Raw genomic sequence first — 57,671 nt, 5'->3', positions numbered from 1 at the left:
TCTCCGGCCGTCTCCGAGGGCGTCTCGGCGGTCGTGCCGGAGGCCGTGTCCGCGACCCTGCCGGAGGCCGTATCCGCGACCCTGCCGGAGGCCGTATCCGGGACCGTGCCGGAGGCCGTATCCGCGAACGTGGCGGAGGCCGTGTCCGAGGCCGCCTCAGAGGCCATGTCCGAGACCGTGTCCGAGACCGTGTCCGTGCGGTGCTCTCCGGTGGTGCGGTGAACGCCGGTCTCCGGCTCCCCCTCGGGCCCCGGCCGCGTCGATCCCGTGGTCGCCGCCGGGTCGGTGCGGTCCCCGGGGCATTCGGCTCCCGGTTCCGGCCCGTCGGCGCGACTTTTCCCCGTGGATTCCGTGCGTCCCGTATCCATCCCCCGCGCCCCTCCCGTACGCCCCCGTTGTCCCCCGTACCTTAGGCGCCCCCGCCGCGGCGCATCCCGGTCGCGTCGGCGCGCAAGCGGTCATACGCTCCCAAATGTGACGTCGCCCCAGAGCCGAAACCGGTCGCGCCGAGCCACGTCCCACATAGCCGTGCGGGTGGCGCATGCCGTGCTCGGGGGGCTGGTGGCGGTGGGGTGGTTGATGCTGCCCCTGGCAAGGGCGGGGGATTCGGACGCGGCCACCGTGGCGCGGAATGTGCGGGTCGCCGACGAGGCGGGGGACGGGGGTGAGGAGGCCGGGGACGAACCCGGTCAGGACGGGACGGCTACCGGGGATCTCGTACTGCCCCTCGTCGCGGTGGGCGCCGCGGCGGTACTGGCGACGTACGGGTACGCGCGGCGCAAACGGCGGGCGAGGACGCGTACCACACCGGGCGGCGGCGCGCCCGTCGTGCCGATCACCGAAATCGCCCGGCAGGCCCGGGAGTTGCTGGTCGAAACGGACGACTGCGTCCGCACCAGTACCGAGGAACTCCGGTGCGTCCGATCCCAGTTCGGGGACGAGCCGGTCAAGCCGTACGCGGAGGCACTGGCGTCCGCGAAGTCCGAGCTGGCGACGGCCTTCCGACTGCGGCAGCAACTGGACGACGGGGTACCGGAGGACGGGCGCCGCACGCTGGAGACGATCGCCCTTCACTGTACGGAGGCAGGACGGCGGCTCGACTCGGAAGCGGCCGGGTTCGACCTGCTGCGCGGTCTCGAGCATGACGCGGCCACCGCCCTGGGGCACGCGGAGACCCGTTTCCGGGAGCTGGCCGCGCGTACCCCGGCCACGGAGGTGACGTTCGGCGACCTCCACGAGCGGTACGCCCCCTCCGCGTCGCTCCCGGTCGCGGGCCACGTCGAACAGGCCAAGGACCGGCTCGTGTTCGCCACCGTCCACCTCAACCAGGCGCGGCAGTCCCTCGACCGGGATGACGGCGGGAAGGCGGCCGTGCATCTGCGCGTGGCGGAGGGGGCCGTCGACCAGGCGGCCGTCCTCGTGGACGGCGTCGACCGGCTCGCGGCCGAACTCGCCGCCGCGGCCAAGGAATTGCCCGCCGCGCTCACCGGGGTGGCGGCCGATCTCACCGAAGCCCGCGGGGCCCTGGTCACAACGGGCGTCGGTGAGCTGCCCGGCCGTGTCGCGCACGCCGAGTCGCTCCTGGCGGAAGTACGCCGGGAGACGGCGGGCGGGCCCTACGACCCCCTCGACGCGCTCCGACGGGTCGCCGAGGCGGGCATCGGCCTCGCCGAGGCGCGCGCCGGCGAGGCTTCCGAGGAGCGTGCCCGTGCGCTGCTCGACCATGCCCTCCTCCCGGCCAGGTCCGCCGTCGCCGCCACGGCGGACTTCGTCACGACGCATCGAGGGGCGGTGGGCTGCGAGGCGCGGACGCGGCTGGCCGAGGCGGAGCGGCACCTCGCCCGGTCCGAAGTCCGGCGGGCCGACGTCCTCGCCCGTCAGGCGCGGGAGCTCGCCGAGCGGGACGTGCGCGCGTACGGCCATCCGTACGGCGCCGCGGAAGGCGCCGGGGCGGGCGGAGCCGTGCTGGGCGGAATCCTCCTGAGCGGTGGCGGCCCCGCAAGCTTCGGCGGGCCCCGGACCCGGACACGACGAGCGACACCGGCCGACTGATCCGACAAGGGATTGCACCCCGTCAGGGGCGCGGGGAACTACGCGACCTGCCCCCCACCGCGCCGGAAGAACCGGGAGAGGGGACGGGCAGGGGGCAGTGGTGGCGAACAGCCCTCTCAGAAGAGGCTCAGCAGGGCCTCCGCCGGGTCCGTCAGGCTCGTCTGGCCGTCGGGCAGCGGGAGTTCGAACCAGACCGTCTTGCCGCGAGGCGTCCGTCGCGACCCCCAGGCCGCGGACAGCAGCCCCACGAGCTGCAGCCCCCGCCCGCCCTCGTCCGTGTCGCGTGCCCGGCGGCGACGCGGCTGAACCAGGCCCGCGTCCCAGACCTCGCACACGAGCGTCCGGTCGAGCAGCAGCCGCAGTCTGATCTCGCCCTCGCCGTATCGCAGCGCATTGGTGACCAGTTCGCTGACCAGGAGCTCCGCCGTGTCGACGAGCGGCTCCAGGTCCCAGGACGCCAGCCGCGTACGGGCGTACTCGCGGGCACGGCCCACGCTGCGCGGCTCGCGCGGCAGCGTCCAGTCGCCGACGGACTCGGCAGGCAGCCCCTGGACGCGCGCCATCAGCAGGGCGATGTCGTCCTCGCCGTGGTGGGTGTCGAGGGTGTTGAGGACGTGGTCGCAGACGTCCTCAAGGGGTCTGGAGGGGTCGGTCAGGGCGCCGACGAAGGCTTGCAGGCCCTCGTCGAGAGGATGGTCGCGGGATTCGACCAGTCCATCCGTGTAGAGCGCCAACAGAGCGCCTTCGGGTAGTTCGACCTCCACCTCCTCGAAGGGCTCGCCGCCCACCCCGAGCGGCATCCCCGGCGGCACGTCGAGCATCAGCGCGCTCTCGCCGGGTTCGACCAGCACCGGCGGGAGATGGCCCGCGTTGGCGAAGGTGCACCGGCGCGTCACGGAGTCGTAGACGGCGTACACGCACGTCGCGAGGTACACCTCGGAGAGATCGGCGTCGCGCGGCTGGCGGGCCGCGCGGGTGGCCTGCTGGACTCCGCCGGGCGTGCCGAGGCCGCGGGCGATCTCGTCCAGTGCGGAGAGAACTTCGGCCGGTTCCAGATCCAGTAGTGCCAATGTTCTGACGGCCGTGCGGAGTTCACCCATCGCCACCGCGGCGCGCAGGCCGCGTCCCATCACGTCTCCCACCACCAACGCCGTGCGGTGGCCGGGGAGTTCGATGACGTCGAACCAGTCGCCGCCGACCTCGGTCGCCGCGTTGCCCGGCAGATAACGACAGGCGATGTCCAGGCCGGAGGCCTCCGGGTCGCCCGGGGGGAGGAGGGACCGTTGCAGTATCAGCGCGCGCTCGTGCTCACGGCGGTACAGGCGCGCGTTGTCGATGCAGACGGCGGCGCGCGCGGCCAACTCCACCGCGAGCGACCGGTCGCGTTCGCCGAACGGCTCGCTGCCCTTCGTGCGGGAGAACTGGGCGAGCCCGACGACGGTGTCGTGGGCGACCATCGGGACCGCGAGCGTGGACTGGATGAGGCCGCCCTCTTCGGCGGGGATGTGCCGGGGGCGTGCGGTGCGCAGGGCGTCGGCGCAGGGCGAGTTGAAGGGGTAGTGGTGGACCGCGCCCACGGCCACGGGTGCCGGTCCGCCGACGAAGGGCGCGTCGGAGACCGCGCTGGCGAAGGCGACCCGGCGGAGTTCGGCGCTGCCGTCGGCCAGGCCCGGCGGGGTCTCGTCGCCGGCCAAAAGGCCCTGGTACAGGTCCACCGTCGCCAGATCGCAGAATCCGGGGACCACGACGTCGAGCAGTTCGCGTGCGGTGGTCTCCAGGTCGAGGGAGTTGCCGATGCGGGCGCCGGCCTCGTTCAGAAGGGCGAGATTGCGCCGGGCGGCGGCCGCTTCGCGGGCGGCGGCGCGACGGGCCGTGATGTCGGTTCCGAGCCAGGCGATGCCGATGGGGCGCCCGCTGCCACTGTGCACGCGGTAGAGGTTGACGGACCAGTGGCGGCGCTCGTCGGAGCCGGGCACATTGCCGGTGACGTGCATGTCCGTGATGGAGTCGCCGGTTTCCAGGACGCGCCGCAGGGTCGCGGCGACCCGCTCGGCCTCAGCCCGTGGCAGATAGTCGTGGACGCCTTTCCCGCGGTGGTCGTCCACGGTGCCGCCGAAGGTCGAGGCGAACCGCTGGTTGGCGCGCCGGACCCGCAGGTCGGTGTCGATCAGCAGGAAACCGAACGGAGATTGGCCGAAAATCGCCTGCGAGGCGGCGAGGTCCGTCTCGATCCGGCGCAGGGTGCGGACGTCCACGACGATGCACACGGCGGCCTGCTCGCCGTCCTCGGTAGTGGTGGGCATCACATAGACCTCGGCGAGCCCCTCGTCGCCCTCGCCGCCGTCGTCGGTGGCGGGCATCCGGAAGGGGACCACGCCGGTCCACTCCCGGCCGTCCAGGATCTCGGCCATCTTGCGCTGCCCGAACTCACGCCGGTCGGGGGTGACGAAGGCCTCGATGGGGTCCATGCCGACGGCCCGCTCGGAGGAGATGCCGAAGAGCTGCTCGGCCCGCAGGCTCCACTGGTCGACCAGCCCGTCGGCGCCTATGGAGAACGAGGCGACCTTGATGTAGTCGTAGATCGAACCGGGCGGACTGCTCTGCCACATCGCGTCGCCCGCACCCTCGCCGGGCGTCATACGCGCGGAATCGCCCGCGGCATCAGCCCTCGCGCCGTCCGACGGGTCCTCGGACTCCGTGGCCTTCGCTGGTATCTCGCTCACGCGAACCGTCCCCTCCAGCTCACCGCGTCCGGCACCGGTCGCCGGGGGCGGCTGCCCGCAGTATCCAGCACTACGGCGCCGCACAACACGGTGTTCACGATCACAGCACGGTCCCGATGGTTTTTGGACCGGCCGCGACATACTCCCAGTCTTCTAACCAGGTGGCGCCCCATCGAACCAAAGAGTCCACTCAGCACCAGTGGCCTGAACCAGTCGGTCGCACACCCCCCTGGCCGACGCGCCGTCAGCCGGGCACCGCCAGCTCGAACCAGACCGTCTTTCCGGTGCCCCCGGGGCGGGTCCCCCAGCGCCGGGACGAGCTGGCCACGAGCTGGAGTCCACGGCCGCTCTCGTCGTCGGCGGCGGCGGTCCGTTCGCGCGGCGGATCCGGCAGCGGGTCGGAGACCTCGACCAGCAGGGCGCCGGGCACCCCGTCGGGACGCACCAGCCGGACACCGATGGGGCCGGTGGCGTGCCGCAGGGAGTTCGTCACCAGCTCGCTGACCAGCAGTGCGGCGATGTCACCGAGGGAATCCAGCTCCCAGGAGCGCAACTGGCCCCGGACGACGGCGCGGGCGGTACGGACGGCACCTGGTTCCGCGGGAAAAGTCCACTCGGCGCGGTCGCCTTCGGTGTCGATCAAGCCGATCACTTCCCAGGCCGGGAACCCACACATGTCCGGTTTCGTGGGGTTAATGGGGACATACCCGATATCCACGGAGCCTTACCGCGCACGAAGGCGCACTGTGGCACGAACGGCGTACGAACCTGCCACCCTGCCCGCACATACGCCCCGAAGGGCCCCTCTACGCCCCCGCATCCAGCCTCAGCAGCGCACCCTTCACCGCCGGCACGTCCGCGTCCAGCCAGTCCACGTCCCAGATTTCGCCAGGGGCCAGCCAGCGCAGTTCGTCGTGATCCTCCAGGGGCCGCGGCTCGACGGAGCCGGGGAGCAGCCGTGCGGTCCACACCCGCAGGACGTACCCCGGCTTCAGGGGCCACTGGCCGGGGACCCGCTCCAGCGGCTCCGCCTCGACGCCGAGTTCCTCGCGCAGTTCCCGGACGAGGGCACGCTCGGGAGTCTCACCCGGTTCGACCTTGCCGCCCGGCAACTCCCAGCGCCCGGCCAGCTCGGGAGGCGCGCTGCGGCGGGCGGAGAGCAGGCGCCCCTCGCTCAGCAGGGCGGCTCCGACCACCACGATCCGTTCCGTCATGCGCCGGAGCCTACGGGAGCGGCGCGGGCCCCGGCGGCGCGGATCGCCACCCGTCGGCGGCACAGGCGATCACTCCGGAGGCGACGCCCTCACTTGGATCCGTTCTGCCCGATCCGCTCGACCCAGTAGAGCTGCTTGTGCCCGCGGTCGTCGAGGCTGTCCGCAATCTTCTGGGCCTCGGCCCGGGTCGCGTACCTGCCCACGCGGTAGCGATTGCCGTTGTCGTCCTGCCGTATGACGAGCCAGGGAAGAGTGATCGTGCCGTCGTTCATCGCGCCCCTCCACTTCCCGCCCCGAGCCCCCGCCGCGCCCCGCTCTCTAAGGAAACCGCAATCCGCATATGCCCGAGCCTACGCCTAACCTTCACGCAGCGAATACGGCTTTTCACAAAGAGGTACGCAAGAGGTACGCCGTGGGTGCGCAACCAGCCAGGACGACAGGGGGCACACGCCATCGAACGCGCTGTCGACCGCCCTCTGTGCGCCCCCGAGCAGCGCGAAGTCCCGCCGGGGCAGGCCTCTTGAGAAAGGCCAGATTCCAACCGGGCTTCCCACGCGGTCCACTTGGCAGACGACGCGGGTCAGTCCATGGATGGCGTCGGCCACTTCACCGACGATCGACACCCGGCTGCTTCACAGGCAGTGATACGCCGTTACTTCACGGGCAGGTGATAGGCGATCCGGTACCGGTCCGCCGGGACGACGACGTCGGCCGTCTCGACCGGACGGCCCGAGGCGTAGAAGGTCCGCTGGATGACGAGGACGACATGTCCGGGTACGCCGCCCAGCGCGAGGAGTTCCTCGGCGAGACCCGGGCGCGCTCCCACTTCCTCCGTGACGTTGTCCACGATCACGTCGATGGCCGCCATGCGTTCGACGACGCCCATGCCGCCGAGCGGGCCTTCCTCGGGAAGCATCACCGGCGTACGGCCGGTGACGGCGAGGGGCTCCCAGGACGTGGAGAGCATCATCGCCTCGCCGCCGTCCCGGTAGACGTAGTGCGTGCACATCACTCGGTCGCCGGGCTGGACGGACAGGCGCTCGGCGATCTTGCCGCTCGCCTCGACCTGCCGGCTGTGGGACTCCCAGGTGCCGCGCGCGGAGATGTCCGCCTGCTCCTGACGGAACGGGGTCGCTCCGCTGTCCGGCCGGTACCCGGAGCGGGCCACCCGGCGCGGCACAGGCCGCTCGCGCACATACGTGCCCGACCCGGAGCGCCCCTCGACCAGGCCCTCGGCCATCAGCACCTTGCGCGCCTCCAGAGCGACCGTGTCCGAGACGCCGTACTCCTCGCGGATCCTGGCCTGCGACGGGAGGCGGGTGTGCGGTGGCAGCGAACCGTCGACGATCTTCTTGCGGAGATCACCCGCGACGCGCAGGTACGCCGGCTGCTCACCGAAAGTCACTGGCCGCTCCCATCAGGTTGTACAGACAGCAACAGCGTGGCAACCGTGGGTTGTGCCATGCAAGCAAAGGCCAGAGAATCACTCGATGTGATGACTTGTGGCCCCCCAGGGCTTTACGCAGGCACTTTCTCCCCGCTATAGCCGCCGTCACACCTCAAAGCCGGTGCCACCTTCTCCACCGTCCTGGCCGCCGCCATTCCGGTCGGGCGCCGGCGGGGTGGTGGCGAGGCCCAGAGCCTTGCGTGTGGTGACCGTCTTCTCGGGGTCGATCAGCTTCATGCCCTTCTCGTAGTGCGCGTAGAAGGTGTCCGCGTCCTGCGCTTCCGCCGCCTTCGCCCACTCCTTCCGGGACAGCTCCATGTCCTTCACGAGGGCGTCGACCGGCTTGCGGACCGCGGGGGCGAACGTGTGGCCGCGCAGATTGCTCGCCTGCGTCGTGAGCGCGTCCGCGACCCTGGTCGCCCACTTCTTGTGGCCGGGCAGATCGTCCTCGACGTACTCCTCGGCGGGCGCGGAGTCCATCGCCGCGTTGATGCCCTGTGCGGCCCGCAGATAGGCGAGTTGGTCCGCGTCGAGCGTGGTCGCGTCCTTGCGCAGCGAGCCCGTCAGGCTGCCGTTCTCGTCGGTGTTCCCGAACATGCAGGTGATCTCGCGGTCGCCGAGGCGCCAGCTCTGCCGCGTCGGCGTGAAGTAGTACACGTCGACGTTGTCCGGGACGGCCCAGGCGTCCATCGCGTACTCGTCCCGCAGCGCGTAGCACTTCTCGTCCGCGGCGTCGGTGATCGCGGCGTCTCCCGGGTAGGCGCCCTTCCTGGCCAGGTGGTAGTCGGCGAAGACCTCGGCGTCGTGCCGGCCCGCGCACGGCACCTTGTCGACGTCGTACGCCATGCCCTCCAGCGCGCCGCCCGGCGCGTCGAAGCACTCGCCCTTCTTGAGCGAGAAGGCAGCGCCGCCCGAGCCGTTCGGCCCGTCCTTGAAGCCGTCCCAGATGTCGCGCGCACCGCCGGTGGCGACCGCGACGGCGAGCAGCACGACGCCGATCGACGACATGACCATGCCGCCCACTGCCATCCCCTTGCCGCGCTCGCCCCGCTTCTTGATCTGCGCGAGCGCGACGATCCCGAGCACCAGCCCGACGGCGGGCAGGAAGCAGAGGATGCCGAGCACGAGCGCGGAGATCGCGAGGCCGTTGACGGGCGCCGCGCGGTTGTACGGGGAGTAGCCCTGACCCCAGGGCTGGTACGGCCCCGGATAGGAAGTCTGCTGGTACGGGTACGCACCGGGCGGCGTCCCCGGAGTGCCCGGCGGCAACCCTGGAGGGGGGTACTGGCCCTCGGGCTGCTGTGGCCCGGGCTGCGGGGGTATTGCCACGAGTACCTTGCTCCTAGTCCAGGCGAGGCGGAACCTGCGTACGACTGCCGAATGGCTGCGCGCATCGTAAGCGCGACACGGGCGGGGGGCGATGGGAGTCCCCTGATCGAACGGAGTCGAGATCTTGGGGGCGCAGGTGACGAACGCGATGATTCGGACGCTCTACGCCCTGACGGCGCGTTGGGCGGGCGTGGTCTCGACGGACCGGGGGTCTCATCGACCGCATGCCAGAAGCGCGCGCTGCTGGGATTGCGTCGGCGCAGCGTCCTGCTGGACCGGATCGGCGTGGCGGACACGCCGGGCGGGTCGCTCACCGAGCTGAAGGTCCTCGGCTCGACCGGGATCGACGTGCGTCTCCTGCTCGGCGAGGAACGGATGGGCCCGGGGCAGGTGCTGGGCGCGGGCGTGGACCTCCTCGCCGGCGCACCCGGGGTCGTGCCCGGTCTCAACTCCCGTACGGCGACGCGGGGCCGGTGTGCGGGTGGAGAAGCAGCGCTGTGTACGGCCCCGACCGACGACCTTGCGGGGGATGACGGCGCCGTACGAGGTGAGGGCGGAGCACGATCTGACGGCGCTGAGCGGGCTGTTCGGCCTGACGGCGCTGAGCGGGCTGTTCGGCCTCACCACGGCGAACGATCCGCGTCAGGGGCACTTCCCCGGCATCTGCGCGCTCCGGCCGCTGTTCGTGGAGTCCGCCCGGCAGTCCGCGATGGCGAGGTTCGGCGCCCTCGGTTTCGAGGCCGCGGCGGTGACGTCCATGGGACTGGGCCTCGCGTCGGCACCCGAACCGCGCCACGTGACCACCACCATCCACGCCGGCTTCGACCGCCCGTTCGGCTTCCTCGCCGTACACCGGTCCTCACACCCGGTCCTCACACCCGGTCCTCACACCCGGTCCTCGCGGCCGGTCCTCGCGGCCGGTCCTCGCGGCCGGCTGGGTCACGGACCCGAAGCCGTACCGCGAGGACGCCTAGCCATCCGTGCGAGGGATCAGAACTGCAGCGCCCAGGAGTCGATCTTCCCGGTGTCGAGAGCCGCGTTGTCGCTCACGCGCAGCTTCCACGTGCCGTTGGCGACCTCGGACGAGGCGTTGACGGTGTACGTGGTGTTGATGTTGTCGGAGCTTCCGCCGGTGCCGTATGACTTCAGCGTGTACGCCGAACCGTCGGGGGCGATCAGTTGCACCCGCAGATCACCGATGTACGTGTGAACGATGTTCACAGGCACGCTCAGCGTTGACGGCGCATTGCCGGAGACGCCCGTCACCGTGATCGGCGATTCCACCGTGGAGTTGTCGTTGATCGCGTAGTCCGCGGTGTTCTCGAAGCGCGGTCCGGGCGGGGTCACCGTGCCGGCACCGACCTGGAGCAGACGGTTGGGCGAGCCGCTGCCGGGGCTGGTGACGACACCGGTCGAGGCGGCGGCGACCAGGCCCGAGGCGACCTGCGCGGGTGTGGAGCCCGGGTGGTCGGCCAGATAGACCGCCGCCGCGCCTGTCACATGCGGGGTCGCCATCGACGTACCGGAGATCGTGTTCGTCGCCGTGTCGCTGCTGTTCCACGAGGAGGTGATCGAGGAGCCCGGCGCGAAGATGTCCAGGATCGACCCGTAGTTGGAGTAGCTCGCACGCGCGTCACCGCTGGTGGTCGCGCCGACGGTGATGGCCTCACTCACGCGAGCCGGCGAGTAGTTGGAGGCGTTCGCGCTGTCGTTTCCGGCCGCGACGGCGAAGGTGACGCCGGAGGCGATGGCGTTGCGGACGGCCGTGTCGAGGGCGCTGTCCGCGCCGCCGCCGAGCGACATGTTGGCGACGGACGGGCCGCTGTGGTTCTGGGTCACCCAGTCGATGCCCGCGACGACCTGGGCGGTCGTCCCCGAGCCGGAGTTGTTGAGCACGCGGACGGCGACGATCCTGGCCTTCTTGGCGACGCCGTACGCGTTGCCGGCCACCGTGCCCGCCACGTGCGTACCGTGGCCGTTTCCGTCCTGCGCGGTGTTGTCGTTGTCGACGGCGTCGTAGCCGTACGAGGCCCGTCCGCCGAAGTCGCTGTGCGTGATGCGTACGCCGGTGTCGACTATGTACGCGGTCACCCCCTGCCCGGCCGAGTCCGGGTAGGTGTACTTGCTGTCCAGCGGCAGGTTCTTCTGGTCGATGCGGTCCAGGCCCCAGGAGGGCGGGTTGGTCTGGGTCGCGTCGATGTGGAAGGTGCGGTTCTGGACGACGGAGGTGACGGCGGGGTCGGCGGCGAACCGCTGCGCCTCGGCCGCGGTGGCCTCGACCGCGTAGCCGTTCAGTGCCTTCTTGTACGTACGCTCGATGGTCGCGCCGTACTCCTTGGCGAGGGCCTTGCCCCGGGCCGAGGCCGCCTTCGCGGCGTGCGCGTCGAGGGTCACGATGTAGCTGTTCGCGACCGCGCCGGGGGCGCCGGCGTACTGGATGTGGCCCACCGGCTCGGACGCGGCGCTCGCGGGGAGCGCGGTGACGATGCCGAGGACGAGAGCCGCTGTGCCTGCCCAGGCCAGTCTTCGCCGGGCGTGGCGGGCAGGACGGACATGACGCATCTCTGCCATCTGAGGGATCCTTCTCATTCGGTGGTGCGCTGGTGGGGGATGGTGCACGAACCGAGAGATCGACAAGACAGGGTCATGCCAAGCAATCGCGTGACAGCCACTCACCCGGCACTCAGCTGTGAGAACCCTGTGCGTCAGCCGAAAGATTGAGGCCTCCACAGGAATTGCACAAGGGCCCTGCGCGTCGTAACGCGAGTGCCGCATAGCCGTCATGACACAGCGTCACCAAACGGCACATCCAGCTCCCGCTCGACCTGCGCATAACCTGCGCACATGACACCACTGCCGGATTGTTTCTGTCCCACGGACGGCACCCGCGTCCCGGCCGGCTCGCTCGCCTGGTGCTGCCCGGTCTGCCGCGGCCCGCTCGATCTGGACTTCGCGCCGACGCCCGCGCCCCTCAAGTCCCTCGCCGGGCGGGTGAATTCGCTGTGGCGCTACGCCGAGTGCCTGCCCTTGGCCGCGCCCACGGTCAGCCTGGGCGAAGGCCGCACCCCTCTCGTTCCCCTCCGCGACGGCATCTCCGCGAAGCTCGACTTCCTCATGCCGACCCTGTCGTTCAAGGACCGCGGGGCGGTAGTGCTGGCCGAGCTGGCGCTGCGGCTGAAGCCCCGGCAGGTGCTCGCGGACAGCAGTGGCAACGCGGGGACGGCGATCGCCGCGTACTGCGCGCGGGCCGCGCTGCCGTGCACGGTGTACGTCCCCGAGGGCACCTCACCGAAGAAGCTGGAGCAGATCGAGGCGCACGGGGCACGGCTGCGCGTGGTCGAGGGCGACCGGGAGGCGACGGCACGGGCGACGCGCGAGGCGGCGGACGAGGAGGGCGTCTTCTACGCCTCGCACGTCTTCAACCCGTACTTCCTGCACGGTACGAAGACCTACGTCCACGAGCTCTGGGAAGACCTCGGTGGACGGCTCCCCGATGTCATCGTCGTGCCCGTCGGCAACGGCACGCTGCTGCTCGGCGCCGCCCTCGCCGTCGCCGAACTGCACGGCGCGGGCCTCATCGACCGCCGGCCCGCCCTGTACGCCGTCCAGTCCGCGGCGGTCGCCCCGCTGGCCCACGCCTGGGCCGCGGGCGCCGACGACCTCGTCGGCGTCACGCCCATGGCGCCCACCCTCGCCGAGGGCATCGCGATTCCCCGGCCGCCGCGGGCGCGGCAGATTCTGCGGGCCGTGCGGGAGTCGGGCGGCACCTTCCTGACGGTGACGGAGGATCAGATCCGCCACGCGCAGCTGGACTTGGCTTCGCGGGGGCTGTACGTGGAGTCGACGGGGGTGGCCTGCTGGGCGGCTGTTCGGGAGGGGGTGCTGGGTGAGCGTACGGCGGTGGTGCCGTTGTGCGGGGCAGGGGTGAAGACGGGGCCGGCGCGGGAGTAGGGGTTTTCCGCCCCCTCCGCCCCTGCCTGTCCCGTACCAGCCTTTCTGCGAAAAAAGTGGGACACCCCCGGCGCGCATACCATCCCCCGCCGGACCCCCACCCCACGATCGAGTGGTGCTCACACCGCGCCGCCTCGCCCCACTCCTCGTCGCGACCCTGCTCCTGCCCCTCCCCCGGGCGTTCGCCGCACCCACCGACGGCCCCCGGGGCTGCGCGCCCGGCGACCCCGCCTGGTCGCCCACCGCAACCCACCTCGACGCCGAGGACACGTACCACCCCTACGTCGGCAACGGCTACCTCGGCACCCGAGTTCCGCCCACCGGCACGGGCTACGCGGCCACCGGCGAGAAAACGGGCTGGCCGCTCTACACCCCCCGCTACGACGGCGCCTTCGTGGCGGGCCTCTACGCGCGCGGCCCGGAGAACACGGCCGGCCGCGACGCCCTCGCCGCGCTGCCGACCTGGACGGGCCTCGACATCCGCGTCGGCGACGCGAAGTACGGTGCGCGGAGCAGGATCTCCCACTACCGCCAGACCCTCTCCCTGCGCTGCGGCTACCTCCGTACCGCCCTCACCTGGACAACCCCCGACGGCCGCCACACCGACCTGACGTACGACGTCCTCACCTCCCGGGACACCCCGCACACCGGCGCCGTACACCTGCACATCACCCCGCACTGGGACGGCGAACTCACGGTCACCGACCGCATCGACGGCCGCGGCGCCCGCCGCGTCACGCAGACGGGCGCGGGGCGCGTCGGCGACCGCACGACGGCCGTGGCGTTCCGCACGGACGGCACGAAGGTGGACGGCGCGATCGCCTCCACGCTGGACGCGCCCGGACAGGTACAAGGGGCGGTGACCGACGGAAAGTTGAGCGTTCGCCAGGCGGCGGCCTTCCGCGTCCGGGCGGACCACGGCTACGACGTCACCAAGTACGTCGGCATCGACACCGGCCTCACCACGCACGACCCCCGCGACGCCGCCCGCACGGCGTCCCGGCGCGCGGCGGACCGCGGCTGGCAGGCGCTCAGGGCGGCGCACACCGCGGCCTGGCGCGCGCTGTGGAGCTCGGACATCGAGGTGCCGGGCCGGGCCGACATCCAGCTGTGGACGCGCTCGGCGCAGTACGGCCTGCTGTCCGCCCTCCGCCCCGGCGCCCGTGACAGCATCGCGCCCGCGGGCCTGACCAGCGACAACTACGCGGGCATGGTCTTCTGGGACGCCGAGACATGGATGTTCCCGTCCCTGCTGGCCACCCGGCCCGAACTCGCCAGGCCTGTCCTCGAATACCGCTACCGCACGCGCGCCGCGGCCGCCGAGAACGCGCGCGGGACCGCCGTCCAGGGTCTTTTCTACCCCTGGACGAGCGCGAGCCACGGCCGGCTGTGGACCGAGTGTCAGAGCTGGAACCCGCCGCACTGCGTCACGCAGAACCATCTCCAGGGCGACATCGCGCTGGCCGCCTGGCAGTACTACCTCGCCACCGGGGACAGAGGATGGCTGCGCACGCGCGGCTGGCCGCTCCTCAAGGGCCTTGCGGAGTACTGGAGTTCACGGGCCACGGCGAACCCCGACGGCTCGTACTCCATCAAGGGCGTCGCGGGCCCGGACGAGTACAGCAACGGCGTGAACGACGGGGTCTACACGAATGCCGTGGCGGCCACCGCCCTGCGCGCCGCGACCAGGGCCGCGGTCACGCTCGGCACACCCGCCGCCACAACCGACTGGACCGACATCGCGGGCAAGCTGCGCATGCCGTACGACCCCGAGCGCAAGGTCTTCCTCCAGTACGCGGGCTACGACGGCTCACAGATCAAACAGGCGGACGCGGTACTGCTGATCTACCCCCTGGAGTGGCCGATGCCGGCGGGCGCCGCGTCCGCCACCCTCGACTACTACACCGAGCGCACCGACCCGGACGGCCCGGCCATGACCGACTCCGTCCACGCGATCGACGCGGCCGCGATCGGTGCGCCGGGCTGCGCCACGTACACCTTTCTGCAGCGCGCCTACCGACCCTTCTCACGAGGCCCGTTCGCGCTCTTCTCCGAGGCCCGCGGCGACAAGGCGGGCGTGGGCGACGCCCTCGCCGGCTCCCCCGCCCAGGACTTCCTCACCGGCAAGGGCGGCTTCCTGCAGATCTTCACGCACGGTCTGACGGGTCTGCGCCTGCGCGAGAACGCCCTGCACCTGGATCCGGTGCTGCCGCCCCAACTGGCGGACGGCGGCGTACGGCTGTCGGGGCTCCGATGGCGCGGACGGACATACGACATCGGCATCCGCCGGACGACCACGACGGTCCGCCTGCGATCGGGCGCACCCTTCACCCTGGACACCCCCACGGGACCCGTGAGGCTCACCGGCACCGTCACCCTCAAGACCCGACGCCCCGACCTCGCCCCGACCGACGGCCTCGCCCGCTGCCGCCCGGTGACCGCCACCTCCTCGGAGCCGGGCCTCTACCCGGAGGCGGCCGTGGACGGCAACCCGGCGACCGTCTGGTCTCCGTCGGCCGAAGGCGCCTCCCTCACGGTCGACCTGGGCCGCGGTGTCCCGGTCGGCCCGGTCGAGCCGACGTGGACCGAGCGGCCGACGTCGTACACGGTCGAGGTCTCGGCGGACCGGCGGGGCTGGCACGCCCCGGACGGCGCGCCGACCCGGTTCGTGCGTGTCACCGTCAAGGGAGCGGCGAAGCTCGCGGAACTCGACGTGCGGCGCTGATCAGACCCGAGGCCGTTCCTTTTCGAGGAGCGCGACGCACCGGCCCAGCAGCCCCACCAGCGCCTCGCGCTCCTCGTCCGTGAACTCGGCGGCCAGGGCGCGCTCGACCCGTACCGCGCGGGCGTCCGCGTCGGCCATGACGGCGCGGCCCTCGTCGGTGAGCCGGGTCTCCAGCACGTTCTTGTGCCACTCGTGCGGGGTGCGCTCGATGAGGCCGCGGTCCTGGAGGTTGTTCAGGATCGTGTTCATGGTCGGGGGCGTGACCCCGCAGAGGCGGGCCAGGGCGGCGGCCGAGATGCCGGGGTTCGTACTGAGGTGGAGCAGCGCCGAGTACTGGGCGACGGTCACGCCCGCCGGTTTGAGGACCGCGGTCTTGGTCGCGTTGAGAGCCTGTTCGGCCCGCTTGAGGTGGGAGCCGAGGCGCTCGGACACGGGCATGGACGTCATCTCCGCATGGTAGCGGCGCATGGTATGGGCGATACGAGGATGAGCTCCCGCACATACGTAAATGCATTGACGATGATTAGAGCTCTAACTTAGATTCGCACCCGTTGCTCCAACTCAGGAAAATCGAGAAGCCGACCGAGAGGCACCGTCGTGTCCCGTTCGATCCAGCGCCGCACCTTCCTGACCGCCGCCGCCCTGACGGTGGCGGCGACCGCCGTGGGCACACCGCCCGCGACCGCCGCACCTCGCATCTCCACCGCCTACGAACTGCCCGGCGACCGCGCCTACCCCGAGGGCATCGCGGCGGACCCGCGTACGGGCGACCTGTACGTGGGCTCGTACACCACTGGCGCCGTCTACCGGGCGACGCCCGGCCGGCGTACGGCCGAGGTCTTCCTGCCCGCGGGCACGGACGGCCGGAACACCGCCAACGGCCTGAAGGCCGACCGGGCGGGCCGCCTCTGGGTGACCGACTCGACGTCCGGGGTCGACGTCTACGACCTGCGCTCCCGTGCCCTGCTGGCCCGCTTCGACATACCTGGCGACGCGCCGCGCTTCGTCAACGATCTGGCGATCACCGCGGACGGCAGCGCCTATCTGACGGACAGCGTGCGGGAGGTCGTCTACCGGGTGACACCGGCCGACCTGGCGCGGGCGATCTCACACGGCGGCCGCTCCGCGCTCACCACCGCCTACGACCTCAGCGGCGTCGTGGCCCCGCACCCTTCCGGCACCTTCACCCTGAACGGGATCGTCGCGGGGGACGGCCGGCTGTTCACCGTCGACATGACCGCGGGCGCCCTCTACCGGATCGACCTCGCCACCGGTGACGTACGCCAAGTCACCTTGTCCGGAGGCGATTTGGTGAACGGCGACGGTCTGGAGCTCGTCGGCGGCACGCTGTGGGCCGCCCTCAACAGGACCAACACGATCACCCGTTGGCGTCTGTCGGCCGACGGCACCGCGGCCCGTCTGGAGCGGAGTGTCACCGACACCGCGCTCCAGATCCCGACCACGCTCGTCCGCCGGCACGGGCGCACCCTCGTCGTCCGCTCGCAGTTCGACAAGGGCGGCCCGATGGGGCCGGGCACGCCGGAGACGCCGTTCACCGTGGCGTGGGTGCACGGGATCTGACCTGCGCTCAGCCCTGTGCGGCCAGCCGGCGCTGCTCCTCTTCGACGATGCGTCGGGCGAGCCCGTCGTCCGACACGTCGACCGCGTCAGGAGTCGCCTCCGCCATGTCGCTGCGGCGGGCGTAGGCGTCGAAGAGCCGGTCCTTGTTCCGCAGGATCCGCAGAAGGCGGTCGTCCACGCTGTCGGTCACGAGGAGGCGGTGCACCTGGACCGGGCGGACCTGACCCATACGGTGGGCGCGGGCCACGGCCTGGTGCTCCAGGGTCGGTTTGACCTGGGGCTCGCAGAGGATGACCACGGACGCCGCCTGCAGATTGAGGCCGATCCCGCCGGCCTCGATCTGGCAGAGCAGCACCGCGTGCCCGTCGGCCGCCGCGAACTCGTCGACGAGACGCTGGCGGTGGGCGGCGGGCACACTCCCCGATATCGGTCCGAACACGCCCTTGCCCGGGGTTTGTCGGGCCGTGGTGTCCAAGGTCTCCCCGACCGTGGCGAGCACGTCGCGGAAGTACGAGAAGACGACCACCTTCAGACCGTTCACCGCCGCCTCGGACACCAGCTCGCGCAGCCGCTGGAGTTTGGCGGACTTCTCCGCGTCGGCGTACGCGGCCCTGCGCATCGCCATGAAGTTCCCGGCCTCGACCGCCGCCCGGTAGGCCTCCTGGTCGGCCGCGCTGAACTCCTCCCACTCGTCGACCTGGAGCAGCGCCGGCAGTTCGGTGAGGACGTCCTGCTGGTTGCGGCGCAGATAGGCCGGAGCGACGGAGGTGCGGAAGGCGTGCGGACCGGCGGCCGCGCTGCTGTTCCGGATCTCCGGCAGCAACTCGGGGCGGAGGTAGCGGACGAGGCTGCGGAACTCCTCGACGCGGTTCTCCATCGGCGTACCCGTGAGGAACAGGACGCGGTCGCATCGGTCGGTCCAGGCCGCGACGGCCTTGGAGCGGCGGGCGTCCGGGTTCTTCACGTAGTGGGCCTCGTCGACGACGAGCATCCCTGGCGCCACCGCGCCGTGGGAGGTCCCCGGCTGCGTGCCGTTGAGCGCGGGCAGCCCGCTTCTTCCGTTGAGCGCGGGCAGGCCGCTTCTTCCGTTCGGCGCGGGCAGGCCGCTTTCCTGGGGCGTGGGCAGGCTGTGCAGCACGTCGTACGTGGTGATCGCGACGCCGCCGCGCTCCCGCCACTCGGCGTACGCGTCCTGTCGGTCGGCGCCGTGCACCGGCAGGGCGCGCAGGGTGCTGCGCGCGCCGATCTCGCGGGTCCAGTTGATCAGCACGCTGGCCGGGCACACCACCAGGAAGTGGCTGTGCCCCTCCCCCGCGAGGTGTGCGAGCACGGCAATGGCCTGGACGGTCTTGCCGAGCCCCATCTCGTCGCCGAGCACGACCCGGCGCTGGGCCAGCGCGAAACGGGCGCCGAAAGACTGGTAGCCGCGCAGCGAGACCCGGCGGTGGGTGTCGTCGAGGGGCTGCCCGTGGACACGCTCGGCGACCTCCGACGGCAGGAAGCCCTCGGCCGCCTCGACGTCCGCCGTGTGCTCGGAGATCTCGGCGAGCTGGCTGTAGTACTCCGTGGAGCGCAGCTCGAAGTCGACCCAGGCCTCGATGTCGGAGGCCGGTTCCCGCAGCAGGTCCGTGGACGCCTGCGCGAGCAGCAGTCGTACGTCCCGGGCAGTGGCGTCGGCCGTCAGCTCGCGGATCCCGGCCACCGCCGCGAACGCACTCCGCCGACGGCGCCGCCCCGTGATCGCCAGACGCAGCCATCCGGCGGCGGGACGGGCCTCGGGCAGCAGCGCGCCGAGCCGCTCGTCGAGCCGCTGGGCGGCATCCACCGCCCGCCGCAGCTCGGGCCCGGCCTCGACGAGCCTGCGCAGCGCGACGACCAGGGCGGTGGTGCGGGGCTCGGGACTGTCCACGTCCATGCGTACGGAGACCGTGTCCTCGACCGCCCTGGCGATCTGGCGCGCGGCGGCGAGCGCCTGGTCCGCGGTCTGGGCACCGACCCCCGGGATCTGCCGCAGCTCGTAGCGGCTCGCCTCGTACACCGCGCGCACCGAGGCGAGCCCGGCCGCCTCGACGGCTCCGAGGCGCAGCCGCCCCTCGGTGACGTCCTTCAGCCGTGAGACGGGGATCGACTCCAGCTCCTCGGCGACGAGTTCGGCCCGGAGCGGCGCCAGTGCGGTGCGCACCGCTTCCAGGGCGCGGGCGTGATCGGCGAGTACGGTGCGCGCGGATTCGTGCAGCCGCGCGGCTTCCGCGAGCAGGGCACGCGCCTTCCGTCCGACGGGCGGTTCCGCCCCGCCGGGACCGCCGCTGCGCACCCGGCCCTGTCCGCCCGTCGCCTCCTCGACACCCGCCATGACACCCCTCATGTGCCGTCCGCACCGATGCGCGCATCCTTCCACGCGGCACTGACAGCCGAGGGCGGCGGAGTTCCCGATGCCCAGGGCAGTCACCGACGTCGGCCCTCCGCGCGGCCGGCACATGCGGGGGATGGACGGGCCCGTACACGATGAGATCCGGACATACGAAGCGGCCGGCATCGAGATCGCTCTCCGGCCGGGGCCATGCCGTTGTTCTTCCCGGAAGCCCCGTGCGCCGAGCCGCTCACCGTTTTCGATGAGGCACTGCGCGAGTGGATCGGAACCCTATTGACCGATCTTGACGGGGAGGAGCCGCAGGATCCAGGTGCGCACGGTGGTGCCGTGATATTGCGGGTCGAGAGGGGTTCGGCAGTTGCTACCTTCGACGGTGCAGTCCACTTGCCGGAGAAGAAGGAACGCCCTCATGCATGATGCCCGCGCCCTGATCGAAATGGGTGCCGAAGCGGTTCGTCGGCTCGCTCGTCGCGGTTACTCGCTGGACCTGTCCGTGCTGGAAGACCTCCAGTCGCGGCGCAACGAGAACATTCGCTCGGGCGACGAGCTGCGGGCAGAGACCAAGCGCGTGGCCGGCGAGGTCCAGCAGACGGCGAAGCAGGGCGGGGACATCTCCAAGCTGAAGGAGCGCGCCCGGGAGATCAAGGACCAGATCCGCGAGATCGAAGCCGATCAGGAGAAGGTTCAGGAAGAGCTCCGCACCCTCCTCCTCAGCATCCCGAACCTCCCCGATGACAAGGCTCCGGACGGCGACTCCGAGGAGTTCGCGGTCGAGGTACGCCGGGTGGGGACTCCGCCGGTCTTCTCCTTCGAGCCGAAGGACCACGTCGATCTCGGCGAGGCCACCGGCATCCTCGACTTCGCTCGAGCGACGAAGCTCTCGGGCCCTCGTTTCGCCGTTTCTCGTGGAGCGGGTGCAGCCCTTGAGCGGGCGCTCGCGACGCTCTTCCTCGACATTCACACGCGCCGGCACGGCTACGTCGAGCACTCTGTTCCGTTCCTGGTCACCCGCAAGACGATGACCGGCACGGGTCAGCTGCCGAAGTTCGAGGAGGACCTGTTCAAGACCGGCGTCGCAGATCGCGAGCTGTTCCTGATCCCGACCGCCGAGGTCCCGCTCACCAATCTCTACGCCGACGAGATCATCCCGTCCTCGGAGCTGCCGATCGCTCTCACCGCTCAGACGCCGTGCTTCCGCTCGGAGGCCGGCTCGTACGGCCGCGACACCCGGGGCCTCATCCGCCAGCACCAGTTCGTCAAGGTGGAGGTGGTACGGATCTGCGACCCCGAGGATGCTGACACCGAGCTGGAGAAGATGATCGGCCACGCGGAAGCGTGTCTGAAGGAGCTGGGTCTCGCGTACCGCGTGGTGACCCTTGCCGCAGGCGACACCGGCTTCTCCGCCCAGCTCACCTACGACCTCGAGGTGTGGCTGCCGAGCCAGAACACCTACCGCGAGATCTCGTCGGTCTCCAACTTCGGTACCTTCCAAGCGCGCCGCGCGAACATCCGCACACGTGGCGCGGACGGAAAGCCCAAGCCGGCCGCCACGCTCAACGGCTCGGGCCTCCCGATCGGCCGCACCCTGGCCGCGGTGCTCGAACAGGGCCAGCAACCGGACGGCTCGATCGTCCTGCCTGAATCACTCGTCCCGTACCTCGGCTTCCGCCGTATCTCGGCGGACGGAACACCGGAGGCATAGTTGCTCGTCGGCGTCTGCGACTTTCCTGACAGCTACGCTTTTCCCCCGCCGGACACGGCGGGATGAAACGTTGGCTCTGGGCGGTCGCAGTACGCGCCCGAGCCGCAGGCGCCGACGTACACCTACATCGTGCCCTTGCCGCGCTGACGCGGGGCGAAGAACCACTCTGCCCGGCCGCATGGCGGCGGGCGCCGCGGCACCCGCAGGAGACCGGTCATCAGAGGCCCCGCGGCACCGTCTCTCTTGTGTGCCGAACGACGTCCGACCCGGCCGCACGATCGTGTGATTGCCTCACTCGCCGGTTCGGGAATGCGAACGTCCCCCGATGCCGGGTGGTCAGCGCTTGACGTTCCGGAAGAGCGAGTAGGCGTGAGTGCGCGGGCTGCCGAAGAGGTCCCAGAACCTGTCGCTCGCGTCACCGAGGACGTTGACCTCCTCGACCTCGGTGGCCTCGGCCCACTCCTTCTGTCCCTCAGCGGTGACCTCCAGGTGGCGGAACATCGCATCCTCGTCGATGTATCGCTCGTGCTGGGTGTAGACGCCCTCGGCGTTCTTGTAGATGTTGTACTCCAGGACGTACGGCTCCTTCTCCTCCACGACCGGGAGAATGCGGTCGATCGCCTTCTGGAACTGCTCGAGCTTGCCGTGCTTCACACGGAAACGGAACACCAGGTCGAGCTGGCCGTTGCTCATTGCCTTACTCCTTCGGGTGGGCTCTGTGTCATCAGATACGAGCCAAACCAAACTGTTTGGTTTGGAGCTTAGGCGCGCTCCGGGGCACACGTCAAACCAAACGGTTTGGATAGGTCGGAAGAGAGACGTCAGCTCACGCGGGGGAAGAGGCGTTCGACGGCGGCCACCAAGGCGGCACGGCGGGTGGCGACGGACGAGGGCGCGGCCTGGTCCGCTGCGGCGCCGATCTCGGGCTGCCCCACCCAGGTCGTGGCGATCTGGTTGATCAGCGCGAGAACGTCGACCGGGTCCCAGGCCGGATCGAGGAGCCCGACGCACTGCGCATCACGGAGCTGGTCGAGCTTCCCGGCGATGGTGGCGTGGAGGGGGCCGGTGGGGTTGGTGGCGGACTCAGCCAGCTCCAGGCGGCCCCACGTGATCAAGCGATAGTGATCCGGACGGGCCGTGAAGTGGTCGAAGAGGATGCCGGCATAGCCGGGCAGGTCGGCCGGATCCATCTGCGTGGCCTCGACGAGCGCGGTCAGTTCGCGTTCGGCCACGTGCGCATAAAGGGCTTCTTTGCTGCGGAAGTAGGCGTAGACCCGTTCCTTGCTCGTCCTGGCCTGCTTGGCGATGCGGTCCACGCGAGCGCCGGCGATTCCGTGCCGGGCGAACTCCTCCTTGGCTGCCGCGACGATCCGCTCGCGGGTGGAGTCGGCTGACCCGCCCTTGGCCGTGGTGCCGGAGGTCTGATCGGAGGAGACGGAACGGGGCATGAGCCCAGGATAGGTTGTTGAACCGATTGGCTTCCGCCCCAAGCCCGACCTCGTGATGCAGCTGCTGCGCGAGGGCGACACGTTGAAGGTGGCCCGACTCGACCGGCTCTCCCAGATTCGCATTCGTCTCGACGGACATGTCTGCCCATCAGGGGTTACCGGGCCGACGAGCCAGGCCAGTTGCGCGTCCCGTGAGGCCCGGCGGGCTGCCGGACCTCACGGGTACGAACTACGACAGGCAACGACCGACGCCGAGCTGAAGCAACCCGGCGCCGAGGACTTGTACTTTCGGACCTCATATCCCCAGGTCAGCTCAGCGGCGTGGTGGAATGTCAGATCCGCTGCTCACAGCGGCCAAGCGGTCAGCAAATCGCCGGGGCCGTAGGCGGCGTCGAGTCCCGGACAGTCGACACCGCTGCGCGAGATCGCCACGACCTGGACGGGTTCGGCGGTCAGCGCGGCGCGGTGGCGGTGAAGGGCTGCCAGGTCGTGCCGGTCGAAGGGCGATTGTTCCAGCCACTTGATGGAACCGACGAACAGCAGTTCCTTGGCGATGGGGGCGCGGTCCGCCCCGACGATGTCGATCTCGACGTCGTTGGTGCGGGTCCAGTAGCCGCCCACTGCGGGGGCCGCGGGCAGCTGGTCGTCGGGCAGTATCCGGGCGAGCGCCTCGCGGATGAGCGGCTCGACGGCCCGGCCGCGCCAGCTGGTCCAGTTCTCCCGGATCCGTGCCAAGGTCAGATCACCCCGTCCCCGCTCGATCTCCTCCATGGAGGGGCCGAGAAGGTGCAGCCAAAACCGCAGGTAGGGATCCGTCACCCGGTAGCGGCGGTCCTTCGACGGGCGCAGGGACACGGGCAGCTCCGCGGCGACGATCCGCTTGTCCGTGAGCAGTTCCAGCGCTCGCTGCAGCGGGGTGGCCCCGATTCCGCCGGCGGCGCGGGCGATGTTGGTGAAGGTCCGCTCCCCACTGCCGATCGCCGCCAGCACCGCACGGGCCTGGGCCTGCGGAGGGAATTCCGCGGCCAGCGAGCGCTCGGCCGACACCAGCAGTGCCGAGACCGGGTCATTGAGCGCCTCGCCGAGAAAGTCCCACAGCCCCGCACCCCGAGGCCATTCCGAGCAGATCAGCGGCAGCCCACCGGTGACCAGGGCGGCGTCGAAGGCGTCGGCCGGATCCAGCCCCAGCATCCGCCCTACCTCGGCGGGGTTCAGCGGTCCGAGCACCATCTCGCGGCCGCGCTGGTGAAAGGGTCGCCCGTAGCTGTTCAGCGCCTCCATCATCGACAGATCCGAGCCGATGAGAACCAGCAGCACAGGCTTGGTCTCCAGTACCCGGTCCCAGGCCCGCTGCAGCATCCCCTCGAAAGCGCCATCGGCATCCATCAGGTACGGCACCTCGTCGATGACCAGCACGCTCGCCCGGTCGGCGGGCAGCGCCGCCGCCAGCACATCGAACGCGGCGTCCCAGCTCTCTGGCCGCGCGGCGGCCACCAGCTGCGCCATCGGCAGCGTCGATGCCTGGGCATCCCGGGCCAGCCGCGCCAGATCATCCCTCGACGAAGCACCGGTGGCGGCATAGAACAAGAACGGCGCCCCTGAGCGCTCCACGAACCGCTCGACCAGCCGCGATTTGCCCACCCGGCGCCGCCCGCGCAGCATCACGCACCTGCCCGGCCGTTCTCCTCCGGCCCCCGCAGCGACCTTCTGCAGCTCGCGCTCCAACGTCGCCAGCTCTTGTCGGCGACCGACGAAATCCACCATGACTGCCGACCTTCACACGCTTCCGAACCAGGAGACTAACAGTAACGTTAGTAACAGCAATGTTAGCAACATCTGCCGTTGTCCGGGCAGCGCTCGCGGGGTGTCCTGGAACGGCGCAGGAATGGCCGGTAGAAACATCCCGGCACCATCCCAGCACGGGAAATGGCAAGGGGGCCGACTCGGATGAGTCGACCCCTCCTGACCTGCAGATTCAACAAAAGCAATGTGGTGGAATTGCGCCTAAACGTTGAAGCGGAACTCGACCACGTCGCCGTCCTGCATGACGTAGTCCTTGCCCTCCATACGGGCCTTGCCCTTGGCGCGTGCCTCGGCGACCGAGCCCGTCTCGACGAGGTCGTGGAAGGAGATGACCTCGGCCTTGATGAAGCCCTTCTGGAAGTCCGTGTGGATGACACCGGCGGCCTCGGGGGCGGTGGCGCCCTTCTTGATGGTCCAGGCGCGGGATTCCTTGGGGCCGGCCGTCAGATAGGTCTGCAGGCCTAGGGTGTCGAAACCGACGCGGGCCAGGGTCGCGAGGCCGGGCTCCTCGGCGCCCACCGACTCCAGGAGCTCCATCGCGTCCTCCTCGTCGAGCTCGGCGAGGTCCGCCTCCAGCTTGGCATTGAGGAAGATCGCTTCGGCGGGGGCGACCAGGGTGCGCTGCTCGGCCTTGAAGTCGTCGTCGACCAGCTCGTCCTCGTCCACGTTGAAGACGTAGAGGAACGGCTTGGTGGTCAGCAGGTGCAGGTCGTGCAGCAGCTCCTCGTTGCCGGAGCCCTGGACGATGCCCTGCGAGAAGAGGGTGTCGCCCTTCTCCAGGATCTCCTTGGCCGCCTCGACCGCCGCGACCTTGGGAGCGACGTCCTTCTTGATGCGCGACTCCTTCTGGAGGCGCGGCAGGACCTTCTCGATCGTCTGCAGGTCGGCGAGGATCAGCTCGGTGTTGATCGTCTCGATGTCGTCCTTGGGCGAGACCTTGCCGTCGACGTGCACGACGTTCTCGTCCTTGAAGGCGCGGATGACCTGGCAGATCGCGTCGGACTCGCGGATGTTCGCGAGGAACTTGTTGCCCAGGCCCTCACCCTCCGAAGCGCCCTTCACGATGCCCGCGATGTCGACGAAGTCGACGGTCGCCGGGAGGAGGCGCTGCGAAGAGAAGATCTCGGCCAACTTCGTGAGGCGGGCGTCCGGGACGCCGACCACGCCCACATTTGGCTCGATCGTGGCGAACGGGTAGTTGGCCGCGAGCACGTCGTTCTTGGTCAGGGCGTTGAACAGGGTCGACTTGCCGACATTCGGCAGACCGACGATTCCGATCGTGAGCGACACGTTGCGACTTCCCGTACGTAAGGATGGGCGAAGGGCCCTCGGAAAGCGCGGGCCGATCCACCAGTCTACGGCGTGACCGGGCACGCACCGGCGACGTATCGAACGGATGGCCAAGGTCTGCCCATCGGCGTGTCTGAGGGGCTATTCCACACATAAACCGACCTAAGTTGGTCCAGTGGAGCAACACAGGACGCGTCCCCCTCGACCCAGACAGCGACGCGGCATGCCCGTTCCCGCTCAGGGCGGGCGCGGCACGCACGTCGACGTCCGGCGGGGCCCCCCGGTGGCACGGCGGCCCGCGCCACCGCTGGTCCAGGCGGCTCAGCGGGTGCCGAACCCCCGGCTCACCGGGCTGGGCAGTGGGCTGTTCTGCGGTGCGTCGATGTTCGCGCTCGGCTGCCTCGACCAATTGCTGTTCGGGGCGTCGTTGGTGGTGTACGGAGCGCTGTTCCTGCCCGTGTGTGCGCTGACCGCGGTGTGGGTACGGCGGGGGGACCTGGTGACCGCGCCCGTCGTCGTACCGATCGCGTTCACCTTCGGGCTGCTGGCGGTCGCCGACCACAGCGGGGGAATCGGGGGCCGGGTCATGGGGCTCTTCACCGCGCTCGCCACACAGGCGGGGTGGCTGTACGGGGGGACGCTGATCGCGGGGCTGATCGTGACCGTCCGCAAGGTCGCGCTGATGAGTCGCCGAGCCGCCCAGCGCAGGGCCCAGGCCGCCGCTTCGCGCCGAGCCTTCCCACCCGCCCGACCGTCTCGGCCGACCGGATAGCCGGGCTCGAAACCACACCCGGGCAGGCCTGGGCCCCGGAAGGCCTGGAAAGCCCGGCCTCGGTCAGGGGAACCGCGGGTCCGTCGCAAGTCCGGGAAGCCGCAGGTCCGGAGAGCCGTCGCTACGTCGCCGTCTTCGCCGCTCTCATCGCCGCCCCCACGATCCCCGCGTTGTTCTGCAGCTGCGCCGGGACGATCTCCGCCTTGATGCCCCCGATGAGGGGCAGGAACCGGTCGGCCTTGCGGCTGACGCCGCCGCCGATGATGAAGAGCTCGGGCGAGAAGAGCATCTCCACATGGGCGAGGTACTTCGTGACGCGGCGTGCCCACTGCTCCCACGTGAGCTCGTGGTCCTCCTTGGCCTTGGTGGAGGCACGCTTCTCCGCGTCATGGCCGTTCAGCTCGAGGTGTCCCAGCTCCGTGTTCGGGACCAGCTCGCCGTCGATGAAGAGCGCGCTGCCGATGCCCGTGCCCAACGTGAGGAGGATGACCGTGCCCCGGCGACCGCGCCCGGCGCCGAACTGCATCTCGGCGACGCCCGCCGCGTCCGCGTCGTTCAACACGGTCACCGGACAGCCGCCCAGCCGCGCGCCCAGCAGGGCGCGCGCGTCGGTGTCGATCCAGTTCTTGTCGACATTGGCCGCCGTACGGATGGTGGCGCCGCCGGTGACCACCCCGGGGAACGTGATGCCGACCGGACCGGTCCAGTCGAAGTGGCCGACGACCTCCTTCACGCCATCGGCCACCGCGTCGGGCGTCGCCGGGTGCGGAGTGAGCACTTTGTAACGCTCCTCCGCCAGGTCGCCGCGGTCCAGGTCCACGGGAGCGCCCTTGATCCCGGAACCACCGATGTCCACACCGAAGATCTGCATGGCCCTACGCTACGTCGTACGACTGACAGTCACTTCTCGGAGGAGGCCGCGGAGGGCGCCGTGCCCGTGCGCTGCTCCACCAGTGCCGCCGCCTCCGCGCGCAGATCGCGGCGCAACTCCTTCGGCAGCGAGAAGGTGATGGACTCCTCGGCCGCCTTGACGATCTCCACGTCCTCGAAGCCGCGCTGCGACAGCCACTCCAGGACCTGCTCGACCAGGACCTCCGGGACCGAGGCACCCGAGGTGACGCCGACCGTCGTCACACCCTCCAGCCACGCCTCCTCGATCTCGTCGGCGAAGTCCACGAGGAACGCGTCGCGCGCGCCCGCGAGCTTGGCGACCTCGACGAGCCGCTTGGAGTTGGAGGAGTTCCGGGAACCGACCACGATCACCAGGTCCGCTTCCGCGCCCATCTGCTTCACCGCCAGCTGGCGGTTCTGCGTCGCGTAGCAGATGTCGTCGCTGGGCGGGGAGATGAGCTGCGGGAACTTCTCCTTCAGCGCGTCGACCGTCTCCATGGTCTCGTCGACCGACAGCGTGGTCTGGGAGAGCCAGACCACCTTGGAGGGGTCGCGGACCTCGACCTTGGCGACGTCCCCGGGGCCGTCGACCAGGGTGATGTGGTCGGGCGCCTCACCGGAGGTACCAATGACCTCTTCGTGGCCCTCGTGCCCGATGAGGAGGATGTCGAAGTCCTCGTCTGCGAAACGGACGGCTTCCTTGTGGACCTTGGTGACCAGCGGGCAGGTCGCGTCGATGGTGGCGAGCTTGCCGGCCGCGGCCTCGTCGTGGACGACCGGGGCGACGCCGTGCGCGGAGAACATGACGATGGACCCCTCGGGGACCTCCGCCGTCTGCTCGACGAAGATCGCGCCCTTCTTTTCCAGGGTCTGTACGACGTACTTGTTGTGGACGATTTCGTGGCGGACGTAGATCGGGGCCCCGTACTGCTCAAGGGCCTTCTCGACGGCGATCACGGCGCGGTCCACGCCCGCGCAGTAGCCCCGGGGGGCGGCGAGCAGGACACGGCGGCCAGGCGAAGCAGTCATGCACCCCATCGTAAGGCCGCGCTCGGCGGGTCGAAGATCGCCTCCTTGGGGAGACTGCTTGGGGAGACTGAGGGGGAGCCGGGAGGGGTGGGGCCCGCGCGACCCTCGGGAGGCACGATGTCCGACACGGAGCCCGCGGCGGACCCGGACGGCGCGGCCGAGGCGGAGCACGAACTGCGGCGCAGCCTCGGCTTCCGGGACCTCGTCGTCTACGGGCTGCTGTTCATCGCCCCCATGGCGCCGGTCGGTGTCTTCGGGACCCTCGATGCCAAGTCGCACGGGGCGGTGGCGCTGGTCTACGTCGTCGCCACCGTCGCGATGGCGTTCACCGCATTCAGCTACGCCCAGATGGTCCGCGTGGTCCCTCAGGCGGGTTCGGTGTTCGCCTATGCGCGCGCGGCGCTCGGAAAGGAGGCCGGGTTCATCGCCGGTTGGATGGCGATGCTGGACTACCTGCTCATCCCCGCCGTCGCTTACCTGTTCTCCGGGATCGCGTTGAACTCCCTGGTTCCCGGCGTCTCGCGGTGGGTGTGGACGGCACTCGCCGTAGTCATCACCACGGTGTTGAACCTGTGGGGTGTGCGGGCCGCCGCCCAAGTCGGCTTCCTGGTGCTCGCGATGGAAATCGTGGTCCTTCTTGTCTTCGTCGTGTCGGCCGTCGTCGTGCTCGCGCGTGACGGGGCCCACCGCGGGTGGCTGTCCCCGCTGTCCGGCGACGGCTCGCAGGGCGCGTTCGCCGTGTCGGCGGTGGTCGGCGCCGTCTCGGTCGCCGTCCTGTCGCATCTCGGCTTCGACGCGATCGCGACGTTCGCGGAGGAGGTCACCGGCGGTTCGGAGAAAGTGGCCCGGGCGGTGCTGTTCTGTCTGGCGCTGGCGGGTGTGCTGTTCGTTGTCCAGAGCTATCTGGTGGCGCTCCTTGAGCCGCTGTCCTCCGCGCAACTCGCCGCGGATCCCGGGAAGCAGGGGTCGGCCTTCTACGACGTCGTGGACTCCTCGGTCGGGTCGTGGCTGCACAACCTGGTGGCCGTGAGCAAGGCGATCGGGGCCGCGTTCGCCGCGCTGGCCGGGCAGGCCGCGGCGGGGCGGCTCGTCTTCGCCATGGCTCGCGATCGGCGGCTGCCGCGGGCGCTGTCGCGGACCGACTCGGGGGTGCCGCGGGCGGCGCTGCTGTGCGCGGCCGTCATCACGCTGGTCGCCGCGGTGTGGGCGGCTCGGCGCGACGACGGCCTCGACAAGCTGGTGTCCGTCGTCGACATCGGCGCGCTCACCGCCTTCACCCTGCTGCACGCGAGCGTGGTGGGCTGGTTCGCGGTACGGCGGCTGGACGGTCCCGTCGTGTGGTGGCGCCATGTCCTGATGCCCGTCGTCGGCGCCGCGATCACCGTCGCCGTGATCGTCGAGGCGTCCGGCACCGCCCAGGTGGTGGGCGCGATCTGGCTGGCGGTGGGACTGGCCGTGCTGTTCGCCCAGCGAGGGCGGGCCAGGACCGAGGCATAGGGCCTGCCCCGGGATCCGGCCGGACGAAGGTCCGCATCCTGCCCCAGGGATCGAGCCGGACGAAGGTCCGCGTCCTACCCCGGGGATCGAGCCGGACAGAGGTCCGCGTCCCGCCCCGGGGATCGAGCCTGCTTCGCCGGGCGCGGTCAGGCCGGCAGCGCTGCCGGTGTCCGCCGCTTCCCCAGCCAGGCCGCGGAGGCGAGGTGAAGCGCCGCGGCCACCGTTCCCCCGACGGCCATCCCGGGGATTCCCGACGTCGCCCCGATGAGCGCGTCGCCGACCTGCGCGATCCCGCTGACCACGAGTACGGGCATCAGGTGCCGGCGGTACCTGGCGGTCAGGGAGGCCAGGACGGCCGCGGTGAGCGGGAGTTGCCGTACGGCGTAGGCCTGGACGTAGAGCTCGATGCCGCCGCCCGGCGTGTCTCCCTGGAGAAGCACACCGGGGTCGGCCATGGCCACGACGCAGGAGACCGCGGAGACGGTCGCGGCGACGGCGTTGCCGACCAGGACCCACTTCTCCGCCCCGGGAGCCGCCTGCGAAGACGCCTGCGAAGACGCCTCGTGAAGAACAGCCTTGCCCTTGCCCATATTCACTCACTCCCCGAATCATTCGAGCTATGAACGATTCATCGAAGTTAGCATTGGGACTGTGAACGATGTCAAGCCTTCTCAGGAACCCGACGGACCGACCGGCACGCTCGCCTTCCGGCTCGGCACCGTGGGCACGCTGGTCACCGCGCGCTTCGCCGCCGCCGTCGAGGATCTCGGCGTGAAGCCCAAACACGTGGGGCTGCTCTCCGTCATCGGCTCCGGCGCGCCCGCGTCGCAGCAGGACGTCGCCAGGACGATGGGCGTCGTGCCGAGCCTGGTGGTGACGCTCGCCGACCAGCTCGAAGAGCTGGGCGCCATCGAGCGCGTACGCGACCCGGACGACCGGCGCCGCCACCGGCTGGGACTGACGCCGGAGGGGCACACCCTGCTCGCGGAATGCACGGCACGCGCGCGTGCCCTCGACGAGGAGCTCACGGCGGGGCTGAGCACGGCGGAACGGGACACGCTCTCCCGCGCGATGGGCGTACTGGCGCGTGAGGCCGGGCTCCCGTAACCCGCGCCCCAGGAGTACGGGCGGTGTCGGTGGCGGCCGTTACGCTCGGGCGCATGGCTCTCAACACGTCCGCGGACGCTCCGCTGCCCGTCGGTGAGGTGTCGCGGCTCATCGGGGGGTGGATCGACCGGCTCGGCGCGGTGTGGGTCGAGGGGCAGATCACCCAGTTGTCGCGGCGCCCGGGCGCGGGTGTCGTCTTTTTGACGCTGCGCGATCCGTCGTACGACATCTCGGTGAGCGTGACCTGCTATCGGCAGGTGTTCGACGCCGTCGCCGACGTGGTCAGCGAGGGCGCCCGTGTCGTCGTACACGCGAAGCCCGAGTGGTACGCGCCGCGGGGGCAGTTGTCGCTGCGGGCCGCCGAGATAAAGCCGGTGGGGGTCGGTGAACTGCTCGCCCGGCTCGAGCAGTTGAAGAAGTCGTTGACCAGTGAGGGGCTCTTCGCGGCCGAGCGCAAGAAGCCGCTGCCCTTCCTGCCGCAGCTTATCGGGCTGGTGTGCGGGCGGGCCTCGGCGGCGGAGCGCGACGTGCTGGAGAACGCGCGGCACCGCTGGCCGGCCGTCCGCTTCGAGGTCCGCAACGTCGCCGTGCAGGGCGTGCACGCGGTGCCGCAGGTCGTGCAGGCCGTGAAGGACCTGGACGCGCTGGACGACGTCGACGTGATCATCGTGGCGCGGGGCGGCGGCAGCGTGGAGGACCTGCTGCCGTTCTCGGACGAACAGCTCGTACGGGCGGTCGCGGCCTGTCGTACGCCGGTCGTGTCGGCCATCGGGCACGAACCGGACAACCCCCTGCTCGACCACGTGGCCGACCTGCGCGCATCCACGCCGACCGACGCCGCCAAGAAGGTCGTGCCGGACGTCGGCGAGGAGTACGAACGGGTGCGATTCCTGCGGGACCGGGCGCGGCGCAGCGTCCAGTCCTTCATCGAGCGGGAGGAGCGCGGCCTCGCGCACGCGTTGGCCCGGCCCTCGATAGAGGACCCGCACCGCATGGTCGACGAGCGGGCGGAGCACGTCACCGCCCTGCTGGACCGCGGCCGGCGCACCCTCGGGCACCTCCTCGACCGCGCCGACTCGGAGCTGACGCACACCCACGCGCGCGTGGTGGCCCTCTCCCCCGCCGCGACCCTCCAGCGGGGGTACGCGGTGCTGCAGAAGGCTGACGGCCATGTCGTCCGGGGGCCGGACGAAGTGGCGACGGGCGAGGAGCTGCGGGCCCGGGTCGCCGAGGGTGAATTCTCCGTACGAGTCGATGCATAGGGTGGCCGCATGACCAGCAAGGTGAACGAAGCGCTCGGGTACGAGCAGGCGCGGGACGAGCTGATCGAGGTGGTACGCCGTCTGGAGGCGGGCGGTACGACCCTGGAGGAGTCCCTCGCCCTGTGGGAGCGGGGCGAGGAACTGGCGAAGGTGTGCCGGCGGTGGCTCGAGGGCGCTCGGGCGCGGCTGGACGCTGCGCTGGCCGAGGAGGAAGAGGGCGCGGGCGGCGCGGGCGACTCCGAGTAGGGGCCGGGGGACGGGGGGAGCGACCCCGTTCGGCAGCGGTTTCCCGACTCCTGGCGGGGCCGGGGTCGGGGAAGCCGGCTGGTGATTGAAAGTTGAATCATGTGTGAAGTGGATCACTTTGATCCGCTTTTGGTTGAAGCTTAAACCTTCCTGTCGTAGCTTCGGACTCGCAAGCCGATCCCCCGGATCCCCGCTCGTCCCGAGAAGGTTTTTCACCATGTCTCTCGTTCTTGACCCCACCGCCCAGGACCTGCTGTTCCGCGAGGCCCGCACCGCGAACACGTTCACCGACGAACCGGTGACCGACGAGCAGGTGCAGGCGATCTACGACCTGGTCAAGTACGGCCCGACCTCCATGAACCAGTCGCCGCTGCGCGTCACCCTGGTCCGCTCCCCCGAGGCCCGCGAGCGTCTCGTGCAGCACATGGCCGAGGGCAACCAGCAGAAGACCGCCGCCGCCCCGCTGGTCGCGATCCTCTCCGCGGACAACGAGTTCCACGAGGAGCTGCCGGAGCTCTTCCCGCACTTCCCGCAGGCCAAGGACCTCTTCTTCGGCGAGCGCTCGGCGCGTGAGGGCAGCGCCGCCCTGAACGCCGCGCTGCAGGCCGCGTACTTCATCATCGGCGTCCGCGCCGCCGGCCTCGCCGCCGGCCCGATGACCGGTCTGGACTTCGCCGGCGTCCAGAAGGAGTTCCTGGACGACGACCACAGCCCGCTGATGGTCGTCAACATCGGCAAGCCGGGCGAGGACGCCTGGTTCCCGCGCTCCCCGCGCCTGGGGTTCGACCAGGTCGTCACGACGGTCTGATCTCCTCCGCACACACGAGAAGGGCCCCCGCCAATGGCGTCGGGGGCCCTTCTCGCATGTCCGTGCGGCTCAGGATGTCTTCAGCGCCTGCGCCATCTTCGTCAGCTGGGCGAAGGACGCGGTGCCGGTCACGACCGTCGTGGAGCCCTTGGCCTTGAGCACCAGGGCGTCGTAGCGACCCCCCGTGTACCGCTGCCACGTCTGGTCGCCGATCCGCTGGGTGGTCTTCGTCTCCTCGGCGCCCTGGCTGGCCGTGTCGATGAACACGGCCGGCTTCTGAGTGGACTGCTCGATCGCCACGTACTGGCCGTCGGGGTCGTGGAAACCCAGGTGCCAGGCGTCGAACTCCGAACCGTCATACCGCACGGACGTCGCCTTCCACGCCGCGGGCAGCCCCTCGGGCGCCGCCACGGGATAGCTCGCCGCGCGGCGCGCCGTGAGCAGCTCGACACGGTAGTCGACACGCTTGAGAGGAGGCTCGGAGTCGTCGTGCGGGATGAAGATGTAGATGACGCCCGCCATGAGCCCGATGAGGCCCAGGGAGAGAATCATGTCCCGGACCGACTGCTTGCCTTTCATACCTGCCACGTACCTATCGTCGCAGGTGCCCTGGCCTGCTCATCCGTGGGGCCCCCTGCTCATTTTGTCGACCTGACGATAGAGTCGGGGCACACCCTCATCCGGCCGTCGTCGTATCAGAAAGGTGCGTCTCGATGACCGAGAATCATCAGCTGCCGTCCGAACTCGAGGTCCCATCCGAGGCCCCCGACCGAAATCTCGCCCTGGAACTGGTCCGCGTCACCGAGGCCGCCGCCATGGCCGCGGGCCGCTGGGTCGGCCGCGGCGACAAGAACGGCGCCGACGGCGCCGCCGTCCGTGCCATGCGGACCCTCGTCTCCACCGTCTCGATGAACGGCGTCGTCGTCATCGGTGAGGGTGAGAAGGACGAGGCCCCGATGCTCTTCAACGGCGAAGGCGTCGGCGACGGGACCGGTCCGGAGTGCGACATCGCCGTCGACCCGATCGACGGCACCACGCTCACCGCCAAGGGCATGTCGAACGCGATCGCCGTGCTGGCCGCCGCCGACCGCGGCACCATGTTCGACCCGTCCGCGGTCTTCTACATGGACAAGCTGGTCACCGGCCCGGAGGCCGCCGACTTCGTCGACATCAACGCGCCCGTCTCGGTGAACATCCGGCGCGTCGCCAAGGCCAAGCGCTCCACGCCCGAGGACGTCACGGTCGTCATCCTCGACCGGCCGCGTCACGACGGGATCATCAAGGAGATCCGGGAGACCGGCGCGCGCATCAAGCTGATCACCGACGGCGATGTCGCCGGCTCGATCCTGGCCCTGCGCGAGGGCACCGGCATCGACCTGCTGCTCGGCATCGGCGGCACCCCCGAGGGCATCATCTCGGCCTGCGCCGTCAAGTGCCTCGGCGGCACCATCCAGGGCAAGCTGTGGCCCAAGGACGACGAGGAGCGGCAGCGTGCGATCGACGCCGGTCACGACCTGGACCGCGTGCTGACCACGAACGACCTGGTCTCCGGCGAGAACGTCTTCTTCGTCGCCACCGGCATCACCGACGGCGAGCTGCTGCGCGGGGTCCGGTACCGCGCCGAGACCGCGACGACCGAGTCGATCGTCATGCGCTCCAAGTCGGGCACGGTCCGGCAGATCACCTCGGAGCACCGGCTCAGCAAGCTGCGCGCCTACAGCGCGATCGACTTCGACCGAGCGAAGTAGCTCCTGCCGGGTTCGCCGGGGAACCGCGGGTCACGGGCACGTGCGGGTTGCCTGTGGCTGGTCGCGCGGTTCCCCGCGCCGTTGCCGGGCGCGCCCCGGGGGCGCGAAAACAGCAGCGAGAAAGGGGCGCCCCCTGAGCGGAGGGTCGCCCCTTTTCCCGTAGTACCGGTCAGCCGGCCGCCGCTATCGTCCCCCGCGCGGCCTTCTTGAGTTCCAGTTCGCGGCGGCGTCGTCGGGCGAGCACCACGCGGCGCTCGGCGGCGGTGAGGCCGCCCCAGACTCCGTACGGCTCGGGTTGCAGCAGCGCGTGTTCGCGACACTCAACCATCACCGGGCAGCGGGCACAGACGCGCTTCGCCGCCTCCTCACGGGACAACCGGGCGGCAGTGGGTTCCTTGGAGGGGGCGAAGAACAGGCCGGCTTCGTCTCGTCGGCACACGGCCTCCGTGTGCCATGGGGCTTCCTGGTCCCTGTCCCGCACTGGCGCCCGCTGGGCCGGAACGGCAGCTAACTGCAGGGACTGATGCGGCGGTTGCAGCACGGTCTACTCCTGACGACGGCTTCGCGAGCGTGCCGGGCGCCACGGAAAGGTCCACAGCGCCCTCCAAGAGACGATGCAGCAAGGCCTACCCGCTGTGCGCGCGCCTATGCACTGAGTTCCGAAGCCCAGGAATTCTCGTACGCGGCACGGCCCGCACAACTGGACCAATTCGCTGCCGGAGCCGCCGAATTCACAAGCGTCAACGATCCAGGTGCTTGTGCAAACTCCTGTCCACCCGGTCGGCCACGCGTTCGGTCACACGACCCGTCACCCGGTCGAGGAGGTCCGCGATCAGCTTGCCCCGCTTGGGCCTTGCCTCGACATTGCCCAGCACGGCCAGTCCGTCGACATAGACGACCGGCGCGTGGGGGTCGCCCGAATCCAGCGTGTCCACTTCGAAGTTGCCCAGTACCCCGCCGCCGCTGCCCCGCAGCGAGACGTTCTCCGGGACGCGGATCTCCACATTGCCGAAGACCGAGATCGCCTTGATGACGACCTGCTGGTACTCGAAGATCGCCTCACTCAGGTCTATTTCGACACTGCCGAAGATCGAGTACGCGTGGATACGCCGGCCCGCGCGCCAGCGGCCCTTGCGGACGGCGGCGCTGAAGACCGCCACCACGTTCTCGTCGGCCTCCGCCGGCATCGCGTCGGCGCTGGGGCGGTTGGGCGCGGAGGTGTACGCGGGGGTCGCACGGCCCGAGTGAGCGGCGGGCAGGTCTCGTACGAAGTGGTCGAGTTCGCCCACCGTCTTCGTGGCCAGCACCCCCTCCACCCGCTCCGCGTGCTCCTCCGCGGTCAGGCGCCCCTCGGCGAGGGCCTCGCGCAGGATGTCGGCGATCCGGTCACGGTCGGCGTCGGAAGCACGGAGCTCGGCCGGCTCCGCCACCGTGGATGCGGTCGGCTTCGCCGATGTGGGCGCGGTCGGGGCGGGGCTCTTCTGAAGGTCCACGGCAGCAGCGTACCCAAACGCGATAGATCGCGACTAGGGGTGTGGGCAACTATCGGACAAGCAACTGAGCCTTACCTCACAGACTCGGCGTCCGTGCCAGGTTCTACGCTGGTGGACGCTGCCAATGGAGGCACGCCGCTGTCTGTCGAGTGAGGAATGGGCGAGATGCCTGAGTTCGCGTACACCGATCTGCTCCCCCAGGGAGAGGACACCACCCCGTACCGGCTGGTGACCTCCGAGGGTGTCTCCACCTTCGAGGCCGACGGGCGCACGTTCCTCAAGGTCGAGCCGGAGGCGCTGCGCAAGCTCGCCGCGGAGGCCATCCACGACATCCAGCACTACCTGCGGCCCTCCCATCTGGCCCAGCTCCGGCGGATCATCGACGACCCCGAGGCGTCGAACAACGACAAGTTCGTGGCGCTGGACCTCCTGAAGAACGCGAACATCGCCGCCGCGGGTGTCCTGCCCATGTGCCAGGACACCGGCACGGCGATCGTCATGGGCAAGCGCGGACAGAACGTGCTCACGGAGGGTGGCGACGAGGCGGCCCTCTCGCGCGGCATCTACGACGCGTACAAGAACCTGAACCTGCGCTACTCGCAGATGGCCCCGCTCACCATGTGGGAGGAGAAGAACACGGGCTCGAACCTGCCGGCGCAGATCGAGCTGTACGCGACCGACGGCGGCGCCTACAAGTTCCTCTTCATGGCCAAGGGCGGCGGGTCCGCGAACAAGAGCTTCCTGTACCAGGAGACGAAGGCCGTTCTGAACGAGGCCTCCATGATGAAGTTCCTGGAGGAGAAGATCCGTTCGCTCGGTACGGCCGCCTGCCCGCCGTATCACCTGGCGATCGTCGTCGGCGGCACGAGCGCCGAGTACGCCCTGAAGACCGCGAAGTACGCCTCCGCGCACTACCTGGACGAGATTCCGGCCGAGGGCTCCGAGCTCGGGCACGGCTTCCGGGACAAGGAGCTGGAGGAGAAGGTCTTCGAGCTCACGCAGAAGATAGGGATCGGCGCACAGTTCGGCGGCAAGTACTTCTGCCACGACGTGCGGGTCGTTCGCCTGCCGCGCCACGGAGCGTCCTGCCCGGTCGCCATCGCCGTGTCCTGCTCCGCCGACCGCCAGGCCGTCGCGAAGATCACGGCCGAGGGTGTCTTCCTGGAGCAGCTGGAGACGGACCCTGCGCGCTTCCTGCCGGAGACGACGGACGAGCACCTCGACGAGTCGAGCGACGTCGTCAGGATCGACCTGAACCAGCCGATGGACGACATCCTCGCCGAGCTGACCAAGTACCCGGTCAAGACCCGTCTCTCGCTCTCCGGCCCGCTCGTCGTGGCCCGCGACATCGCGCACGCCAAGATCAAGGAGCGGCTCGACGCGGGCGAGGAGATGCCGCAGTACCTGAAGGACCACCCGGTGTACTACGCGGGCCCGGCCAAGACGCCCGAGGGGTACGCGTCCGGGTCCTTCGGCCCGACGACCGCCGGCCGCATGGACTCCTACGTCGAGCAGTTCCAGGCCGCGGGCGGCTCCAAGGTGATGCTCGCGAAGGGCAACCGCAGCAAGCAGGTCACGGACGCCTGCGACGCGCACGGCGGCTTCTACCTGGGCTCCATCGGCGGGCCCGCCGCCCGGCTCGCGCAGGACTGCATCAAGAAGGTCGAGGTCGTCGAGTACGAGGAACTCGGCATGGAGGCCGTCTGGAAGATCGAGGTCGAGGACTTCCCGGCGTTCATCGTGGTCGACGACAAGGGCAACGACTTCTTCCAGAACCCCGCCCCCGAGCCGACGTTCACCCACATTCCGGTGCGGGGTCCCGGGCTGGCGTAGCGTCCCGGGACGCCACAGCGGCGTTGCACCGCCTGAATGCTGTCCCACTTCGTCCCAGGAACGGGTGGGACAGCATCCTTGCGAACTTTGCCGGAAAAGCTCCGTGCTGACTGGATCACAGCCTGTGATCCGCAGGTCAACTCGGAGGGAAATCCCATGATTCGACGCACTGTGCGCAACGGCCTGGTGGCCGCGATCGCGGCCGTCGCCATCTTTCCGGTGACGGCCGTCGCCTCCGCCGCCCCGGCAGCGCAGACTCCCGGCTGGGTCACGCCCACGCAGATCTCGACGCCGAGCTGGTACCCGATGGCCCCGCAGTCCTCGCTCCCTGGCCTGCCCGGCGCCCGGCACGCCCAGCGGAAGGCGCCGAAGCACCGCGCCCGACGCCACGTGAGGACCCACGTACGGCACTACGTCACGACGCACGCCCGGCGCCACGTCGCGGCCCACACCTGGGGCCGCGTGGCCACCCACCACCTGCGGCTGAACGTCCGGTCAGGACCGGGAACCGGCTACCGGGTCATCGGCTCGCGCCGCATCGGCCACGTCGTGGCCATCACCTGCAAGATGCGCGGCTCCAACGTGCTGGGCAACCGGCGCTGGTACAAGCTCGCCCACCACAAGGGCTACGTCTCCGCGCGCTACGTGAACAACCACAGCGCCGTCCGCTGGTGCTGAAAGGCGCCGCTCCGCTCGGCCCCTGACATCCGATACCTCCTGACGGGGTGTCCGTCACCCCGTCAGGAGGTACTACCGGCCAATCAGCCGATCACACCGCCTCTCGGTGGCAGAACAGCAGGTCAACTCCCCTTCATATTCCGGTGATCGTGGTGTGGCCCGGCGCCTGGCACGGGAACGCATCAGGGCGTTCACCCCCGGCACTGCGAGGGAGCGAGATGGAGAGCCACGTGATGGTCAAGAGGCAGCCGCTGCCCGACTCGTCGGACGACGCGGAGCAACTCCTGGTGGAGCGGCTGCGCGCCCTCAAGCAGCGGACGGGGCTGAGTCTGGCCGCGCTGGCCACCGCCACCCCGTTCAGCAAGTCGACCTGGCACCGCTATCTGAACGGAGACCAGTTCCCGCCGCGCGCAGCGGTCGACGCGCTCGGCCGGCTCGCGGACGCCGACCCCGGTCCGCTCCTCGCCCTCTGGGACGCCGCGGCCCGGGCCCAGTCCAGAGCGGCGAGCGCGCCGCAGCCGCAGCCGGGCCCGGCGGCTCCCGCGCCGGGGGACGCCCGGCGTCCCCGCCGGGGGAATCGCGCCTTCGTCGCCCTCGCGGCGGTGGCCGCCACGGTGGCGGTCACCGCGGGCGCGGCGGACGTCCTGGACTTCGACGAGGCGGCGGCGCCCCGGGCGGCCTCCTGTCGCGGCAGCGGCTGTCAAGGGGAGTTTCCGACCTCCGAGACCTGCAGTCGCGACGCGCGGACGGAGAGCAGCGTCGTCAAGGCCGCCCAGGTCGTGCTGCTGCGTTTCTCCCCGTCCTGCGAAACGGTCTGGTCCGAGGTGCGCACCCGGGCCGGCGGTGCGCGGGAGATCTCGATCAGGTCGGGCCAGGACGAGCTGTCCGCCACGTACCAGGGCGACGACTCGGACGGATACACCAGCCCGATGCTGGCCGCCTCGAACCCGCGCGGGGCGCAGGCGTGCGCCACGGTGGGCGGAAAGACCGCGTGCACCGGCCTGTTCGGCGTTCCGCGCCGCTGACTCCCGGCGAGAGGACACAGCGTGACGCAGGACACTCCGTTCCTGTCCTCCTGCCGCGGGAACACGGGACAGGTCCGCGATGCTGTCCTCACTGGAGGTGATCGGCAATGGCCGATGAACAGGCAGCAGCCCCGTACCGGATCGAGCACGACTCCATGGGTGAGGTCCGTGTCCCCGCCGACGCGAAGTGGCGGGCCCAGACACAGCGGGCCGTGGAGAACTTCCCGATCTCCGGGCAGCAGCTGGAGCGCGCCCACATCGAGGCCCTCGCCCGGATCAAGGCGGCCGCCGCGAAGGTCAACGGCGAGCTGGGCGTGATCGGCAAGGACGTCGCGGAGGCGGTCCAGGAGGCGGCCGGTGAGGTCGCCGAGGGGCGCTGGGACGCGCACTTCCCCGTCGACGTCTTCCAGACGGGCTCCGGCACGTCCTCCAACATGAACACCAACGAGGTCATCGCCACGCTCGCGACCGAGCGGCTCGGCAGGGACGTACACCCCAATGACCATGTGAACGCGTCGCAGTCGTCGAACGACGTCTTTCCCTCCTCGATCCACATCGCCGCCACCGCCGCCGTCACCCGCGATCTCATTCCCGCGCTGGAGCACCTCGCCGCCTCGCTCGCGCGCAAGTCCGAGGAGTTCGCCGACGTCGTGAAGTCCGGGCGTACGCACCTGATGGACGCGACGCCGGTGACGATGGGGCAGGAGTTCGGGGGGTACGCGGCCCAGGTGCGGTACGGGATCGAGCGGCTGCGGGCCTCGCTGCCGCGGCTGGCCGAACTGCCGCTCGGGGGGACGGCCGTGGGCACCGGGATCAACACCCCGCCCGGGTTCTCCGCCGCCGTCATCGCGGAGGTGGCCCGGGACACGGGGCTGCCGCTCACCGAAGCGCGCGACCACTTCGAGGCGCAGGGGGCGCGCGACGGAATCGTCGAGACCAGCGGGCAGCTGCGGACGATCGCCGTCGGGCTGACCAAGATCGCCAACGACCTCCGGTGGATGTCGTCGGGTCCGCGGACCGGACTGGCGGAGATCAGCCTGCCCGACCTCCAGCCGGGGTCCTCGATCATGCCCGGCAAGGTCAATCCCGTCATCCCCGAGGCCGTACTGATGGTCGCCGCCCAGGTGATGGGGAACGACGCGACGGTCGCCGTCGCCGGAGCCGCGGGCAACTTCGAGCTGAACGTGATGCTGCCTGTCATCGCCAAGAACGTGCTGGAGTCGATCCGGCTGCTCGCCAACGTCTCGCGGCTGCTCGCCGACCGCACCGTCGACGGGATCGTCGCGCACCGCGAGAGGTCCCGCGAGTACGCCGAGTCGTCACCGTCCGTGGTCACGCCGCTCAACAAGTACATCGGGTACGAGGAGGCCGCCAAGGTGGCCAAGAAGGCGCTCGCGGAGCGGAAGACGATTCGCCAGGTCGTCCTGGAGTCCGGGTACGTGGAGCGCGGTGACCTCACACGGGAGCAGCTCGACGAGGCGCTGGATGTCCTGCGGATGACGCGTCCGTAACGGCGTTCGCCTCTTCGGAAGACGCCTGATGACACCTGCGTGACGTCCTGTGTCCGCTGCCGAGAACCGTGACGCGCGCCGCAGCGTCGTATGCCCGGGGCACCTAATATCTGGTCATGGCAGACGCTGGAGCGGTGAGAGACGTGGAAACGGGCGGGTCGACGGCGCACTGGGCCCCCGGGAGTCACATCCTGTGGCGGTACCGGGAGAACGCCGGCCCGCGCTTCCACATCTGCCGCCCCGTGACGGTCGTACGGGACGACACCGAGCTGCTCGCGGTGTGGATGGCGCCCGGCACGGAGTGCGTGAAGCCGGTGCTCGCCGACGGTACGCCGGTACACGGGGAGCCGCTCGAGTCGCGCTACACCAAGCCGCGCGCGGTGCGGCGCGACCGCTGGTTCGGCACCGGGGTGCTGAAGCTGGCGCGTCCCGGCGACGCCTGGTCCGTGTGGCTCTTCTGGGAGCCGGGCTGGCGTTTCAAGAACTGGTACGTGAACCTTGAGACCCCGCTGGCCCGTTGGGAGGGCGGGGTCGACTCCGAGGATCATTTCCTGGACATCTCCGTCCACCCGGACCGGAGTTGGCGCTGGCTCGACGAGGACGAGTTCGCGATGGCACAGCGCGCCGGTCTGATGGACGCTCAACTGGCCGCACGGGTAAGGGAAGCAGGGTGGTCGGCGGTGGATGTGATCCGCGCCTGGGACGCGCCGTTCTCGGACGGCTGGCAGCACTGGCGCCCGGATCCGTCGTGGCCGGTTCCCGCCCTGCCCGATGACTGGGACCGTACGCCCACGCACGTGTCCTCATGAGACCCTTGATGCGCCCCCGTGGTACAACCGTAGGATCGTCTTCCGCGTCAAATTCAATCAAGGCCGGTGCACAGCACCGTCGTTGAGAGGTGGCGGTCGGGTGACGGGAGGGCGCACGGCAGCAACAACTCCCGCAGTATGAGCTGGGCTTGACCATACGTCACCGAGGGGCGGCAGGACGTGAGCGAGGGGTACGAGGGCCACGACGGCGCGGCCCGCAGACGGACGTGCCGACCGCGCGGGCTCGCGATGGCGACCGCGCCCGTCGTGGGGCCAGGTCCCGACGACGCGCAGATTCCGTTCCTGGGGCACACATTCCGGGTATCGGGGCTGCGGGACGAACTGCACGCACGGCGCGCAGCCCCGGACGGATGGATTCGACACGCGTGACGGAGCACCCCACCTCGCACGAGCGCCGCCAGCCCGGCGCCGGCCGGCCGCCCGCCCCCGCGGACCCCCGCGGGGCGCTCCTGCGTACCCCGGAGCAGCCGTCCGCGCTGCCGGGCGCCACCGCGTTACCCGTCCAGGCCCGTACCGGCGACACACCCAGGGGTTCCGGTACGACCACGCCGTACGGCAAGCACAACCCCACCGGCGGTCAGACCTCCGCCGGTACCGACATGTCCCCTTCCTCCGGCTCCGCCTCGGCGCCCGGCACCGGCGCGTCCACACCGCCGCCCGCCTCCGAGCACTCCCAGCCCTCGGCCGCCGAGCCCGATCCGCACCGCCCGCGCCCCGCTCCCGAGGCCATCCCGGCCCAGCCGGCCAACGAGCAGGACCGGCCGTCGGGGAGCCCCGGCGGCAAGGACCGGCGCACCGGGCAGGGGCTGCCGCCGGCCGGCCCGATGCCGATGCGGCGCGACGGGGACCGGCTGCGCTTCGTGGGCGCCGCGACCCGCCGGATCGCCCGGGGCATCGACCTGGACGAGATCGTGATGGGCCTGTGCCGGGCCACCGTGCCGACGTTCTCCGACGCGATCCTCGTCTACCTGCGCGACCCGCTGCCCGTCGGCGACGAGCGGCCCACCGGCCCCGTCGTCCTGCGGCTGCGGCGCACCGACCGGATCCCCGAGGAGCGGGACACCGACGGCGGCTTCATGCCCGCGCTGCAGCCCGAGCCCAGCGAGTTGCAGTCGATGACCGCCGAGCTGTGCGAGGTGCGCCCCGGCGGTGCCCTCGCCGAGGTGCTGCGCGGCGTCCGGCCGGTGTTCGCGGACGCGCCCGCCGCCCGCGCCGCGCTGCCCGAGCTGCTCGGCGACGACCTGGCCGTGCCGAGCGGGCAGCGCGCGATCCTGGCTCCGCTGCGCGGCCGCCGCCGGGTGATCGGCGCGGCGCTGTTCCTGCGCCGTCCGGAGCGGCTCGCCTTCGAGGCCGACGACCTGCTGGTCGCCGCCCAGCTCGCCACGCACAGCGCGCTCGGCATCGACAAGGCGGTGCTGTACGGGCGCGAGGCGTACATCGCCGACGAGTTGCAGCGCACGATGCTGCCCGAGACGCTGCCGCGGCCCACGGGCGTACGGCTGGCGTCCCGGTATCTGCCGGCCGCGGAGACCGCGCGCGTCGGCGGCGACTGGTACGACGCGATCCCGCTGCCGGGCAGCCGCGTCGCCCTCGTCGTCGGTGACGTGATGGGCCACTCGATGACCTCGGCGGCCATCATGGGCCAGCTGCGGACGACCGCGCAGACCCTCGCCGGGCTCGATCTGCCGCCGCAGGAGGTGCTGCACCACCTCGACGAGCAGGCACAGCGGCTCGGCACCGACCGCATGGCGACCTGCCTGTACGCCGTCTACGACCCGGTGTCGCACCGCATCACCATCGCCAACGCGGGCCATCCGCCGCCGGTCCTGCTGCATCTGGGCGGACGGGCCGAGGTGCTGCGGGTGCCGCCAGGTGCCCCGATCGGCGTGGGCGGGGTGGATTTCGAGGCGGTGGAGCTGGACGCGCCCGCGGGCGCCACGCTGCTGCTGTACACGGACGGTCTTGTCGAGTCCCGCCTTCGCGACGTGTGGACCGGCATAGAGCAACTGAGGGAGCGGCTCGCGGCCACCGCGCAGCTGACCGGCCCCGACCATCCGCCGCCGCTCGAGGCGCTGTGCGACGAGGTGCTCGACATGCTCGGCCCGGGCGACCGGGACGACGACATCGCGCTGCTCGCCGCCCGCTTCGACGGGATCGCGCCGAGCGATGTCGCGTACTGGTTCCTGGAACCGGAGGACGCGGCCCCGGGACGGGCCCGTCGGCTGGCCCGGCGTGCACTGTCCCGCTGGGGCCTGGAGGACATGACCGACTCCGTGGAGCTGCTCGTCAGCGAGGTCGTGACGAACGCCGTGCGCTATGCGTCACGACCGGTGACGCTGCGGCTGCTGCGGACGGACGTCCTGCGTTGCGAGGTCGGCGACGACGTGCCGCAGCTGCCGCGGCTGCGGCAGGCGCGCGCCACGGACGAGGGCGGGCGCGGGCTCTACCTGGTGAACAAACTGGCCAGACGGTGGGGCGCGACACGGTTGAGCACCGGAAAGGTGGTCTGGTTCGAATTGAACCGCGGCTGAGGGGTACCCGCGACCGCGCGGTGCAGTACTGGCGCACCATCGACAAGGAGATCGGTGACCGGATCTCCCAGAACGTCAACGGAGGCTGAGGACAAAGGAATTGGGCGTGCATCTCGGGGTGAGTGGACGTGCCCCGGGCGGCACGCCGGTGCGTCGCTCCCACCGTGTAGCGTGCCGGGGCACTGGAGTTGTGTGGGCCGAAGGGCGGGGGAACGTCGTGGACGGTATCGCGTGGATTCGGGAGGCCTTCGACGCCTACTGCGTCACGTTCGCCCGCGGGCTGAGCGTGGATGAGCTGGTACGTCGCCTGGGCACGGACCCCGCCCGGATCCTGCCCTCCGTGTCCGCGCACGAGGCGGAGCTGCTCGCCAGGGACGAGGGACCCGTCGCCCGGCTGGGTACGGGCAACGGCTGGGCCTTCGCCCTGCAGTCCGCGAGCGCCGAGGGTACCGACCGGCGCACGCTGCAGCGAGTCTCCCAGGGCACGGACGCCGTCATGCTGCTGGACAGCGGCATGCCGCCGTACTGGTTCGTACATGCCCGGGACGGCGAGATCGCGGCCGACTTCGAACCCGGCGTGGAGGCGAAGCAGATCGGCGGCACCGACCCGTCCTTCCTCGTGCCGGCCATGCGGACCACGGGCATGCTGCTGGCGGACGGCACGGCGAACCCGGAGGACTGGGAACCGGAGCAGCGGATCCTCACCGTGGCAGAACAGGTCTTCTCACTGGACCTCCCCCGCGCGGCCCTGGAGAGCGGAACGCTCCCGGCCGTCGTCCTGGTGTAGACGCCCCGGACGCACGGAGCCCGTCCGGCCGGCGGTGTGCCGCCCGGACAGGCTCCGGTTGTCACGAGCGCGGCCTCAGCCGCGCCACCTGCACTTACGTGCCCGACGTCCTATCGCGTACGGACGAAACAGATCTGCGAAAGGTCCGTGCACTCCTCGAATCCCGGGACACTCACATAGAACTCGTCCTTGTCGAGCATCCGGTTGGTCGGCACGAAGAACAGGCCGATCCGGTTGGCCGCGCCCGAGTTCTCGTCGCCCGGAATGCTCGCCCGGCCGCAGATCTCGTTCCAGGTGTTGACGCGGGCGTAGTTGGGATCCTCGAGCAGCGTCCATCCCGTGCTGAGCGGCTTGGCGTAGAGCTGGGTGCACTCCTTGCCCGAGTTCACCGCCTGCGGCGGCATGCCACCGCTCTGATAGGTCGCCGCGAAGGGGTACTCGTCACAGCTCGACGTGCTGTTCGGCGGCTTCGAATCGGGGTTGGGCACCCACTTGTCCGGACCGCTCTTGGGGCAGATGACGGCGCGATTCGCCTTCTGGCGTTCGGTGCTCGCAAGGTAGTTGAGCGGTGACTTGTGGTCCCGGCTGCCCGGGTGGTACGGCAGCTTCTGCATGAGGATCCAGTAGAACGCCGCCGCCGACGGGTTCGCCTCGGTGTTGACGACGTACGTCGGGACGTAGTCGGGGAAGACACATCCCACCGTGCTCTTGCCCTTGGCCTCGCGGTCGCAGCGGATACCCAGCTTTCCGCTCGGCGGCTGGTAGTCGGCCCCACCGTTCGGGGCACCGCCCATGGTCGAGGAGAGGATCCAGTTCAGGTGCACGGTCTCATTGCCCGCCGTACCCGACCAGGTGTGGTCGATCTGGCCGACGGCCATGTGCGTGTCCACGCCCGACCACTCGGGCAGGCTGGACCAGGTGATCCCGGCCGACGAGCAGTTGGACTGGCAGAAGGACTGAATGTTGACCGTGACCGGCGGAACCTTGGGGTCGACCGTCGTCGGCTGGATCGTGACCGTCTGCTTGATCGTGGGACTGTCGATGTCCAGATCGATCTCATGCTTGTACGCGTAGATGTTCTGCGCGATGGGCGTGTTGTTCTCGTACAACGTGGCCGAGAAGCTGTCCTGCAGACACGCTCGGGTGCGCGTGTAGAACATGTCCTCGCCGCTCTTGGAGCAGAACGCGGTGCTCCCCGCGGCCAGTTGCTGTCGCTTGGTCTCCTTGACGGGATGCCCGAGGAACTGCAGACAGACCTCGGAGCCCTTCTTGCCCTTGACGGCACGGCAGTCGAAGGCGCGCGGGTGTTCCTCGGCCGCGGCCCCGGCTCGGGCGGCCTGCACTCCCGGCCGCGGGAAGACATGCCCGGGCAGGGTGGTGATGGGCTCCACCGCGGCCGGCTCGGGAGCGTCGGGGTTCCACTCCGGCAGCCGCATGTCCGTGATCAGGTCGTACGAGCCCGGTACGAACGCCACCGCGTCGAAGGCGATGTCCTCGTCCCCGGTGCCGTCCGGCGTGATCGTGTTGAGCCGCACCTCGGGGGTGTTGTCGAAGCGGTAGGCACCGAGCGACACCCAGCGGTTGCCGTCACCCGGCTGGGCGATGGTGCGCTTCTCGGTCCCGTAGGCGGTGTCGATCTCGTAGGTGGCGTACTTGGTCTGTGCCCCGTGATCGGGCAGATGGACCATCACCTTGGCTTGGCTCTTCAGTGACTTGTTCAGCTTCCAGATGCCGGTGATCTTCAGACGCTGCCCCTTGGCGTCGTCCTGGCGGGTGTGGCCGAACCAGAAGTGGCCGCCGAAGCCGGCGCCCAGCTGATGGAGGTCGACCTTGGAGGGGTAGACCGTCTCGACCGCGTTGTTGGCGAAGTTGAAGCTGAAGGAGCCCGAGTTCGTCCAGGAGTTGGTACAGCCGGACCGGATGACCGGGGTTCCCGACGGGACGTCGTCGACGATGAGGGCGTTGTCCGGGAGGCCACTGGTGGTGCAGGCGGGCGGGTAGGAGGTGCCGTCGGGCTCCTCCGGCGAGGTGTCGCCGAAGCGGATGAACTCGTATCCGCAGGTGTCGACGCAGTCGGTCTTCCACGTCACCGGCTTGTTCCACCAGCACTTGACGTCGTCACGGCCGCACGGCCCGCTGGCCGCGGTGTCGTTGGAGGCGCTGTCGGAGATGCGGCTCGGGTCGCAGCTGTTGGAGGAGTCGCAGAACGCGCCCTCGGGCGCCTTGAGGTGGGCCCGGTTGTAGAGCGCGCTGCCCTTGACCGTGACGGCCTCGTTGGTGCCGTTCCAGGTGGAGGGGCGGAAGGCGGGGACCATCACGCCCGGGGACTCCAGGAAGGACGGCGGGTGCGCGGCGAAGCCGAGGACCTTCTCCTGGTAGGGCCAGTTCTGCGGGCGGGCGGCGGCGCTGGCGTCCTCACCGCCGGCCGCGTTCTCCATGAACGGCAGCCGTCCGGCGTCCCATTCGGGGTTGGCGGGGTTGTTGGCCCAGCCGAGGCCCCACGGCGAACCGTCACCGGCGTTGGGGTGGAAGCCGGAGTTGTACGCCCACAGCGCGAAGTACCAGTTCTCGGGCCGGCCCGTGGTGCCGTGGTTGGCGATCATTCCCGCGGCGCGGGTCTCGTTCCACTTGGAGATGAGGGTCTGCAGGCCCGCGGCGATGTTCGCGGTGTAGTCCAGCGCGGCGGCCCGCTGCTTCTGGTAGTCCCAGGCCGCGCCGCCGTGCCCGTCCTCGCGGCCCGCCATCCGCATGTGGTCGGTGATCTGCGTGATGCCGTAACCGCAGTCCGCCTTGGCGAAGTCGACGTCCCAGTCATTGCTGGTGTCGCCGTCGTAGAGGTTGATGCCGTAGTAGTTGCCGATCAGCGGGTTGGCGGTGACCCCGGGCACGGCCTCCCGGCCGGCCTGCCACATGTTCGACTCCTGGGTGGTCACACCGAGCATGACCTGCGCCATCGCCCGGCCGCCGCCGTCCAGCGCGGGGTTGAGGAACAACGCCTGCGGCATGTACGCGGGCATGCCGAGGTTCTTCCAGTCCGCCGGGCGCGAGATGTGCGTGTTCAGCAGGCCCTTGACGGCCATGTCGACCGCCCACTCCACCTGGCGCGGCTTGGGCTGCATGGCTTGGTTGCGCACGTCGTTGCGCGGCACGGAGCAGGTGCGCTCCGCCTCCACCGGATCGCTCGGGTCACCGGCGGCCGCCGCGGTCACCAACGCCTTGTTGCTGCCTCCGGAACCGGTCAGCAGACCCGGCGACGCGTCACGGCCCTGGCCCGCATGGGTCGACACCCGCCGGGCCGGATCCACGGTGAAGGACGCCGTGCGCCCCGTGGCGCGGGTGGTCAGGGACATCTTCACCGTACGGGCCTTGGCGGTCTCGCCGGGCAGCAGCAGCGTTCCCTTGCCGTCGGCCCACGCCGTGTGGGTCAGGACGGCCTCGCCGCGCGAGGAGACGGTGACGTCCTTCGGCACGGACGCCAACCGCCGTACGGTGGACGGAAGTCGGTCGACCATCGGTCGCGTGGTGCCGGTCACGTACACGGTGCCGGCGCTCCGGGTCAGCCCCGTCTCGGTCGCGAGCCCCTTGGCCAGTACGGCAGCACGCGTACCGCGCGGGTTCGGGTGCGCCACGGCGCCGGCCGTGATGCGTTTCACCTGGGACGTGGCGCCGCGCTTGTCGAGGAAGGCGAGCCCGCCGTCGCCGTCGGGCGTGAGCCGGTAGGGCACACCGTCGGTGCGGACGAGGGCCTTGCGCGTGCCCCGGGCGTCGACCTTGACGACCTCCGCGCCGGAGGCCGCGAGGATGGAACCGTGCGCGGCCGGGACGGCCGAGGTGACTTGTCCTCCCAGCGCGATCGGCTTGCCCACCCTGCCCGTCGACGCGTCCAGCCGGAACAGCCGGGTGCCGGGCAGGTCTTCGCCCCCGGACTGGGTCAGGATCACCGACTCACCCGACCCACAGCCCGGGTTGTAGTACGACAGCGACGCCTTCAGCTTCAGCTTCGTCACCCGGCCGGAGGCCAGATCGACGACCGCGGTGAACCCGCCCCGGGCCATCAGCTGGGGTTTGTTGGTGAAAATGCGGGGCGCGTAGACCACCACCGCCCGCTTGCCCGAACCGGTGACGCAGATGTTGCCGATCCAGGCGTCGGCGTCGAATCCCGGCTCCGAAAGCGACGCCGTACTGCGCCAGGTGTAGCCGTCCTTCTTCCGGGCCGTGAGGATGTGGAATCCCTCCGCGTCACCCGATGTGGTCCACGCAAGGTCGCCCGAATTCTTCCAGGTCTTGCCCAGCACCGCGGCCCGCTCTGCCGACGGCACCGCGTCGCGCCGGTTCTCGGCCGCCGCCTTCGTGGCGGGAGCCGCGGGTGCCGGCGGGTCGGCCCAGGCCACGGCCTGAGTCAGTCCCGCGAGCACCGCCCCGGCCGCCATGGCGGCCAGCGGTGCCCTCATTCGTCTGTGGAATCTCAACGGTTCTCCTTCACAAATGGGCCCCCGCACCGCGGGAGTTCTGGAAGGGGAAAGGGCGCATGAAACGCAATCCGGCCACGCTTGACAGCCCGCGCATGGTCGGCGGGATTCGTGAATACAAGCCGTAAAGAGGCGCGAGCCGCTGGTCAGTGTGGAGCGCGCGTTGCCACTTGGGTTCCCTCCCCGTTACCGGAAAGCATGATCCGCGCGCGCAGCCCGGGTCAACAAAATTCTCATGGAACTCTAAACCTCCGGAACGTCTGGCCAATTATCGACCGCCGACATATCCGGTAAGTCCCGCCCGCACACAAGAAAAAGGGCGCCCGGTGAATCACCGGACGCCCTTTTCGCGTATTACTGGCTGTTCGGATCCAGCGGATTGTCTGGAATTCCGTCGGTCGGCGTCCCCGTCGGCGTGGTCGGGTTCGTGGTCGTCGGCTCGGTCGTCGTCGGCTCTTCCGTCGGAGTCGGCGGGCTGCTGCTCGTCGGCGGCTCGGTCGACGGCTCCTCGGTGGTCGGCGTCGACGAGGGAGTACTCGAAGGCGTCCGCGTGAACGTGGGCGTCTCGGTGGGCTCCACTGCCGCGCCCGACGTGGTGTCCAGGTCGAACTTGCTGACCTTGCCCATCGCGTCGAAGGTGTACGCCGCCCAGATCTGAGCCGGGAAGCCACCGCCGTTGACGCGGCCGTTCTCCGCGACGAGGCCCGTGGCGCCCTTCATGGAGACGTGCTTGCCCGCATTGGCGGTGCCGACCGCGCCCTCGCCGAACAGGCCGACAGAAGTGACCAGGTTCGGCGTGTAGCCGGTGAACCAGGCCGACTTGTTGTTGTCGGAGGTACCGGTCTTGCCGGCGACCTGCTGGCCGTCACGGGCCGGGTTGTCCCGCACCGCGACCCGGGCCGTACCGTCGTCGACCACGCCGGTCAGCACCGACGTGACCGTGTCGGCGGCCTCCTCGCTGATGACCTGGTCGCCGATCGGGTCGGGGAACTCGACCGCACGGTCCTTGTGCTCGGCCGAGGCGATGAGGGCCGGGGTGACCTTCTTGCCGTGGTTGTCGAGCGTGGCGTAGACGCCGGCCATCTCCAGCGGGCTCGCGCCCATGGAGCCGAGGGTCTGCGCGGGCACCGCCTGCAGGCCCTTGGTGTCCATGCCGAGATCGCTCGCGACCTTGAGGACCTCGTCCATGCCCACGTCGACGCCCATCTGCGCGAAGACGGAGTTGATGGACTTGTTGGTCGCGGTCTGGACGGTGACGTTGCCGTAGCTGTGCTCGTCCTCGTTCGGCGGCGCGAAGCCGATGTCGCTGCCCACGACCGGGCGCCGGTTCGTGCCGTCGTAGATCGTGTTCGCCGTGATCGGCTTGCCGCTCTGGGTCTCGGCCTGCTTGTCCAGGGCGGCCGCGAAGATCAGCGGCTTGAAGGTCGACGCGACCTGGTAGTCACGGCGGGTCGCGTTGTTGTAGTAGTGCTTGACGTAGTCCTGACCGCCGTACATGGCCAGGACCTTGCCGGTCTTCGGGTCGACGGACGCGGCACCGGCCTGGATGTCGGCGTCGACCTTGCGCTTCTTCGGGTTCAGCTTGCTGGTCAGCTGCGCCTTGACGGTCTTCTCGAGCAGCGACTGCTTCTTCTTGTCGATGTTGAGCTTCACCGTCCAGCCGCCCGCGTTGACCATGGCCTGGGCGTCGTCGAGGCTGGAGGCCGCGCCCTGCGCGAGGAGTTGCTTTGCCAGCGCGCTCTCCGCCGCCTTCACCAGATAGCCGGTCTGCCCCTGCATACCGGGCGCCGCCTTGGGGGGGTCGGGCACCGGGAACTTCATGGTCTGGCGCTCGGCGGAGTCCAGCCAGCCCTCCTCGACCATGTTGTCGAGGGTGTAGTTCCAGCGGGCCTTGACGAGCTTCTTGCCGGTGTCCGTGGCGTTCGCCCAGTCGTACTGGCTCGGGGCCTGCAACAGCGAGGCGAGGTACGCGCCCTGCTCGACCGAAAGCTCGCTCGCGTCGACGCCGTAGTAGGCCTGCGCCGCGGCCTGGATGCCGTAGGCGCCCTCGCCGTAGTAACTGGTGTTGATGTAGCCCGCGAGGATGTCGTCCTTGGACTTCTGGCGGTCCACCTTCAGGGAGATGACCAGTTCCTTCAGCTTGCGCGTGACGGTCTGGTCCTGGCTGAGGTAGTAGTTCTTCACGTACTGCTGGGTGATCGTCGAACCACCCTGCTTGCCCTTGCCGGACAGGGTGTTGATCAGACCGCGGGCCGTGCCCTTGAGGTCGACACCCGCGTCCTTGTAGAACGACTTGTTCTCCGCGGCGACGAAGGTCTTCTGGACCCCCTTGGGCACCTTGTCCAGGTCCACGATCTCGCGGTTGACGTCACCGGTGCGGGCGAGCAGCGAGCCGTCGCTGTACTGGTAGATGTTGCTCTGCTGCCTCGCGGCCGCGTTGCCCTCGGGGACGCCGACGACCATGTAGAGCACGATGAAGGCACCCATGCCGAGCAGGCAGAGGCCGAAGAACGTGCCGAGGATCGTCTTCCAGTTGACGAACCGGCGTATACCGCTGCGGCGGGTCTTCCCCCCGGCCGCTCCCCCTGCCGTCGCCCCGGACGAGCGCTGGGGCGCCGCGCGACGGCCACGCGCCTGCCGCGCTCGTCTCTCTTCCGCTCGTCCCATGGGTCGATCCGCTCCGCTTCGCTCTCGTATGGCACATAGGTCCGTCGCTCAGGTCAGCTCCGAAAGCTAACACCGCGCGCTATGACAAAGGGCAGCCGATCCGGTCTTTTCCGGACGTGACAATCAGCACGCGATGCGTACTCGCCCCAACAAAACCGACGAGTAAGTGGGGTGGAAGGTTGCTGGGCCGGGTAAAGTGTTATCACTTAGCTATACCAAAGCTATACCGCAGGAACGATCAAAGCGGGGGACCACCTCTGTCCACGCACGACGCGCACACCTCCTCACCCACGGCCGATGCGCCCGAGATACCGGCTCTACGATGCTTCAGCGGCAGCAGGCCGGTGCTGTCGTCGCGGCGCGGCGGCAGATCGTGGACGGTGCCGTGGGGATGGTCGAGGCGGCGATCGCCCGGATCACGGAGAGGGACATCGTGGAGCTGGACTCCGAGCGGAAGGCGGGGATGGTGTCGAACCTGATGGTGGTGCTGTGCGGGGACCGTGCGGCGCAGCCGGTCCTGAACACCGGATCCCTCTGCCAGTGACGGCTCCTTCCGAGGGGGCCTCGCCCCGGCGGCAGCCGCAGCAGCGCAAGCAGGTGCTGCTGCGGCTGGATCCGCTGGTGTACGAGGCGCTGGCCCGCTGGGCCGGGGACGAACTGCGCTCCGCCAACGCCCAGATCGAGTTCCTGCTGCGCCGGGCCCTGGCCGAGTCCGGCCGCCTGCCCGGCGGGGCGGGACCGATTCCTCGCCGGGGGCGTCCACCGGTTTCCGGCGAGCCGGAGGCCTAGGTCCTGTCGTCACATTCCCGTCGTCCGCCCGGAGGGCGGGCCCTGCGGCGTCAGGTGCGTGCTCTGGGGGTCCCCCCGGCCGAAGGCTGGGGGAGTGCCGGGCACAGGCCCTCGTACTGGATGTACTTGGGTCTGTGCCCGGTGCGGCGAGAGTGCGTGCATGGCGTCGCGGGGCAGACGGGAATGTGACGACAGGACCTAGGGGGACCCGCCTGTTTTCTCGCCCCCTCCGCGCCTGCCCGTCCCTACCCCCTTTCGGCTGCGGGTGGGCGGGGGTTGTTCGCGCAGTTCCCCGCGCCCCCAAAAAGGGCGTGGGGCGGAGGGGCGAAAAAGCCGGTGACAGAACCGTGACAATTGACCCTGACCTGCGGAACCACGCACCCTTCCATGATCTATACGCGCCATGTATACGCGGGGTGTATACGCCCTGTGTAGAGTGCTCCGCATGTCCATCGGTCACACCCTGCTAGGGCTCCTGGAGTCCGGCCCCCGTCACGGTTACGACCTGAAGCGGGCCTTCGACGAAAAGTTCGGTCACGACCGGCCGCTGCACTACGGCCAGGTCTACTCGACGATGTCGCGACTGCTCAAGAACGGGCTCGTCGAGGTCGACGGCATAGAGGCGGGCGACGGTCCCGAGCGGAAGCGGTACGCGATCACCGAGGCCGGGATCACCGACGTACAGCGGTGGCTCGCGACGCCGGAGAAGCCCGAGCCGTACCTCCAGTCGACCCTCTACACGAAGGTCGTCCTCGCACTGCTCACGCACCGCAACGCGAGCGAGATCCTCGACACGCAGCGCTCGGAACACCTGCGCATGATGCGCATCCTGACCGACCGCAAGCGCAAGGGCGACCTCGCGGATCAGCTGATCTGCGACCACGCCCTCTTCCACCTGGAGGCGGACCTGCGGTGGCTGGAGCTCACCGCCGCGCGCCTCGACAAGCTCGCCGAGGCGGTGACGACCCGATGACTCCTCCCCCCGGCTCCTTGCTCTCCGCGTCGGAGCTTCGCAAGACGTATGGACCGACCACCGCGCTCGACGGTGCCGAGTTCTCCATCCACCCCGGCGAAGTCGTCGCCGTGATGGGCCCCTCCGGCTCCGGCAAGTCCACCCTGCTGCACTGCCTCGCCGGGATCGTGCCGCCCGACTCGGGCTCGATCATGTACAACGGCCGGGAGATGGCCGGGATGAGCGACGCACAGCGCAGTGCGCTGCGGCGGAGCGAGTTCGGGTTCGTGTTCCAGTTCGGCCAGCTCGTGCCCGAGTTGACCTGTGTCGAGAATGTCGCGCTGCCACTGCGGCTGAACGGCACCGGGCGCAAGGAGGCCGAGCGCACCGCCCTGACGTGGATGGAGCAGCTGGAGGTCGACGACCTCAAGGGCAAGCGGCCCGGCGAGGTCTCCGGTGGTCAGGGGCAGCGCGTGGCGGTGGCCCGTTCACTGGTCACCAACCCGCGTGTGCTGTTCGCGGACGAGCCGACCGGCGCGCTCGACTCGCTCAACGGTGAGCGCGTGATGCAGCTGCTCACCGACGCGGCCCGCTCGACCAACGCCGCCGTCGTGCTCGTCACGCACGAGGCGCGGGTCGCCGCGTACTCGGACCGGGAGATCGTCGTGCGCGACGGCAGGTCCCGAGACATGGAGCGCGTTGTATGAGCGCCCGCCCGTCGCCCGCCGCCACCCTGCCCGAGGCGCGTCGCGCCGCCCCCCGAATCCCACAGTGGTCCCGTGACCTCGGCATGGGCGCCAAGTTCGCGGTGACCGGCGGCCGTGAGGCCTGGGTGCGTGTGCTGCTGACGGCCGTCGGGGTCGGTCTCGGGGTGGCCCTGCTGCTGCTCACCACGGCGATACCGAGCGCATTGGCATCCCGGCACGATCGCGAGCGCGGCCGCAACGACATGACGTACCGGTCGGTGGTCGAGAAGAAGTCGGACCGTACGCTGCTCATCGGCACCGCGGACACCACCTTCCACGACCTGGACGTACGCGGGCGGGTGCTGCAGCCCGAAGGAGCACGGGCGCCGCTGCCGCCCGGGGTGAAGAAGTTTCCCGCGGTCGGCGACATGGTGGTCTCGCCCGCCCTGGACCGGCTGCTGAAGTCCTCCGACGGCAAGCTGCTGCGCGAGCGGCTGCCCTACCGCGTCGCCGGGACGATCGCCGACTCCGGTCTCATCGATCCGCACGAACTCGCCTTCTACGCGGGGACGAAGGACCTGAAGGCGACCACGCACACGACCGGCCGGATCGAGCGCATCGACGCGTTCGGGTCCAGCGGCCAGTCCGAGCCGATGGACCCGGTCCTGCTCCTGCTGGTGCTGATCGTCTTCGTGGTGCTGCTGATGCCGGTCGCCGTCTTCATCGCCGCGGCCGTACGCTTCGGCGGCGAGCGGCGCGACCGCAGACTGGCGGCGCTCCGGCTGGTCGGCGCGGACGGGCGGATGACCCGGCGGATCGCGGCCGGCGAGGCGCTCGCAGGAGCGGTGGTCGGGCTGGTGCTCGGCGCCGGGTTCTTCCTGATCGGGCGCCAGATCGCAGGCATGATCTCGGTGTTCAGGATCAGTGTGTTCCCCAGCGACCTCAATCCGGCGCCCGCGCTGGTGGCGCTGGTCGCCGTGGCTGTCCCGGCCGCCGCCGTCGCGGTGACGCTCTTCGCGCTGCGCAGTGTCGTCATCGAGCCGCTCGGCGTGGTCCGCACCGCGCGGCCCTCGCGGCGCCGCTTGTGGTGGCGGCTGCTGCTGCCGCTGGGCGGCCTCGCGATGCTGTACCCGATGATCGGGCAGGGACGCAGCAACGGGAACTTCAACGAGTACCTGGTCGTCGGTGGCGTCATGCTGCTCCTGGTCGGCATCACCGCGCTGCTGCCCTGGGTCGTCGAGGCGGCCGTCAACCGGCTGGGCTCCGGCGGAGTCGCCTGGCAACTGGCCATCCGCCGCCTCCAGTTGAGCAGCGGCACCGCGGCCCGCATGGTCAACGGCATCGCGGTGGCGGTGGCCGGCGCGATCGCCCTGCAGATGCTGTTCGCCGGGGTCGACGGCGACTACACCAAGGCCGGCAAGAACGACCTCTCGCGGGCCCAGATGTCGATCCAGGTACCGGACGGGGTCGCGATGAGCGAGGTCGTCCGCCAACTGTCCACGACCAAGGGCGTCACGCACACGAGCGCCCTGGGCAGCGGTCAGATCGGCGACGGGAGGAACGAACCCGAGCGTCAGGCGAGCGTGACCGTCGGCGACTGCACGGCGCTTCGCGAGGCGGCCAAACTGCCCTCCTGCCACGACGGCGACGTCTTCGCCGTGGAGGACGCCAAGTGGGACCAGGACACGGCGAACCTCGACAAGACCGGCAACAAGCTCTACATCGACCCGTCCTACGGCACCTCCGAAAAGGGCAAGGAAATCCCCTGGACGGTACCGAAGGGCATCAAGATCGCGGACTCGCGCGAGGATCCGACGGGCTACGAGCGCGGGGGCTTCCTGTTCACACCCGGTGCGCTGCCCGAGAAGGCCGCGTCGACCGTGTACGGGACCGTCTATCTCCAGCTCGACGAGTCGGTGCCGGACGTCCGTGAGTTCGTACGCAACAGCGCCGCCAAAATCGACCCGCTCGCGGACCCCGACAACTGGGCGGCGACGACGCAGTCCAAGCGCTTCACCTCCATCCGCACCGGCCTGTTCGTCGGCGCGACCTGCGTGCTGATCCTCATCGGCGCGAGCCTGCTGGTCTCCCAGCTGGAGCAGCTGCGCGAGCGCAAGAAGCTGCTGTCGTCGCTGGTCGCCTTCGGCACCCGGCGCCGCACACTGAGCCTGTCGGTGCTGTGGCAGACCGCGATCCCGATCGCGCTGGGCCTGCTGCTGGCGTCGGTCGTCGGTCTCACGCTGGGCGCGGTCCTGCTGAAGATGACCGCCACCTCGGTGAGCGTGGACTGGGCGAGCGTGCTGACGATGACCGGCATCGGCGCGGGAGTGGTGGTGCTGGTGACGGCGCTCAGCCTGCCGCCGTTGCTGCGGCTGATGCGGCCGGACGGGCTGCGTACGGAGTAGCGGGACACGTGGCGGGGCC

General features: G+C 70.2%; 46 protein-coding genes and 1 pseudogene (1 of these 47 running past the window's edge). 24 read left to right on the top strand and 23 right to left on the bottom strand.

The window, feature by feature from the left end; translation table 11 throughout:
- Window positions 1-167, bottom strand: partial view of a glycoside hydrolase family 18 protein gene (locus tag IEY95_RS34520; RefSeq protein WP_229703567.1) — the beginning only. The gene continues 1,087 nt to the left of window position 1, outside the view; only the first 167 of its 1,254 coding nucleotides appear in the window; its start codon is at window positions 165-167; the stop codon falls past the left edge of the window.
- 307 nt (window positions 168-474) lie between these two features.
- On the opposite strand from IEY95_RS34520, the gene IEY95_RS34515 reads away from it, so the two are divergent.
- On the top strand, window positions 475-2,052 hold the full coding sequence (locus IEY95_RS34515; protein ID WP_229703566.1) for a hypothetical protein: 1,578 nt from the start codon (window positions 475-477) through the stop codon (window positions 2,050-2,052).
- Window positions 2,053-2,168: 116 nt separating this feature from the next.
- Here the strand turns inward: IEY95_RS34515 and IEY95_RS34510 are convergent, their stop codons facing one another.
- From IEY95_RS34510 to IEY95_RS34475, 8 genes are all read right to left on the bottom strand, one after another.
- Window positions 2,169-4,775 carry a SpoIIE family protein phosphatase gene (locus tag IEY95_RS34510; protein WP_189190117.1) on the bottom strand — a complete coding sequence of 869 codons (2,607 nt, stop codon included), beginning with the start codon at window positions 4,773-4,775 and terminating at the stop codon, window positions 2,169-2,171.
- Between the two features lie 244 nt (window positions 4,776-5,019).
- Window positions 5,020-5,451, bottom strand: a complete 432-nt coding sequence (locus tag IEY95_RS34505; protein ID WP_189190116.1) for an ATP-binding protein — start codon at window positions 5,449-5,451, stop codon at window positions 5,020-5,022.
- 130 nt (window positions 5,452-5,581) lie between these two features.
- Window positions 5,582-5,989: a (deoxy)nucleoside triphosphate pyrophosphohydrolase gene (locus IEY95_RS34500; protein WP_189190115.1), complete on the bottom strand. Its 408-nt coding sequence runs from the start codon at window positions 5,987-5,989 to the stop codon at window positions 5,582-5,584.
- An 89-nt stretch (window positions 5,990-6,078) separates the two neighbouring features.
- Window positions 6,079-6,261, bottom strand: a complete 183-nt coding sequence (locus IEY95_RS34495) for an SPOR domain-containing protein (RefSeq protein ID WP_055618615.1) — start codon at window positions 6,259-6,261, stop codon at window positions 6,079-6,081.
- A 380-nt stretch (window positions 6,262-6,641) separates the two neighbouring features.
- Window positions 6,642-7,394, bottom strand: a complete 753-nt coding sequence (locus IEY95_RS34490; RefSeq protein ID WP_189190114.1) for a GntR family transcriptional regulator — start codon at window positions 7,392-7,394, stop codon at window positions 6,642-6,644.
- Window positions 7,395-7,541: 147 nt separating this feature from the next.
- Entirely contained in the window at window positions 7,542-8,765 is a 1,224-nt protein-coding gene (locus tag IEY95_RS34485; RefSeq protein WP_189190113.1) for a DUF4190 domain-containing protein, read from the bottom strand.
- A gap of 213 nt (window positions 8,766-8,978) precedes the next feature.
- Window positions 8,979-9,389: a hypothetical protein gene (locus IEY95_RS34480; protein ID WP_189190112.1), complete on the bottom strand. Its 411-nt coding sequence runs from the start codon at window positions 9,387-9,389 to the stop codon at window positions 8,979-8,981.
- A 366-nt stretch (window positions 9,390-9,755) separates the two neighbouring features.
- Entirely contained in the window at window positions 9,756-11,336 is a 1,581-nt protein-coding gene (locus IEY95_RS34475; RefSeq protein WP_189190111.1) for a S8 family peptidase, read from the bottom strand.
- A gap of 273 nt (window positions 11,337-11,609) precedes the next feature.
- On the opposite strand from IEY95_RS34475, the gene IEY95_RS34470 reads away from it, so the two are divergent.
- Both IEY95_RS34470 and IEY95_RS34465 read left to right on the top strand, forming a co-directional pair.
- On the top strand, window positions 11,610-12,716 hold the full coding sequence (locus IEY95_RS34470) for a threonine synthase (protein ID WP_189190110.1): 1,107 nt from the start codon (window positions 11,610-11,612) through the stop codon (window positions 12,714-12,716).
- 115 nt (window positions 12,717-12,831) lie between these two features.
- Complete coding sequence (locus IEY95_RS34465) at window positions 12,832-15,441, top strand: glycosyl hydrolase family 65 domain-containing protein (protein WP_373294605.1); 2,610 nt, start codon at window positions 12,832-12,834, stop codon at window positions 15,439-15,441.
- Here the strand turns inward: IEY95_RS34465 and IEY95_RS34460 are convergent, their stop codons facing one another.
- Entirely contained in the window at window positions 15,442-15,888 is a 447-nt protein-coding gene (locus IEY95_RS34460) for a MarR family winged helix-turn-helix transcriptional regulator (protein ID WP_229703565.1), read from the bottom strand. It abuts the gene before it with no gap.
- A 150-nt stretch (window positions 15,889-16,038) separates the two neighbouring features.
- On the opposite strand from IEY95_RS34460, the gene IEY95_RS34455 reads away from it, so the two are divergent.
- On the top strand, window positions 16,039-17,022 hold the full coding sequence (locus IEY95_RS34455) for an SMP-30/gluconolactonase/LRE family protein (protein ID WP_229703564.1): 984 nt from the start codon (window positions 16,039-16,041) through the stop codon (window positions 17,020-17,022).
- Window positions 17,023-17,029: 7 nt separating this feature from the next.
- On the opposite strand, the gene IEY95_RS34450 is transcribed toward IEY95_RS34455, so the two are convergent.
- Window positions 17,030-19,375, bottom strand: coding sequence for a DEAD/DEAH box helicase (locus tag IEY95_RS34450; RefSeq protein WP_189190108.1), 2,346 nt, complete (start codon window positions 19,373-19,375; stop codon window positions 17,030-17,032).
- A 427-nt stretch (window positions 19,376-19,802) separates the two neighbouring features.
- Here IEY95_RS34450 and serS point away from each other — a divergent pair, with 427 nt between their 5' ends.
- Window positions 19,803-21,095, top strand: a complete 1,293-nt coding sequence (gene serS / locus IEY95_RS34445) for a serine--tRNA ligase (RefSeq protein ID WP_189190107.1) — start codon at window positions 19,803-19,805, stop codon at window positions 21,093-21,095.
- Between the two features lie 336 nt (window positions 21,096-21,431).
- Here the strand turns inward: serS and IEY95_RS34440 are convergent, their stop codons facing one another.
- The 4 genes from IEY95_RS34440 to ychF all read right to left on the bottom strand — a co-directional run bounded on the left by IEY95_RS34440 (window position 21,432) and on the right by ychF (window position 25,636).
- The gene (locus tag IEY95_RS34440) at window positions 21,432-21,788 is read right to left on the bottom strand and encodes an antibiotic biosynthesis monooxygenase (RefSeq protein WP_189190106.1); all 357 of its coding nucleotides are present in this window, start codon (window positions 21,786-21,788) and stop codon (window positions 21,432-21,434) included.
- A 128-nt stretch (window positions 21,789-21,916) separates the two neighbouring features.
- Entirely contained in the window at window positions 21,917-22,543 is a 627-nt protein-coding gene (locus tag IEY95_RS34435) for a TetR/AcrR family transcriptional regulator (RefSeq protein WP_189190105.1), read from the bottom strand.
- Window positions 22,544-22,888: 345 nt separating this feature from the next.
- Window positions 22,889-24,307 (bottom strand): ATP-binding protein, encoded by a 1,419-nt coding sequence (locus IEY95_RS34430; RefSeq protein WP_189190104.1) that lies wholly within the window; start codon window positions 24,305-24,307, stop codon window positions 22,889-22,891.
- Window positions 24,308-24,547: 240 nt separating this feature from the next.
- Window positions 24,548-25,636, bottom strand: coding sequence for a redox-regulated ATPase YchF (gene ychF / locus IEY95_RS34425; protein ID WP_189190103.1), 1,089 nt, complete (start codon window positions 25,634-25,636; stop codon window positions 24,548-24,550).
- Window positions 25,637-25,811: 175 nt separating this feature from the next.
- Here ychF and IEY95_RS34420 point away from each other — a divergent pair, with 175 nt between their 5' ends.
- Window positions 25,812-26,408 (top strand): DUF6542 domain-containing protein, encoded by a 597-nt coding sequence (locus tag IEY95_RS34420; RefSeq protein WP_189190102.1) that lies wholly within the window; start codon window positions 25,812-25,814, stop codon window positions 26,406-26,408.
- Between the two features lie 121 nt (window positions 26,409-26,529).
- On the opposite strand, the gene ppgK is transcribed toward IEY95_RS34420, so the two are convergent.
- Both ppgK and IEY95_RS34410 read right to left on the bottom strand, forming a co-directional pair.
- Entirely contained in the window at window positions 26,530-27,279 is a 750-nt protein-coding gene (gene ppgK, locus IEY95_RS34415) for a polyphosphate--glucose phosphotransferase (RefSeq protein ID WP_189190101.1), read from the bottom strand.
- A gap of 29 nt (window positions 27,280-27,308) precedes the next feature.
- Complete coding sequence (locus IEY95_RS34410) at window positions 27,309-28,337, bottom strand: 4-hydroxy-3-methylbut-2-enyl diphosphate reductase (RefSeq protein ID WP_189190100.1); 1,029 nt, start codon at window positions 28,335-28,337, stop codon at window positions 27,309-27,311.
- Between the two features lie 108 nt (window positions 28,338-28,445).
- Between IEY95_RS34410 and IEY95_RS34405 the strand changes: the two genes are divergently transcribed.
- Window positions 28,446-29,825, top strand: coding sequence for an APC family permease (locus IEY95_RS34405; protein ID WP_189190099.1), 1,380 nt, complete (start codon window positions 28,446-28,448; stop codon window positions 29,823-29,825).
- Window positions 29,826-29,971: 146 nt separating this feature from the next.
- Here IEY95_RS34405 and IEY95_RS34400 read toward each other — a convergent pair whose 3' ends face one another.
- A complete protein-coding gene (locus IEY95_RS34400; RefSeq protein WP_189190098.1) occupies window positions 29,972-30,415 on the bottom strand; it encodes a hypothetical protein in 444 nt (147 codons plus the stop codon).
- 61 nt (window positions 30,416-30,476) lie between these two features.
- Here IEY95_RS34400 and IEY95_RS34395 point away from each other — a divergent pair, with 61 nt between their 5' ends.
- From IEY95_RS34395 to IEY95_RS34380, 4 genes are all read left to right on the top strand, one after another.
- Window positions 30,477-30,932: a MarR family winged helix-turn-helix transcriptional regulator gene (locus IEY95_RS34395; protein ID WP_229703563.1), complete on the top strand. Its 456-nt coding sequence runs from the start codon at window positions 30,477-30,479 to the stop codon at window positions 30,930-30,932.
- Between the two features lie 53 nt (window positions 30,933-30,985).
- Complete coding sequence (xseA, locus tag IEY95_RS34390) at window positions 30,986-32,194, top strand: exodeoxyribonuclease VII large subunit (protein WP_189190097.1); 1,209 nt, start codon at window positions 30,986-30,988, stop codon at window positions 32,192-32,194.
- 9 nt (window positions 32,195-32,203) lie between these two features.
- On the top strand, window positions 32,204-32,440 hold the full coding sequence (locus IEY95_RS34385) for an exodeoxyribonuclease VII small subunit (RefSeq protein WP_189190096.1): 237 nt from the start codon (window positions 32,204-32,206) through the stop codon (window positions 32,438-32,440).
- A 217-nt stretch (window positions 32,441-32,657) separates the two neighbouring features.
- A complete protein-coding gene (locus IEY95_RS34380) occupies window positions 32,658-33,248 on the top strand; it encodes a malonic semialdehyde reductase (protein WP_189190095.1) in 591 nt (196 codons plus the stop codon).
- 69 nt (window positions 33,249-33,317) lie between these two features.
- Here IEY95_RS34380 and IEY95_RS34375 read toward each other — a convergent pair whose 3' ends face one another.
- A complete protein-coding gene (locus IEY95_RS34375; protein ID WP_189190094.1) occupies window positions 33,318-33,836 on the bottom strand; it encodes a DUF4245 domain-containing protein in 519 nt (172 codons plus the stop codon).
- Window positions 33,837-33,961: 125 nt separating this feature from the next.
- Here IEY95_RS34375 and glpX point away from each other — a divergent pair, with 125 nt between their 5' ends.
- Window positions 33,962-34,996, top strand: a complete 1,035-nt coding sequence (glpX, locus tag IEY95_RS34370; protein WP_189190093.1) for a class II fructose-bisphosphatase — start codon at window positions 33,962-33,964, stop codon at window positions 34,994-34,996.
- A 169-nt stretch (window positions 34,997-35,165) separates the two neighbouring features.
- Here glpX and IEY95_RS34365 read toward each other — a convergent pair whose 3' ends face one another.
- Window positions 35,166-35,537 carry a WhiB family transcriptional regulator gene (locus IEY95_RS34365; RefSeq protein WP_189190092.1) on the bottom strand — a complete coding sequence of 124 codons (372 nt, stop codon included), beginning with the start codon at window positions 35,535-35,537 and terminating at the stop codon, window positions 35,166-35,168.
- Between the two features lie 199 nt (window positions 35,538-35,736).
- A complete protein-coding gene (locus IEY95_RS34360) occupies window positions 35,737-36,489 on the bottom strand; it encodes a DUF1707 SHOCT-like domain-containing protein (RefSeq protein WP_189190091.1) in 753 nt (250 codons plus the stop codon).
- Window positions 36,490-36,654: 165 nt separating this feature from the next.
- On the opposite strand from IEY95_RS34360, the gene IEY95_RS34355 reads away from it, so the two are divergent.
- The 7 genes from IEY95_RS34355 to IEY95_RS34320 all read left to right on the top strand — a co-directional run bounded on the left by IEY95_RS34355 (window position 36,655) and on the right by IEY95_RS34320 (window position 45,684).
- A complete protein-coding gene (locus tag IEY95_RS34355; RefSeq protein WP_189190090.1) occupies window positions 36,655-38,322 on the top strand; it encodes a fumarate hydratase in 1,668 nt (555 codons plus the stop codon).
- Window positions 38,323-38,478: 156 nt separating this feature from the next.
- Window positions 38,479-39,000, top strand: a complete 522-nt coding sequence (locus IEY95_RS34345) for an SH3 domain-containing protein (RefSeq protein WP_229703562.1) — start codon at window positions 38,479-38,481, stop codon at window positions 38,998-39,000.
- Window positions 39,001-39,218: 218 nt separating this feature from the next.
- Complete coding sequence (locus IEY95_RS34340; RefSeq protein ID WP_189190089.1) at window positions 39,219-40,025, top strand: helix-turn-helix domain-containing protein; 807 nt, start codon at window positions 39,219-39,221, stop codon at window positions 40,023-40,025.
- Between the two features lie 107 nt (window positions 40,026-40,132).
- Window positions 40,133-41,536, top strand: coding sequence for a class II fumarate hydratase (locus IEY95_RS34335; RefSeq protein ID WP_189190088.1), 1,404 nt, complete (start codon window positions 40,133-40,135; stop codon window positions 41,534-41,536).
- A gap of 116 nt (window positions 41,537-41,652) precedes the next feature.
- A complete protein-coding gene (fomD, locus tag IEY95_RS34330) occupies window positions 41,653-42,345 on the top strand; it encodes a cytidylyl-2-hydroxypropylphosphonate hydrolase (RefSeq protein WP_189190087.1) in 693 nt (230 codons plus the stop codon).
- A 371-nt stretch (window positions 42,346-42,716) separates the two neighbouring features.
- Complete coding sequence (locus IEY95_RS34325) at window positions 42,717-44,897, top strand: ATP-binding SpoIIE family protein phosphatase (protein ID WP_189190086.1); 2,181 nt, start codon at window positions 42,717-42,719, stop codon at window positions 44,895-44,897.
- 217 nt (window positions 44,898-45,114) lie between these two features.
- Window positions 45,115-45,684 (top strand): DUF6461 domain-containing protein, encoded by a 570-nt coding sequence (locus IEY95_RS34320; protein WP_189190085.1) that lies wholly within the window; start codon window positions 45,115-45,117, stop codon window positions 45,682-45,684.
- A 110-nt stretch (window positions 45,685-45,794) separates the two neighbouring features.
- Here IEY95_RS34320 and IEY95_RS34315 read toward each other — a convergent pair whose 3' ends face one another.
- Window positions 45,795-50,153 (bottom strand): golvesin C-terminal-like domain-containing protein, encoded by a 4,359-nt coding sequence (locus IEY95_RS34315; RefSeq protein WP_189190084.1) that lies wholly within the window; start codon window positions 50,151-50,153, stop codon window positions 45,795-45,797.
- A gap of 354 nt (window positions 50,154-50,507) precedes the next feature.
- The gene (locus tag IEY95_RS34310; RefSeq protein ID WP_189190083.1) at window positions 50,508-52,820 is read right to left on the bottom strand and encodes a transglycosylase domain-containing protein; all 2,313 of its coding nucleotides are present in this window, start codon (window positions 52,818-52,820) and stop codon (window positions 50,508-50,510) included.
- 316 nt (window positions 52,821-53,136) lie between these two features.
- Between IEY95_RS34310 and IEY95_RS34305 the strand changes: the two are divergent.
- The 5 genes and pseudogenes from IEY95_RS34305 to IEY95_RS34285 all read left to right on the top strand — a co-directional run.
- Window positions 53,137-53,364, top strand: a pseudogene (locus tag IEY95_RS34305) (SPFH domain-containing protein); the annotation flags it as partial.
- Window positions 53,310-53,609 (top strand): type II toxin-antitoxin system antitoxin, encoded by a 300-nt coding sequence (locus IEY95_RS34300; RefSeq protein WP_189190082.1) that lies wholly within the window; start codon window positions 53,310-53,312, stop codon window positions 53,607-53,609. The pseudogene IEY95_RS34305 and the gene IEY95_RS34300, both read left to right, overlap by 55 nt.
- Window positions 53,610-54,054: 445 nt before the next feature.
- Window positions 54,055-54,582 (top strand): PadR family transcriptional regulator, encoded by a 528-nt coding sequence (locus IEY95_RS34295; RefSeq protein ID WP_189190081.1) that lies wholly within the window; start codon window positions 54,055-54,057, stop codon window positions 54,580-54,582.
- Window positions 54,579-55,268, top strand: coding sequence for an ABC transporter ATP-binding protein (locus IEY95_RS34290; RefSeq protein WP_189190080.1), 690 nt, complete (start codon window positions 54,579-54,581; stop codon window positions 55,266-55,268). The genes IEY95_RS34295 and IEY95_RS34290 overlap by 4 nt, the downstream gene beginning before the upstream one ends.
- Entirely contained in the window at window positions 55,265-57,652 is a 2,388-nt protein-coding gene (locus IEY95_RS34285; RefSeq protein ID WP_229703560.1) for an ABC transporter permease, read from the top strand. The genes IEY95_RS34290 and IEY95_RS34285 overlap by 4 nt, the downstream gene beginning before the upstream one ends.
- The last annotated feature ends 19 nt before the right edge of the window (window positions 57,653-57,671 follow it).

The organism is Streptomyces albiflavescens (genome assembly GCF_014645835.1).
GTDB classification, from domain to species: Bacteria; Actinomycetota; Actinomycetes; order Streptomycetales; family Streptomycetaceae; genus Streptomyces; species Streptomyces albiflavescens.
Note: the sequence above shows the minus strand (reverse complement) of the source record. Positions and strands in the feature narration are given on the sequence as shown.

Coding starts and splice junctions, on each gene's coding strand:
- IEY95_RS34295 (WP_189190081.1), top strand. CDS start 54,055: ATGTCCATCGGTCACACCCTGCTAGGGCTCCTGGAGTCCGGCCCCCGT.
- IEY95_RS34340 (WP_189190089.1), top strand. CDS start 39,219: ATGGAGAGCCACGTGATGGTCAAGAGGCAGCCGCTGCCCGACTCGTCG.
- IEY95_RS34385 (WP_189190096.1), top strand. CDS start 32,204: ATGACCAGCAAGGTGAACGAAGCGCTCGGGTACGAGCAGGCGCGGGAC.
- IEY95_RS34345 (WP_229703562.1), top strand. CDS start 38,479: ATGATTCGACGCACTGTGCGCAACGGCCTGGTGGCCGCGATCGCGGCC.
- serS (WP_189190107.1), top strand. CDS start 19,803: ATGCATGATGCCCGCGCCCTGATCGAAATGGGTGCCGAAGCGGTTCGT.
- IEY95_RS34410 (WP_189190100.1), bottom strand. CDS start 28,337: ATGGGGTGCATGACTGCTTCGCCTGGCCGCCGTGTCCTGCTCGCCGCC.
- IEY95_RS34495 (WP_055618615.1), bottom strand. CDS start 6,261: ATGAACGACGGCACGATCACTCTTCCCTGGCTCGTCATACGGCAGGAC.
- IEY95_RS34475 (WP_189190111.1), bottom strand. CDS start 11,336: ATGGCAGAGATGCGTCATGTCCGTCCTGCCCGCCACGCCCGGCGAAGA.
- IEY95_RS34380 (WP_189190095.1), top strand. CDS start 32,658: ATGTCTCTCGTTCTTGACCCCACCGCCCAGGACCTGCTGTTCCGCGAG.
- IEY95_RS34440 (WP_189190106.1), bottom strand. CDS start 21,788: ATGAGCAACGGCCAGCTCGACCTGGTGTTCCGTTTCCGTGTGAAGCAC.
- IEY95_RS34400 (WP_189190098.1), bottom strand. CDS start 30,415: ATGGGCAAGGGCAAGGCTGTTCTTCACGAGGCGTCTTCGCAGGCGTCT.
- IEY95_RS34290 (WP_189190080.1), top strand. CDS start 54,579: ATGACTCCTCCCCCCGGCTCCTTGCTCTCCGCGTCGGAGCTTCGCAAG.
- IEY95_RS34325 (WP_189190086.1), top strand. CDS start 42,717: ATGGATTCGACACGCGTGACGGAGCACCCCACCTCGCACGAGCGCCGC.
- IEY95_RS34310 (WP_189190083.1), bottom strand. CDS start 52,820: ATGGGACGAGCGGAAGAGAGACGAGCGCGGCAGGCGCGTGGCCGTCGC.
- fomD (WP_189190087.1), top strand. CDS start 41,653: ATGGCAGACGCTGGAGCGGTGAGAGACGTGGAAACGGGCGGGTCGACG.
- IEY95_RS34470 (WP_189190110.1), top strand. CDS start 11,610: ATGACACCACTGCCGGATTGTTTCTGTCCCACGGACGGCACCCGCGTC.
- IEY95_RS34500 (WP_189190115.1), bottom strand. CDS start 5,989: ATGACGGAACGGATCGTGGTGGTCGGAGCCGCCCTGCTGAGCGAGGGG.
- IEY95_RS34355 (WP_189190090.1), top strand. CDS start 36,655: ATGCCTGAGTTCGCGTACACCGATCTGCTCCCCCAGGGAGAGGACACC.
- ppgK (WP_189190101.1), bottom strand. CDS start 27,279: ATGCAGATCTTCGGTGTGGACATCGGTGGTTCCGGGATCAAGGGCGCT.
- IEY95_RS34335 (WP_189190088.1), top strand. CDS start 40,133: ATGGCCGATGAACAGGCAGCAGCCCCGTACCGGATCGAGCACGACTCC.
- IEY95_RS34405 (WP_189190099.1), top strand. CDS start 28,446: ATGTCCGACACGGAGCCCGCGGCGGACCCGGACGGCGCGGCCGAGGCG.
- glpX (WP_189190093.1), top strand. CDS start 33,962: ATGACCGAGAATCATCAGCTGCCGTCCGAACTCGAGGTCCCATCCGAG.
- IEY95_RS34430 (WP_189190104.1), bottom strand. CDS start 24,307: ATGGTGGATTTCGTCGGTCGCCGACAAGAGCTGGCGACGTTGGAGCGC.
- IEY95_RS34505 (WP_189190116.1), bottom strand. CDS start 5,451: ATGTGTGGGTTCCCGGCCTGGGAAGTGATCGGCTTGATCGACACCGAA.
- IEY95_RS34285 (WP_229703560.1), top strand. CDS start 55,265: ATGAGCGCCCGCCCGTCGCCCGCCGCCACCCTGCCCGAGGCGCGTCGC.
- IEY95_RS34435 (WP_189190105.1), bottom strand. CDS start 22,543: ATGCCCCGTTCCGTCTCCTCCGATCAGACCTCCGGCACCACGGCCAAG.
- IEY95_RS34450 (WP_189190108.1), bottom strand. CDS start 19,375: ATGGCGGGTGTCGAGGAGGCGACGGGCGGACAGGGCCGGGTGCGCAGC.
- xseA (WP_189190097.1), top strand. CDS start 30,986: ATGGCTCTCAACACGTCCGCGGACGCTCCGCTGCCCGTCGGTGAGGTG.
- IEY95_RS34460 (WP_229703565.1), bottom strand. CDS start 15,888: ATGACGTCCATGCCCGTGTCCGAGCGCCTCGGCTCCCACCTCAAGCGG.